This is a genomic window from Flavobacterium gawalongense, assembly GCF_007097265.1.
GTDB classification, from domain to species: domain Bacteria; phylum Bacteroidota; class Bacteroidia; order Flavobacteriales; family Flavobacteriaceae; genus Flavobacterium; species Flavobacterium gawalongense.
In genome coordinates this window covers 1-57,671 of record NZ_VJZP01000019.1, presented here as the reverse complement: position 1 = coordinate 57,671, position 57,671 = coordinate 1, and the positions used below count along the sequence as shown (strand labels likewise).

Below are 57,671 nucleotides of genomic sequence, written 5' to 3'. Positions count from 1 at the left end.
GAGCACTTAAACTTTGTAGCAACAAAGCCATAATATTACTCATCAATAAAACCCAAATCAAGGCATAGCCAAACTGGCTCCCACCTGCAATATCAGTCGCCCAATTCCCCGGATCCATATAACCTACACTAATCAAGTAAGCAGGCCCTGAAAAGGCTAATATTTTTCTAAATACTGATGTTTTATTATGAGCATGTACCGACTCGTGAACTTCTTCTAAAGATTTTCCCATGGTTGAAATTAAATTACTGATACAAATGTAATTAAAAAATTTGTTTTGCGAAATATAATTTTTAGCTTTGCCTAAATTTTAATTTATACAAATGAAAACTATTCGTGTCCTCTTTGGAGTTATACCAATACTCTTAATCCTGTTATTTATATCATGCGATGAAAACTATACCGAAATTCCTGCTGATGATGAAGTTTTAGATGGAACTGTAGAAGGGCTTTCCCACGAAGAGCTAGCACGTTTCTTAAAAGGCGATGCGGCGTTCAATGAGGTTTTTACCCGAGAAACAGGACTTGGCCCTACATTTGTTTCAACAAGCTGTATCAGTTGTCATGCCGGTGATGGTAAAGGACATCCCTCCACTACACTTACCCGTTTTGGGCAAATTGATGAAACCGGAAATTTATTCTTAAACCAAGGAGGTCCACAATTACAAAACAGAGGATTACCGGGATTCTTACCGGAACAAATCGCTGCCGGGGCTACTTTTGCTAAGTTTACCCCACCCGCAAATACAGGTTTGGGGTTTTTACAATTTGTTACAGATGCTGATATTATGGCAATGACAGATCCTAATGATAGTGATGGTGATGGAATATCTGGTGTTCCAAACTGGATAGACATCCCTGATTTTGTAATGCCATCATCAAATGCTATTTCTCAAAACGGAAAATACATTGGTCGTTATGGCAAAAAAGCAGCAGCTCATAGTTTATTACATCAAACGGCAAACGCATACAATCAAGATATGGGAATAACATCCATATTCAGACCTATTGATGCTTATACCAATTTGGAAATTGACCCCGAAATTACAACTAGCACCGTAAACGACGTTGTTTTTTACCTACAAACATTAAAGGCTCCTATACAACGCAATCAAAGTGACGCAGTGGTTAATAAAGGAGCAGCTGTTTTTAACCAAATCAATTGTACAGGATGTCACAAATCTGAATTAAAAACAGGCTACTCACCTATTAAAGCCCTTTCAAATAAAACATTTGCTCCTTATACCGATTTGTTATTACACGATATGGGAAGCGGTTTAGACGATGGCTATACCGAAGGAAATGCGAAAACCCATGAATGGAAAACGCCACCATTGTGGGGAATAGGACTTTCTCAAGACGCACAAGGAGGAAGCTATTTTCTAATGCATGATGGCAGAGCAAGAAGTATTGAAGAGGCTATTTTAATGCATGGCGGTGAAGCAAGCAAAAGCAAATCTAACTTTCAAAATCTTTCCCAACCAGACAAAGAAGCATTGCTGAAATTTATAAAATCATTGTAATTATGGATAGAAAAAAATTTCTAAAAACGTGTGGTTTTGGTTGTTTGGCAGGACTCTCAACCCTTACCTTTTTACAAAGCTGCAGTTCCTCTCAGATTTTGGCAAAAGAGATAATCGGTTCTGATATTTTAGTCCCATTAACTGATTTTGAAATCAAAAACAAGGAGACAATCGAATATAAAAAATACGTAATCATACAAAACGAAAAACTGAAATATCCTATTTGTGTCTATCGATTTGGCGCCAATAATTATAGCGCCTTATTAATGCAATGTACACATCAAGGAACCGAATTACAGGTTTTTGGAGACAAATTACAATGCGCAGCACATGGAAGTGAATTTAGCAACAAAGGAAATGTAGAAAACGGCCCAGCTGACAGAAATTTACGAAATTTTCCAATTAAAATAGATAACAATACCCTTAAAATATCATTAAAATGAGATTAAAATTCCTCTATATAACATTTTTGTTTCCCTTAAATTTCTATGCACAAATAGACTCCAGTTTACTAAAAAGAACCCAAAAAGACAGTACAAAACAAGCATTAAACATGGATGCGGTTTACAATCGTCCTTTTTTAAATATTGGAAAAACACCCATAGCCGTTGGAGGTTATCTGGAAGCCAATTGGCAACGCCTTTCCACCGATGGCGTTTCCGAAGGACATCAACTTCAGGCCAGACGATTAACCATATTTATGTCATCGGCAATCAGCAAACGTGTGAAATTTTTAAGCGAAATCGAATTTGAAGATGGCGGAAAAGAAATCGCCATAGAGTTCGCCTCTGTCGATGTGGAATTTCATCCCTTGGTTAATTTTAGAGGAGGAATAATCATGAACCCTATTGGGGCTTTCAATCAGAATCACGATGGTCCAAAATGGGAATTTACGGATAGACCTATTTCGTCCACACAGATGCTGCCGAGTACTTTTAGTAATGCTGGAGTTGGGCTTTTTGGAAAAAAATACTCGAACAATTGGATGATTGGTTACGAAGCCTATTTTTCAGGAAGCTTCGATAATTCGATAATTGAAAATGAGGAGAACAAAACCTTTCTGCCAGCCGCCAAAGATAACCCTGAACGTTTTGAAGAAATAAATAGCGGATTACCTTTATTTACAGGTAAAATTGCTATTCGAAATAGTAAAATTGGAGAATTAGGACTATCCTATATGGGAGGTGTTTACAATAAATTCCAAGATGATGGGGTAATAGTAGACGAAAAAAGACGTGTTGATGTTTTCGCATTAGATTTTAACACCACGCTTCCTAAAATCAAAACTTTTATAACCTCTGAATTGGCATGGATTAAAATAGATGTTCCGAGCACCTATGGTCAACAATTTGGCAACAAACAATTCGGTGGGTTTATAGATATTGTTCAACCGTTATTGACAAAAAATATTTTTGGTTGGAAAAACGCTGTATTAAACATTGCTTGTCGATTGGAATATGTTGATTGGAACGTTGGAACTTTTAATGAAACTGGTGGAAATATCGGAGAAGATATTTGGAGTGTAATGCCTGCGATAAGTTTTCGCCCAACATCACAAACTGTTTTCAGATTAAATTACCGCTTTCAAAAACAACGTGATATTTTAGGAAATCCGCCAGCAAATACTGCTGGATTTAACATTGGGGTTTCTACTTATTTTTAATGTTTTGTTTTGCGTAGCAACCGATTGGTTTACTTCTTCAAGTGATTTGTCCATGATTGAATTAAATTATTGATGCTAAAGTAATTAAAAAATTTGTTTTCTGAAATATAATTTTTAGCTTTGTCTAAATATTAAATTTAAGTTTGTCTAAAATTATAATCGTGAAAAATATAATTCTCTTTTTTTGTATTCTAATCAATACTATTTCATTTGCACAATCCACCATAAAAGGGAAAATTACCTCCCAGGACATGCCTTTGCAACAAGCTAACATTGTGTTGAAAAACACTAAAAATGCAACTATAAGTAATGAGGACGGCTCTTATAGCATTAAAAATATCATCTCCGGAAATTATGAAATGGTGGTTTCTTATACTGGTTTTAAATCCCAAAGAAAAACCATTACAGTTATTGACTCTATTGATATCATTTTAGATTTTGATTTAAAAGAAAACAATACGCTGGATGAAGTGGTTGTAACTGGAACATTAAAACCCGTAAGTCGTCTGGAAAGTCCCGTTCCTGTGGAGGTTTACAAACCCACATTTTTCAAAAAAAATCCAACAGCAAATATTTTCGAAGCCTTACAAAACGTAAATGGCGTTCGACCGCAATTGAATTGTAATGTTTGCAACACGGGCGACATTCACATTAACGGACTGGAAGGTCCTTATACCTTGGTTTTAATTGACGGAATGCCCATTGTTAGCGGGCTTTCGACAGTTTATGGATTATCGGGAATCCCCAATTCATTATTGGAGCGAATAGAGATTGTGAAAGGTCCTGCATCCTCTTTATACGGAAGTGAAGCCGTGGGCGGGTTAATCAATATTATCACTAAAGACCCTAAAAACGCCCCTGTTTTTTCAGCCGATGCATTTTCAACTAGTTGGGGCGAAGCCAATATTGATTTAGGCTTTAAAGCCAATGTAGGAAAAAGCGCTTCGGTATTAACTGGTATCAATTATTTCAATTACAGCAACCCGATTGATAACAACCATGATAATTTTACCGATGTGACTTTACAAGACCGAATTTCCGTTTTCCAAAAGTGGAATTTCAACAGAAAAAGCAACAAACTATTTTCAATGGCAGGACGTTTTTTCTATGAAGACCGATGGGGTGGTGAAATGCAATGGGAGAAAAAATACCGTGGTGGAGATGAAGTCTATGGAGAAAGCATTTATACCAAACGCTGGGAATTATTAGGTGCTTATGAACTTCCGGTTTCTGAAAAAATGTTGTTTTCCTTTTCTTATACGGATCATGACCAAAATTCAGTTTATGGGAACATTCCTTATTTAGCGAAACAACGCATTGGTTTTGGACAACTGACTTGGGATAAAAAATTAAACAATCACGATTTGCTTTTTGGAACTGCCATTCGCTATCAATATTATGATGACAATACTACAGCTACAACCAAGGCAGACGTTAATTGGATTCCTAGTGTTTTTGTTCAGGACGAAATCAATTTGGCTGAAAAGCACAAACTTTTATTAGGCGCGCGTTACGATTACAACAACAATCACGGATCTATTTTCACGCCGCGTTTGGCTTACAAATGGAAAGTGAACGACAACAACATATTGCGATTTAACACGGGAACTGGGTTTAGAATTGTCAATCTTTTTACCGAAGAGCATGCCGCTTTAACAGGTTCGCGTGATGTAATTGTTCTTGAAGAATTGAAACCGGAACGTTCGTATAATGCCAATCTAAATTATTTAAAGAAAATCTACACTAAAAACGGAAACTTCATCGGCTGGGAAACTACAGCTTGGTACACGTATTTCACGAATTCTATTATTCCTGATTATGATAGCAATCCGAACCAGATTATTTATAAAAACTTAAACGGACACGCTGTTACCAAAGGAATAAGCACCAACATTGACATGGTTTTCAATAATGGACTAAAAATGATTCTTGGCGCAACCTTTATGGATGTATCCAAAACAGAAAATAACATTAGAACACGTCAAATGCTTACCGAGAAATTCACGGGAACTTGGGCTATTTCTTATAGATTACCTAAATTATTTTTGGATATTGATTATACCGGAAATGTATATGGACCTATGCGTTTACCCCTTTTGGGCGCGTTAGATCCAAGAAAGGAATATTCTCCCACATGGAGTATACAAAACATTCAGTTTACTTATAATAAACTCAAAAATTTCGAAATCTATCTTGGAATAAAAAATTTACTGAATTGGACGCCAAATAAAGGCAATCCGTTTATCATTGCCAGAGCAGATGATCCTTTCGATAAAAATGTACAATTTGACACCAATGGGAATGTTCAGGCAACACCTGATAATCCGTATGCTTTAACCTTTGATCCAGGCTATGTTTATGGACCAAATCAAGGAATTCGCAGCTTTTTTGGATTGCGTTATACTTTAAAATAATGAAGAAACGCTTTTTTATACTATTGATTTTCTTTTGGGCAATTCCATCCGGTTTTGCCCAATTGAAAACCTATTCCTTTGAAGAAGTGGAAAAATTATCTAAAGAAAATCCAAAACCTATTGTAGTTCTTATTCATACTTCGTGGTGCAAATACTGCAAGATGATGGAGAATTCCACTTTTAGAAATCCAGAAATAATTACGCTTTTAAATAATAATTTTTACTTCATTTCATTAGATGCCGAAAGCAAAAAAGAGATTACTTTCAATAATCATACTTTCAAATTCAAACCAAAAGGACAAAACACCGGAATCCATGAATTGGCTACAGCATTAGCAACAATTGACCGCGAAGTAGTTTATCCAACAATTACCATTCTTGCCTCTGATTTTTCGATATTGTTTCAAAAACATTCTTTTCTAAATGCAAAAGCTCTTGTTTCTATCCTTGAGAAAATGGAATAATTGGTTACTTTTGAGAAGAATTTCCTGAAATTAACATGAAACACTTCGATTACATTTTTACCGGCTCAGGTTTATCGGCTTTGATGATCGTCTATAAAATGGTACAATCTGGCAAATTCAATGATAAAAGTATGCTGTTATTGGATGAAAATCCAAAAAAAACAAACGACAGGACTTGGTGTTTTTGGGAAGAATCAAACGGAACTTGGGAAACGATCATCCACAAAAAATGGAATTCAGCTCTTTTTGCTGATGAAAATTTTCGTCGGGGCTTGGATTTAAAACCGTATCGATACAATATGGTGAAAGGGTTGGATTTTTACAACCTAGTATTTGATTTGATTTCGAAACAAAAAAACATCACTTTCTTCAGTCAGAAAGTAATCGAAATCGAAGAATCGGAAAATCTGATTCTGATACAAACCGATACTGAAAGCTTTTCCTGCTCCAAACTTCTCAATAGTATTTACAATAAACAAAAAGCGGAAAGTCAAACGGAATATCCGGTTTTACAACAACATTTTATTGGTTGGTTTATCAAAAGTGAACAGCCTGTTTTTAATCCCGGACAAGCAACGTTCATGGATTTTTCGGTGGAGCAAAGAGGCAATACCCGTTTTATGTATGTTTTACCTACTTCCAAAACAGAGGCTTTAATTGAATACACCTTGTTTTCTAAAAATCTACTTCAGAGACAGGAATACGAAACCGAAATCCAAAAATACATTCAAAATCTAGGTATTACCAATTACGAAATTATCGAAAAAGAACAGGGAAGTATTCCAATGACCTGTTATCCTTTTTGGGAAGCGAACACTAAAAACGTAATAAATATTGGTACTTCAGGTGGTTGGACTAAAGCAAGTACAGGTTATACTTTCAAATATTCCGATAAAAAATCAACTGAATTAGTTTTATTTCTTCAAACCGAAACTGACTTCAAAAAATTCCATAAAACAACCAAATTCTGGTTTTACGATTTGTTACTTTTAGATATTTTGGACCGAAAAAACGAAATCGGCTCCACTATTTTTTCTTCATTATTCAAAAAAGGAAGTCCAAAACTAATTTTCAAATTCTTGGACGAAGAAACTTCTCTTTTAGAAGACATTCAAGTCATTCTAAAATGCCCAAAAACACCTTTTATTCAAGCGTTACTGCATGTGGCTTTCAGAAAAATAAAATAACAATCAAACTATAACAAAACTTTATAGTTCAGATAAACATGTTGGTTTTAAACTTTGTAACTTTGCAACTTGAGATTATAAATTTTAAAATAAAAAACATGTATCCAGAAGAAATGGTAAAACCAATGCGTGCTGAGTTATCTGACGCAGGTTTTCAAGAATTACATACAACTGAAGCAGTTGAAAACGCAATAAAAGCTGAAGGAACAACACTTGTGGTTGTAAATTCTGTCTGTGGTTGTGCTGCAAGAAACGCACGTCCGGGAGCAAAAATGAGTTTGGATAATGCTAAAAAACCAGACTATTTAGTAACCGTTTTTGCAGGTGTAGATAAAGAAGCTGTTGATGCAGCAAGAGGATTTATGTTTCCTTTTCCTCCATCATCGCCAAGCATAGCTTTGTTTAAAGATGGTGAATTGGTTCACATGTTAGAGCGTCACCACATTGAGGGCCGCCCAGCAGAATTGATTGCTGAAAACCTGAAAGATGCTTTCAACGAATATTGTTAATTCAATAAAAAAGAAAAACCACGTCCATTGCTTCGTCAGTTCGCTGTCGCTTGGGTCGTGGTTTTTCTATTTAAAGCCATTTAGCTTTCATCATCTAAAGCCATTTAGCTTTCATCATCTAAAGCCATTTAGCTTCGCTGAATCTTTGATTTCCTGCTTTATATTTCAAATGAAATCCACTGAATTTCCATTAGAATAAAAGTATAGTGACCCTAATCTTTATTGTTTCTAAAGAAAAAACAAAGGATTTCCATTGTATCATTACGTAAACATATCCGAGCGATGTGGATTATGTATCCACGCAATCGGGCTTCTTAAAGAAAGAATCAAACTTCTTTATCGTCAGCCTTTTTAAAACCTATTAATTGTCTGTACTTTGATTCCGTTTCTTTTAATTCTGCCTCTAATTGTTTGTATTTGCTGATGTCTTTTATAGTAAGAACAAATGCAATTACATTATTATTTTGATCAGCCAATGGTCTCCCGCTAATAAGAATCCGCTTCTTTTCCTTTGTAGCCGGATCCAAAAGCACCACATCAATGTCATCTGTTGACTCTCCTTTCAACGCGCGATCCATAGGTAAGTTTTGGGAGGGAAAAATAGTTTTTTCATCTGGGTAATATATTTCAAAATGGTCTATTATATTAGGTGATATTTTATCATCCTCTCTAATTCCAAAAAATTCATTGGCCATATCATTAACCAATACTATTTTTTTATCTGCATTGGCAACAATAACCCCTTCACTTAAATTCTCTAAAATCAATCGTAATTTTTCCTCATTTTCATACAGTTCCTTTGTTACCGTTTGCTGTTCTTCTTCTAATTTAATCTGTTCCGAAATATCTCGCGCAACGGAATACAATACGCCATGCTGTAAATCGAAATTACTATGCCAATCCAACCATTTGTATGTTCCATCTTTACAAAGTACACGGTCTCTGAAATTCACAACCGGTTCTCCCTCTAAAAGTTTTGCAAACATCTCATTGGCAACACCCTTATCATCAGGATGTGTTAAGTCGGTAAATTTTATTTTATCCAAATCTTTTTCATCATAACCCAGTGTTTTGGTAAAAGCCGGATTGATTTTAATGAAATGCTCCTCTTTTGCAACCGTAAGGATGTCAAATGCCAAGTTAAAAAACTTGTCTGCCATTTTTAAGGATCCTTCATTTTCAACTATTTCAGTAACATCACGAGCCACAGCATACATTATTCCGGTTTTAATATCAACAGTACTGGACCAATCCAACCATTTATAGGATCCATCTTTGCAACGTGCGCGAGCCCTGTGATTGACCATGGACTCTCCTTTTTTCAATTTATTAATCGCATCAATATAAGCATTAGCGTCATCAGGATGGGCAATAGATAAAAATGGTTTGCCGTCCATGTCCTTTTGATCGTAACCAAGATTTCTTGTGAAAGCTGGATTTACTTTTTCAAAATACTCGCCTTTTGCAACGACAAGCATGTCATAGGACATATTAAAAAACTTGTCTGCCATTTTTAAGGATCCTTCATTTTCAACTATTTCAGTAACATCACGAGCCACCGCATACATTATTCCCGTTTTAATATCAACAGTACTGGACCAATCCAACCATTTATAGGATTCATCTTTGCAACGTGCGCGAGCCCTGTGATTGACCATGGACTCTCCTTTTTTCAATTTATTAATCGCATCAATATAAGCATTAGCGTCATCAGGATGGGCAATAGATAAAAATGGTTTGCCGTCCATGTCCTTTTGATCGTAGCCAAGATTTCTTGTGAAGGCTGGATTTACTTTTTCAAAATACTCGCCTTTTGCAACGACAAGCATGTCATAGGACATATTAAAAAATTTCTCTGACATTTTTAAGGATCCTTCATTTTCAACTATTTCAGTAACATCACGAGCCACCGCATACATTATTCCCGTTTTAATATCAACAGTACTGGACCAATCCAACCATTTATAGGATTCGTCTTTGCAACGTGCGCGGGCTCTGTGATTGACCATGGATTCGCCTTTTTTCAATTTATTAATCGCATCAATATAAGCATTAGCGTCATCAGGATGGGCAATAGATAAAAATGGTTTGCCGTCCATATCCTTTTGATCGTAGCCAAGATTTCTTGTGAAGGCTGGATTTACTTTTTCAAAATACTCCCCTTTTGCAACAACAAGGATGTCATAGGACATATTGAAAAATTTCTCTGACATTTTTAAGGATCCTTCATTTTCAACTATTTCAGTAACATCACGAGCCACCGCATACATTATTCCCGTTTGAATATCAATAGTACTGGACCAATCCAACCATTTATATGATCCGTCTTTACAACGTGCGCGAGCCCTGTGATTGACCATGGACTCTCCTTTTTTCAACTTATTAATGGCATCAATATAAGCATTGGCGTCATCAGGATGGGCAATAGATAAAAATGGTTTGCCGTCCATATCCTTTTGATCGTAGCCAAGATTTCTTGTGAAGGCTGGATTTACTTTTTCAAAATACTCCCCTTTTGAAACGACAAGCATGTCATAGGACATATTAAAAAATTTCTGTGCAACAACTAAAGAGCTTTCAATTTCTTTTTGCAACGTAACATCATGTGCAACAGCATATATCAGTCCGGTTGAAAGATCAGGGGAGGCTGACCAGACAAGGGATTTAATTGATCCATCTTTACAAATCCATCTGTTTTCAAATTTTATTGTTAAAATACCCATTTGAAGTTTAACAATTTCTTTTTGTGTGATTATATGATCCTTCGGGTGTACATAAGTGAGAAATGGTTGACTTAATAATTCCTCCTCGGAATAACCCAATAAATTACTCAATGCCGGATTAATTTTTACAAATTTATCCTCCGACATAATAACCATGATATCTAAGGACATATAAAATAATTTGTCGGCTGCTTTGAATGTTTCCTCCAATTTTTTCCTTTCGGTGATATCTGTAGAAATCCCTCCAATGGCATAAATTCTTCCTGCTAAATCATACAACGGGAATTTAATTGCAATATAGGTATGTGAACCATCCGGCAGATGAATGGTTTCTTCTGTCTTTAATTCTCTTAGTGCTTTTACGACTTCAAGATCTGAATTCCGGTAAGCATCCGCTAGTTTTTTAGGTAAAAAATCATGATCTGTTTTGCCTTTTATTTCTTCACTCGAGATTTGAAATAAAGACTCGCACTGTTTATTAATCAATAAATATTCTCCATTTATTTTTTTAATAAAGATGGGATTAGAAGTGTTATCAAAAACAGAATCAAGCAGTTGCTTATCTTCAAAAAGGAGGTTTTGGGATGCATTTTTAACATGAAGTTGGGTGCGAATAATATAATAAACGAAAGAGAATAAAATAATGGAAAGAACAAACAATGACAGTGCTATCCAATTCAATTTTTTATCTAAAGTTAGTTCTCTTTGTCTATCAAATAGTAAAACAAAAACCCATGACAAAGCAATTACAGCAAATAAATTGATAATAAACCCTAGGAATATTTTTTTTTCAAAAGAAATTTTCATGATTTTATGGTATTAAATTCAACATCTATTAATGTACGATTGTTGCTTTTTTCAGCAGTTGCTAAAGGCACCTGACCGAATGTTATTAATTCAACAGGAATTAACTGAACTCCCATTATAATAAAAGTATAGCGGCCTAATCTTTATTGATTCTAAAGAAAAAAATAAAGGATTTCTATTTCTATCATTACTTGAACACATCCAAGCAATCAGATTCCTTTATAAAAAAATCAAATGACTGTATCGCCCCCTTTTCTAAAACCTATTAACTGTCTGTACTTCAATTCTGTTTCTTTTAATTCTTCTTCCATTTTTTTGTATTTGCTGATGTCCTTTATAGTCACCACAGCAGCTATTACTTTATCATTTTGATCAATTAATGGCCTTCCGCTAATAAGAACACGTTTCTTTTCCTGTGCAACTGGATTCCAAAGTACAATATCAACATCATTTGTTTCTTCGCCACCCAGCGCACGTTCCATCGGTAAGTTTTGGGAGGGGAAAACAGTTTTTTCATCCGGAAAATACAACTCAAAATGATCCGATAAATTAAGTGATATTTTACTATCCTCTTCAATCCCAAAAATTTCATTGGCCATATAGTTGGCCATTACTATTTCTTTATCTGCATTTGCAACGACAACACCCTCACCTATATTCTCTATAATCAACCGTAACGTTTCTTCATTTTCATACAATTCGTTAATGGCTTGTTTACTTTCAGTAATATCCCTTACAAAACCAATAAAGAAATATTTTTCTCCCATTTTGACAGGTGAAACACTGAGAGATACTGGAAATTCCGTTCCCTCTTTATTGACCGCTTCTATTTCATACGGTTTATTTAAGATAGGCCCGATTCCAGATATTAAAAAATGCTCCATACCTGTCTTATGTAATTCCCGGTATCGTGTAGGAACAATGAATTCAAAAAGGGGTTTCCCAATAATTTCGGCAATTTTCCATCCAAAAACAGATTCTGCCTTTGGATTCCATCTTAAAACATTGCTTTCACTATCAATTACGATAACCGGATCAGGAGCACCATCAAAAATGGTTTGTATTTGCTGTTCGTTATCTTTTAATTTCTGAGTATAATTATTTAACAATTCTTCATCAAGCCTTTTTTGGGTGATGTCACGTAAAACGGCATATATCATTCCTTCTTTAACATCCGTTGACACCACTGATTCAGTCCATTTGTAGGAACCATCTTTGCATAATATTGGAAACATAACATCTGCCTCTACCTCCTCTCCTTTCAACCGTTTTGCTCTCCTTTCACTAACAATTTTTATATAATCTGGATGCATCAGGTCTAAAAGTGACATTTTCTCTAAGTCATTTTGATTATAACCCAAAATTTTAGTGAAAGCAGGGTTAATTTTTATGATTTTCTTTTCTTTTTCAACAAAAAAAGCATCAAATGACATCTCAAAAAAATTGTTGACTATTTTTAAGGATTGTTCATTTTTAACTTTTTCGGTAATATCACGTGCAACAGAATACAATACGCCTTGTTGTACATCAATAGTGCTATGCCAGTCCAGCCATTTGTAAGTGCCATCTTTACAACGAACACGATCTTCAAAATTTACAATTGCATCCCCCCTTAGAAGTTTAGCCAACACTTCGTCAGCTATGTTTTTGTCATCGGGATGCGTTAATTCCATAAATTTTATAGTATTCATATCCTCTTGAGTGTAGCCAAGTGTTTTGGTAAAAGCCGGATTTATTTTTATAAAATACTCCCCTTTTGCAACAACAAGCAAGTTATTGGACATATTGAAAAATTTATCGGCAATGACCAAAGAGTCTTCCGTTTCTTTTTGCGCTGTAACATCCCGTGCAACAGCATATAATAATCCCGTTGAAAGTTCAGGGGAAATGGACCATACAAGCCATTTTATTGATCCGTCTTTACAAACAAATCTATTTTTAAACTGAATCATTAAAGCACCCTTTTGAAGTTTACCAACTTCTCTTTTTGTGATTTCTAAGTCTTCAGGATGTACAAAAAAAGTATAGGGCTTACTCAACAACTCCGCCTCAGAATACCCCAAAATTCTAATAACAGCAGGGTTAACTTTACCAAATTTTTCTTTCGTTCCAATAATCATCATGTCCGAAGACATATTAAAAAATTTATCTGTTACTTTGAAAGACTCTTCTAATTTTTTCCTTTCTGAGATATCTGTGGAAATTCCTCCAATAGCATAAATTCTCCCTGTTGAATCATATAGTGGAAATTTAACTGCAATATAGGTATGGGGACCATCCGGCTGTTGAATAGTTTCTTCCATTTTTAATTCCTTTAATGCTTTTGCCACTTCAAGATCAGAATTTCGATAACCATCAGCCACTTCTTTTGGTAAAAAATCATGATCAGTTTTCCCTATTATTTCTTCATTCGAGATTTGAAATAAAGATTCAAATTGTTTATTAATCAATACATATTCCCCGTTTATTTTTTTAATGAATATAGGATTGGAAGTGTTATCAATGATAGATTGAAGCAATTGTTTGTTTTCCAAAAGTAAGTTTTGGGAAATGTTTTTAGCTCGCAATTGCGCTTTAATAATAAAATAGACAATGGTCAGTAAAACAATAGAAAGAACAAACAATGAAAGTTCTATCCAATTTAGCAATGAATCCATTGCCTCATCTCTTTGCTTATTAAATCTGGAAATGAAAACCCACCCTGAAGCAATGACAACTAGTAAATTGATAATAAATCCCAGTAATATTTTTTTTTCAAAAGAAATTTTCATAATAAAAATGGCATTAAATTTAACAATCATTAACCTCAACAAACCGAAAAATAATCTACTTATACACATGAAAGTTAGTGAATTATATTCAATTGTCGCAATCGATTTTAACATATTATCTCGAAACTACCCGCTTAACCAGAAAAAAAAGAAATACATCCACAGTCAAACAAATATGCTAAAAACATTAGAGCACTTTATAAGATAAAAAATACTGTCTTTAAGCTTATCCAAATTTTTGTTTGGAGCAATTTCCCGCTATCCGTTTCAATCCATCTCGTTAAAAAAACGAGATGGGATTTCCACTTTTATCGGGGCTAGGCATTTGGGATTAGGAAATTATTTCATTTCCAAATTAATCCTTACTTTTGCACCGTTCAAGAAAATTGACTTGAATATTTTATCGAAAATAAATTTCTCAACTTAAAACTGTTTATAGCATGCAACTGTATAACACATTAAGCGCAGAAGAAAGAGCCATCATGATTGATGATGCCGGAAAACAACGTCTTACGTTGTCTTTCTATGCTTATGCGCAAATTTCAGATCCAACACAATTTCGTAACGAATTATTCCTGGCTTGGAACTCCCTTGAAGTTCTTGGCCGAATCTACGTTGCCCACGAAGGAATCAACGCCCAATTGTCACTTCCAGCCGATAATTTCTACGCCTTCAAAGATTCAATTGAAGTCTATGATTTCATGAAAGGCATTCGCTTGAATATTGCTGTAGAACATAACGATCATTCGTTTTTAAAACTCACCGTAAAAGTTCGTGATAAGATTGTGGCCGATGGTTTAGTTGACGAAACTTTTGATGTAACCAATATAGGAATTCATCTAAAAGCGAAGGAATTCAATGAACTTTTAGAAGACCCAAACACGATTGTGGTCGATATGCGAAATCATTACGAAAGTGAAATTGGTCATTTTACCAAAGCTATAAAACCAGATGTTGATACTTTTCGAGAATCATTACCGATTATTGAAGAGCAATTAGCCGAACATAAACAGGACAAAAAACTCTTGATGTATTGCACCGGAGGAATTCGTTGCGAAAAAGCCAGCGCTTACTTCAAACACAAAGGTTTTGAAAATGTATACCAACTCGAAGGCGGAATTATAGAATACACGCGCCAGATAAAAGCCGAAGGATTGGAAAGTAAATTCATCGGTAAAAACTTTGTATTTGATCATCGTCTAGGCGAAAGAATTACAGACGATATCGTTTCCCAATGCCATCAATGCGGAAAACCTTGTGACATACATACGAATTGTGTGAACGAAGGCTGTCATTTGCTTTTTATCCAATGTGAAGAATGTGCAACGGCTATGGAAGGGTGTTGTTCTCAAGAATGTGTGCGTGTAATTCATTTGCCGGAAGAAGAGCAAAAAGCCATTCGCAGAGGGATTAAAAACGGAAATAAGATTTTCAAAAAAGGAAAATCAGACGTTTTGACTTTCAAGAACAATGAAGAAACCCATAGTGTTTTTGTTGCGGACCCGAGCGTTAGCGAACTGGCGAAGCAAAAACCAAAAACTGCAATTAAAAAAGAACCAAAAGTTAAGAAAGTCTATATTGGGAAAGGAACGCATTTCTTTCCAAAACCAAGTATTGGACAGTTTTTAATTGAAGACAACGAAATCAAAATTGGCGATACCATTCTAATTAAAGGTGCTACAACTGGAGAACAAAAATTAGTAATCGAAGAAATGCTTGTTAACGATCTAACTTCCGAAAAAGCAGTTTTTGGAGATACTTGCACTTTTAAACTGCCATTCAGAATTAGATTATCAGATAAATTGTATAAGATTTTAGACTAATTTCAATACCTTTAACTCCCTATTCTACAATCACATCAAATAACTCAAAATTAAAAAAATGAATAACTTATTTTCAAAATCAGCGGTATTAATTTTACTTTTATCAATGTCGATTGGAATAAATGCCCAATCAAAAAGAAATATAAAACAAGAAGAAACCAATAAAAAAATTGTAACTGTTTTTTATCAAGCTTTGTTTGGCGACAAAGATCCGTCAGCAATTGACAAATATATTGTAGAAGATTACATTCAGCATAATCCTGGAGTAGCAGATGGTAGAAAAGCACTAAAAGACGGAGTTGAACAATGGTTTGTGGGTGCGCCAAAGGAAAAAATAGACATTCAACATATAGCTGCTGATGGTGATTTGGTTTTTATTCACTTAAAATCTAAAGGTGCCGATGGGAAACTTACTTCAGTTATTGATATTTTTAAACTTAAAAACAACAAAATTGTGGAACATTGGGATGTTATCCAGGCTGTTCCGGAAAAATCAGCAAATAATCATCCAATGTTTTAATTTGTTAAAAACAATAGTTTTAATTCCTATTTATTATCAAAACTCCTTGAAATCAAAGTAATTTCAAGGAGTTTTTTTGTTAAAAACTCCTTTTTTTGGTGTCTAAAAATTTATGATTTTAGTAGTATTTTGACTTTGAAACATTCAATCAAAAAATACTATCTTTACACATTAAACGTTTTAAGAACTTAAGTTGTGCCAGTCACAACACTACATATAAAATTATGGCATGTACAAGTTGTTCAACTTCTGATGGTGGCGCACCTAAGGGTTGTAAAAATAATGGGACTTGCGGCACCGATAGCTGCAATAAATTAACGGTTTTCGATTGGCTTTCCAACATGAGTTTGCCTAATGGCGAAGCTCCTTTTGACTGTGTTGAAGTACGTTTCAAAAACGGAAGAAAAGAATTTTATCGCAATACTGAAAAATTAACGTTAAGCATGGGTGACATTGTTGCCACCGTTGCTTCACCAGGACACGACATAGGAATTGTTACTTTGACAGGCGAATTGGTAAAAATTCAAATGAAGAAAAAAGGAGTAAATCATTTAAGCAATGATGTTCCTAAAATCTATAGAAAAGCATCCCAAAAAGATATCGATATTTGGTCCGCAGCTAGAGACAAAGAAGAACCTATGAAGGTACGGGCACGTGAATTAGCAATTGCTCAAAAACTGGAAATGAAGATTTCCGATATCGAATTTCAAGGTGACGGATCAAAAGCTACGTTCTATTACACGGCAAATGACCGTATTGACTTTCGTGCTTTAATTAAAGATTTTGCTAAAGAATTCAGTACCAGAATCGAAATGAAGCAAGTTGGTTTCCGTCAGGAAGCTGCTCGTTTAGGCGGTATTGGCTCTTGCGGAAGAGAATTATGCTGTTCAACCTGGTTAACGGATTTCAGAAGTGTAAACACCTCAGCGGCACGTTACCAACAATTATCTTTAAATCCACAAAAACTAGCGGGACAATGCGGAAAATTAAAATGCTGCTTGAACTATGAGTTGGATACTTACATGGATGCCTTGAAAGATTTTCCAGATTTCGAAACAAAATTGGTGACTGAAAAAGGAGATGCCATTTGCCAAAAACAAGATATTTTCAAAGGGCTAATGTGGTTTGCTTATACCAATAATTTTGCTAATTGGCATGTTTTAAAAATTGAACAGGTCAAAGAAATTGTTGCTGAGAACAAATTAAAAAACAAAGTCTCTTCACTGGAAGATTTTGCCATAGAAATTGTTGTAGAACCGGAGAAAAACTTCAATAATGCAATGGGTCAGGAAAGTTTGACTCGTTTTGACCAGCCAAAACCAAAGAAAAAACAGAATAAAAAACGCAAACCTGCCGGTGAAAATGCAATTGTAGCAAACAACAACAAACCTGCAAATAACAATAACCGTCAGACTCCAAATGACAAAAAGCCAGCGGAGCCAAGAAAACCTATAATTATTACTAAAAATGTGGATAAAAAATAGCGCTTTACTTCTTTTGGTTGTAATCCTCTTTTCTTCATGTGATAAAAAAAGAGTCTTTGATGAATATAAATCTGTCGGAAGCGCTTGGCATAAAGACAGCATTGTAACTTTCAATTTACCGGAATTAGACTCCACAAAACGATACAATCTATTTGTTAATTTGAGAGCTAATAACAATTATCAGTACAACAATCTATTTCTGATTGTGGCCTTGGAATTACCAAATGGTTTTACAAAAGTGGACACTCTCGAATACCAAATGGCAGATCCGGACGGAACGCTATTAGGTGATGGATTTTCGGATATAAAAGAAAGCAAACTGTATTACAAAGAAAATGTAAAGTTCAGAGGAAAATACAAAGTCCATATAAAACAAGCCGTTAGAGAAACTGGAAAAGTTCCTGGTGTAACGGTTTTAGATGGAATTACAGAAGTAGGTTTTAGAATAGAAAAAAAAGAATAAAATAGTATTATGGCTATCAAAAAAAATAACAATCAGACAAAAAATATTGATAAGGACATCACTTACTACAAAAAGAAATTTTGGAAAATCTTCTTTTTAGGCTTAGGAAGCGTCGGTTTGTTTTTCTTATTTGCTTCATGGGGAATCTTCGGTTCGATGCCTTCTTTTGAAGATTTAGAAAATCCAGATTCTAATTTAGCTACAGAAATCATATCGGCTGACGGAGTGGTTCTGGGTAAATATTTTGAAAAAAACAGATCCCAATTAAAGTATTCTGACTTACCAAAAAACCTGGTACAAGCATTAATAGCTACTGAAGATGCTCGTTTTTACGAACACTCCGGTATCGACGGAAGAGGAACGTTAAGAGCCATTTCAAGTTTAGGGACAAGCGGTGGAGCCAGTACATTAACACAGCAATTAGCCAAACAATTATTTCATGGAGAGGGTTCAAAATTTTTACCCTTTAGAATTGTACAAAAAATAAAAGAATGGATTATTGCTATTCGATTAGAAAGACAATACACTAAAAACGAAATCATTGCCATGTATTGCAACGTGTATGATTTTGGTAATAATTCTGTTGGAGTAAGTTCAGCGGCAAAAACCTATTTTTCCAAAGAACCGAAAGATTTAACCATCAGTGAATCGGCAATATTAGTTGGAATGTTTAAAAACTCCGGTTTATACAATCCAGTAAGAAACCCACAAGGTGTGAAAAATCGTAGAAACGTGGTGCTTTCGCAAATGGAAAAAGGAAAAATCATCACTGCAGAAGAAAAAGAAAAATTACAAAGTTTACCGATCAAATTAAACTTCAAATTAGAAACACATAAAGAAGGAACGGCAACTTATTTCAGAGAATATTTACGCGATTACATGAAAAAATGGGTCGAAGACAACAAAAAATCGGATGGTTCTGATTATGACATCTACAAAGACGGTCTAAAAATCTACACGACCATTGATTCCAGAATGCAGTTGCATGCTGAAGAAGCGGTTACAGCCCACATGGCAAACCTTCAAGAAGAGTTTTTTAATCAATCTAAGGGTAATAAAAACGCTCCTTTTGTTAATATTTCTTCTGTAGAAACACAACGGATTCTGAATCAGGCAATGAAATCCTCCAACCGATGGGCTGTGATGAAATCATTGGATAAAAGTGATGAAGAAATTATAAAATCGTTTAGCGAAAAAACAAAAATGACTGTATTTTCTTGGAAAGGAGAAAAAGATACCATTATGACACCATTGGATTCTATCCGTTATTACAAACACTTTCTACAATCCGGATTGATGGCAATGGAACCGCAAACGGGCAATGTAAAAGCTTGGGTTGGCGGAATCAACTACAAATATTTTCAATACGATCACGTAGGACAAGGAGCAAGACAAGTAGGTTCAACTTTTAAACCCTTTGTTTACGCAACAGCCATAGAACAATTAAATATGTCTCCGTGTGACTCGATTATTGATGGACCCTTTGTGATTAGAAAAGGACGCCATCATGTTACCGAAGATTGGGAGCCTAGAAACTCTGACAACAGATACCGCGGAATGGTTACCTTAAAACGAGGTTTGGCTAATTCCATAAATACTATATCGGCAAAATTAATTGATAAAGTTGGCCCGGAAGCAGTAATAGATTTAACACATAAATTAGGGGTAAAATCTGAAATTGTAAACCAACCTTCCATTGCTTTAGGTGCGGTTGAAATAACGGTAGAAGACATGGTTGCCGCTTACAGCACCTTTGCCAATCAAGGGGTTTATATGAAACCACAATTTATATCTCGAATTGAAGACAAAAGTGGCGTTGTAATCTACGAACCAATACCAGAATCTCATGATGTCTTAAACAAAGACATTGCTTATGCGGTTATAAAATTACTGGAAGGTGTAACCGAAGGCGGTTCAGGAGACCGTTTGCGCACCACTGGCGGCGGTAATGGGGACAACCGCTGGACTGGTTATCCGTATTCTTTCAAAAACCCAATTGCAGGAAAAACAGGCACCACACAAAACCAGTCTGATGGGTGGTTTATGGGAATGGTTCCTAATTTGGTAACTGGAATCTGGGTAGGTTGCGAGGATCGTTCGGCCCGTTTCAAAAGCATCACATATGGTCAAGGAGCTACTGCAGCACTCCCGGTTTGGGGTTATTTTATGAAACTTTGCTACGCTGACCCAGCGCTTAAAGTCTCCAAAGCACAATTTGACAGACCCGCTAATCTTTCGATAAAAGTAGACTGTTATTCCGCTCCAAAAGTAAAAGACACTACGGCCGTAGAACAAGATACCGAAGAATTTGAATTATAATTTAATCATCTATTCCCCCGAAGTTAGGAATTAGGAGCTATTTCCAGCTGTACACTATATCTTTCTAGTCCTGAACTTGTTTCAGGATCCTGAAACAAGTTCAGGACTAGAAAGGATGCCGTTCCCTCCCGAAGTTTCGGGATGGGCTAAAAAACACAATATGATCAACAAAAAGGTAAACAACGTTCAAGACGCACTTCAAGGAATTGAAAACGGAATGACCATCATGCTTGGCGGTTTTGGATTATGCGGTATTCCGGAAAATTCCATCGCCGAATTAGTAAAAAAAGAAAATACCGATTTAACGTGTATTTCCAACAACGCAGGTGTAGATGATTTTGGTCTTGGATTGCTTTTACAAAAACGTCAAATCAAGAAAATGATTTCTTCTTATGTAGGAGAAAATGTTGAATTTGAACGCCAAATGCTTTCCGGTGAACTCGAAGTAGACCTTATTCCTCAAGGAACATTAGCCGAACGTTGTCGTGCTGCACAAGCAGGAATTCCGGCTTTTTTCACACCGGCAGGTTATGGAACCGAAGTGGCAACAGGTAAAGAAGCACGCGAATTCAATGGAAAAATGCATGTAATGGAACTCGCTTTCAAAGCTGATTTTGCAATCGTAAAAGCATGGAAAGGCGATACTGCAGGAAACTTAATTTTCAAAGGAACTGCAAGAAACTTCAATCCGTGTATGGCTGGAGCAGCAAAAATCACCGTTGCCGAAGTAGAAGAATTAGTGGAAGCCGGAACTTTAGACCCAAACCAAATTCATATTCCCGGAATATTTGTGCAACGCATTTTTCAAGGCGAGCAATACGAAAAGAGAATTGAGCAGAGAACGGTTCGTGCAAAAAATTAAACAATTTAGCAATTTTTTAATATAACAATTAATAAAAAATGGACAAAGAGAATATTGTTGTTACTAAATCCATTGATTTTGCATTAGGCATTATAGCTTTTTGTGAAATATTAGAAAATAAACGCAAATTTATTGTTGCCAATCAACTATTAAAGTCAGGAACAAGTATAGGCGCTAATATTCATGAAGCACAGAATGCAGAAAGTAGAGCAGATTTTATTCACAAAATTAAAATTGCTGCCAAAGAACTAGAGGAAACAAAATACTGGCTTTTGCTTTGTGAAAAAGCATCCTCGTATCCTTTTGATGAAAGCCTAAAAATTCAAATTAATGAATTAGGATTAATAGTTTACAAAATCCTAAGCACTAGTAAAAATAATAAGTAACAGTTGTCAAAATTGATATATTGTTATATTTATAAATTGATACATTAAGATATGGCATTAGACAAAATAGGAATTGCAAAACGAATCGCTCAAGAATTGAAGGACCGTTATTTCGTGAATCTCGGAATCGGAATTCCAACATTAGTAGCAAATTATATCCCACAAGGAATTGACGTTGAATTTCAAAGTGAAAATGGCGTTCTGGGCATGGGACCATTCCCTTTTGAAGGAGAAGAAGATGCAGATATTATTAATGCCGGAAAACAAACCATTACTACCTTACCGGGCGCATCTTTTTTCGATTCGGCTTTGAGTTTCGGGATGATTCGCGGACAGCATGTTGATTTGACAATTCTTGGCGCTATGGAAGTCGCCGAAAACGGCGATATAGCCAACTGGAAGATTCCTGGAAAAATGGTTAAAGGAATGGGTGGGGCAATGGATTTAGTCGCTTCTGCCGAAAATATTATCGTGGCCATGATGCACGTCAACAAAGCTGGCGAATCTAAAATCCTAAAAAAATGCACTTTACCATTAACAGGCGTGGGTTGTGTAAAAAAAATAGTTACAGAATTGGCCGTTCTTGAAATAACCCCAAAAGGTTTCAAACTATTGGAACGCGCACCAGGTGTAACCGTAGAACATATTATTGCTTCCACTGAAGCGGATTTAATTATTGAAGGAGAAATTCCTGAAATGGTGATTGAGTAAACTAAAATTATTTAAATACATAAAAACCACAAAATTCAGAAATTTACTTCGTGAACTTTGTGGTTTTTTTTCGCCCTTTGCGGTTAAATATTTAGAAAAACCAACTTGCTACAAAAATAGCTGTAATCACACATATCAGATCTACTAAAAGCATCGTGCCAAGGGTATAACGTGTGTGTTTAACATTGATAGAACCGAAGTAAACGGCAATTACATAAAAAGTGGTCTCGGCACTGCATTGGAAAATACAACTCAACCTTCCGGTAAAAGAATCCGGCCCAAAAGTACGCATAGAATCTATCATAAACCCTCGCGATCCGCCGGAACTAAAAGGCCTTAGCATAGCAACCGGCAAAGAATCGGTAATCTGTTTGCTCACTCCAATATTCGAGAAAACAAAAGAGATTCCGTTGCTTATAATTTCAAATAAACCGCTATTTCTAAAAAACGAAATAGCTACCAGCATCCCCAAAACATAAGGGAAAATTGTAACTCCAGTTTTTAAACCATTGTTAGCACCAGTGACAAATGCATCGAAAATGGTGGTATTTAAAGCAATGAATTTTTTCTCATGTATAAAGGAAAAAACCAACGTAAATGCAATGATTGTTACTAACATTAAACCCGAAAGATTGGCCGTAAAAAAGTTTTTACCAATTAAATCTAAACCGTTTATGTACAGTAATAAACCAACAATGGCTGCAATTATGGTCATTAATGCAACGATTAATGAAGCACTTTTGAAATTGACTTTTTGTCTAATTCCAACGATCAAAAAGGCAGCAATCGTTCCTATAAACGAAGTGATAATACAAGGTAACATGACATCGGCAGGATTTGCAGCATTTTCGGCAGCGCGATAGCCAATGATAGATGTTGGTATCAAAGTAAGTCCCGCTGCATGCAAACACATAAACATAATTTGCGCATCGCTTGCTTTGTCTTTATCGGGATTAATCTCCTGCAAACTCTGCATAGCCTTTAGTCCAAAAGGTGTGGCGGCAGAATCCAGCCCTAGAAAATTTGCTGCAAAATTCAGGGTCATATAGGATATCGATTCGTGATTTTTGGGAATAGTTGGAAACACTTTCACAAAAACGGGACTCAGTTTTTTGGCTAATTTTTCGGCAGCACCAGAATCAATCAGTAATTGCATCAGTCCGCAGAAAAAAGCTAAATAGGCAATTAAAGGAATGATTAAATCGAGTAAAGTATTCTTGCAAGTAGGTAATAAACCATCTGATTTTTGAACGCCGCTGTATATTTTTACCGTTTGGCTTTTGAAAACATACGTCGTATCGGCATTTATGGTATCTCTGTTGACAATCATAGTTTGATCTGGCGCTTTTTTGATGCTGTCTCTGATAAAAGCAGGTACTTGTTCGATGTATTTTTCGGACAGTAAAATTGGGTCGTCTTTTTTACCATTTAAAATATAATCAATAGTGTAACTATTCCCCGAAAACAAACTAATGACTACAAATACAATTGAAGAAATAAAAATAGCCAGCCAAAATCTACTCAATACCATAATTTATAATTTTTGTAAATGTAATTATTTATTAACAAACCCAATCAGGGTTTTGAACCCTCATTGGGTTACGACAATTTAAACATGAATAATCTCCTCCTCAATCAATAAATCTTCTCGACGTAATCGAAGGAAAATTTGTGCTACGGCAATCGTATCTTTTTCACAATAAGTTACAATTCTATCAATGTCTTTTTCAACATAAAAAACATGTCCCACCTGACTGCCATCGATATCGCCTTTTGGAGAAGGGATTCCGAGAACTTTACACATCAATTTTAAAGAAGTATAATGTTTATAGTCCCCAAATTTCCATAGTTCCAACGTATCCAAATGTGGAATTTCCCATGGTTTTTTTCCAAATAAATTCAGTTTGTTAGGAATGGCGATTTGATTGATAATCATGCGTCGTGCAATGAATGGAATGTCGAATTCCTTGGCATTATGGCCACATAAAACGTGTTGCGGTTGATTGAAATGATTGTTTAACAGATTAATAAAATCGTGTAGAATTTTCTTTTCTTCACCAAAAAAAGAAGTCACCCTAAAATTCCGAATATCGCCTTTGATCGTAAAATAGCCTACCGAAATACAAACGATCTTCCCAAACTCGGCCCAAATTCCGGCACGGTCATAAAAATCCTCCGGAGTGTATTCGTCTTTGCGCTGGTATTGGGTCTTGTGTTCCCAAAGGTCTTTCATTTCGGAATCCAGAGAGTTGAAATCAGCTGCTTCCGGAACGGTTTCTATATCGAGGAATAAGATGTTATTGAGGTGAATTTTATCAATCATAATTCAGATTTTGTTAGACTTCTTAGATTTTCAGACATTTTAGATTATTACCTTATTAGACTTCCTTGATCTTTTAAAATCTAACTTGTCTACCCGTCTGAAAATCTAAGAGGTCTATTTTAAAACAAACTTTGTTGCGTTGTTGGATTTTCATGTTCCAATAACCATTTTTTGCGCCATAATCCGCCTGCATAACCGGTTAATGAACCATCTGTTCCAATGACTCTGTGACACGGGACAACAATCCATAGCGGGTTTTTCCCATTGGCGGAAGCCACAGCTCTAATGGCTTTGACATCGCCTAATTTTTTGGACAAATCCATATAAGACATGGTTTTCCCGAAAGGGATTTCCAATAATCCTTTCCATACTTTTTGCTGAAAATCGGTTCCTTTTGGATTGAGTACAAAATCAAAATCGGTTCTTTTTCCTTCGAAATAATCGTTGAGTTGCGAAACTGCTTCCTGCAAAACAGCAGGAATTACACTTGAAAGGACTCCTTCATCAGCAACTGAAATTACTGAAATCCCATTTTCGTCTCCAATAATAGTTGCGATTCCTAAAGGGGTTTTGATATAAGCTGTTTCCATATTTTAAAGATAAAAAAATTAACCACAATGTTCACGAAGAAGACACAAACTTCACAAAGAAATGAAAACTTGAATAGTATTAGAAATAAAAAAACCATTCGCCTAGACGAATGGTTCTTGTTTTACAGCCCCGATAGAAGGGAAAATCCTTTTCTTTTTTTCTTTAAAAAAGAAAAGATTGGAATGATAGCGGGATTAGCTTCTTCCTTCGACCACGCTCAGGATGATAAAATTATTTCAAAGTTGAATAAACATATGCTTCTAATGCATTTAATTCTTCGTCAGTCATCGTTTTTGTAAGGACAATATTTGGTTTCATTAATGCATATTGAGAAGGATCAACAATAGGATCACTCTTCTCTTTTAGGAAACTGACAATGCTACCGTTTTTCTCTTTGTAGATTTTGGCAATATCTTGTAAACTTGGCCCTATTAGTTTCGTATCTACTTTATGACAAGAAGCACAGGTTCCTTTTCCTTTAAAAAGGGTCTCTCCTAATTGTTCCGGTGTTTGAACTTCTTCTTGCATTCCTTCAGAAACTGCAGTTTCAGGTTCAGCTTGTTTTTCAGCTGGTTCAGCTTCTTGCTTTTTACAAGAAAAAGCTAAAAATGCGATTGCAATTATTAATACTTTTTTCATTTTAGTTTTTTTAGTTTTTTAGTTTTCTCAAAAATAATTTATTTTTTGAAATTAGAATCAAAAAAAAGAATTAAAATTATTAGAATCAAAAAAATCTAAATTTTACTTGTTTAAAAGTATCGCAGCTTCTTTAGCAAAATAAGTCGAAATCAAACTTGCTCCTGCTCTTTTGATACACATTAATTGCTCCATCATAATTTTATCATGATCTAGCCAACCTCTTTCGGCAGCGGCTTTAATCATAGCATATTCTCCCGAAACATGGTATACCGTTACAGGAACATTTACCGCATTTTTAACCTCTCGAACGATATCTAAATAGGCAATTCCTGGTTTTACCATGACCATATCAGCGCCTTCTTCCACATCCCATAAAGCTTCTTTGATGGCTTCAATGCGATTAGCATAATCCATTTGGTAGGTTTTTTTGTCTTTTGGGATTTCAGTTGCATCAACAGGAGCACTGTCTAAGGCATCACGGAACGGTCCGTAAAATGCGGAAGCGTATTTTGCAGAATAACTCATGATGCCCACATTATGAAAACCGGCAGCGTCTAAACCTTCACGCAAACGCAGCACGCGTCCGTCCATCATATCAGATGGCGCAACAAAATCAGCACCCGCTTCAGCATGAGAAACGGCCATTTTTACCAATGCATCATTGGTTGAATCGTTTTCTACATCGCCATTTGCAATAATTCCGTCATGACCATAAATAGAATAGGGATCCAAAGCCACATCTGGCATTACAATCATTTCCGGACAAGCAGCTTTAATAGCACGAATTGCATTTTGCATTAATCCGTTTGGATTCCAAGCTTCTAATCCCGTATTGTCTTTTAAATTTTCACTGACTTTTACATAAATATTTACCGCACGGATGCCTAAATTGAATAATTCTTGAATTTCTTTTACGGTTAAATCGATGGAACGACGAAATATTCCAGGCATGGAAGGAATTTCCACTTGTACATTTTCGCCTTCTGCTACAAACATGGGAAACATAAAATCCGCTGGACTTAAACTGGTTTCACGAACTAAACTTCTAATGGATTCATTAGTTCTTAATCTTCTGCCTCTGTGTAATGGGAACATAATGATTTATGATTTTAGATTGCTTCGCCAATTCGAGCAAAGCTCTCGGGTTACGATTGCCGATTTATGATTTAAAACAAATTAGTGATGACAGAAAATCTGAAATCAAAAATCGTTAATCATCAATCTGCAATCCAATTTTTTGGGTTTTCTAATACGTTTACTAACTTCTCTTCTTCGCTTCCTGCTTCCGGATGATGATCGTACACCCATTGTACATGTGGCGGCAGACTCATCAGGATACTTTCTATTCTTCCGTTGGTTTTTAAACCAAATAAAGTGCCTTTATCGTGAACCAAATTGAACTCTACATAGCGACCCCGACGGATTTCCTGCCACGTTCTTTGTTCTGGAGTATACGGTAAATCTTTTCTTTTTTCTACAATTGGGACATACGCTTCGAGGAAACTATTACCAACTTCTGAAACAAAATTAAACCAATTATCCATAGACATGGTCTCCGTTGCTTTGCAATAATCGAAAAACAATCCTCCAATTCCACGGGCTTCATTACGATGTGCATTCCAAAAATAGGCATCGCATTGTTTCTTGTATTTCGGATAAAAATCTGTCCCGACGCTTCGGGAGTGTTTGTCACAAGCAGTTTTACAAGTTTGATGAAAATGGATTGCATCTTCTTCAAACAAATAATATGGTGTTAAATCCTGTCCGCCGCCAAACCATTGCTGGATTACATTTCCGTTGTCATCGTACATTTCGAAATAACGCCAATTGGCATGAACCGTAGGCACCATTGGGCTTTTTGGATGCAAAACCAAACTCAGTCCGCAGGCAAAAAAATCAGCTTCGCCTACGTTGAACAGTTTTTGCATGGCTTCCGGTAATTTCCCGTGTACCGCCGAAATATTGACACCGCCTTTTTCGAAAACTGATCCGTTCTCTATCACGCGGGTTCTTCCGCCGCCACCTTCCGGACGTTGCCAAAGATCTTCACGAAATTTGGCTTGACCTTCAACCGCTTCTAATCCTTTACAGATTTGGTCTTGAAGGTTTTGTATGTATTGGTAAAATTGTTGTTTCATTATAATTATGATGATTTTAAACAAATTATAAAAGTGTCTAAAAGTGTCTAAAAGTGTCTAAAAGTGTCTAAAAGTGTCTAAAAAGTATTTAAATTAATTCCCAATAATATCCGGGGGTACACTTTATCTTTCCCTCTTTCCCTAAGGCAGAAAGAAAATTAGTTACTTTCTTTTTCTTTTTCTCTTCTGAAAGTGCGGCTGAAAGTTTTGGAATAATTAAATTATCAATAGACTGCCGTTTTGATTTACCAAATTTTTTAAGATATCCAACAATCATATCTTTAAAATGAGAATCATCAAAACTGCGATTAGCAATATATTCTGCTTTTAATTCTTCATTATTTGTTAATTCAACAACATTAAAAGAAAGGAATATATTAGACTTTCTTCCTTCGACAAACTTCAACTTTTTAAGATATTTGAACTCACCATCTGTTATTGGTTTTTGCTTTTGTACCTTATCTAACAAGATAATATCTTCTAAAGACAGATTTGGATTTTTTATAAGGATTCGAGCAAAATCTTCATTTAAAATTTTTCCAGTTATCGTGACTTTTACTTTATTATCTGAAAAATTATAATCTGGTAAAGGAAAAAAACGTTGTCTTTGAAAATTAAAAATTTTCCGAATACCCCCGCCCTGTGTTTCTATCATATCTAAATTTTTCATCGCTTCCACTAGAAAAGGATTTCTATACACTTCTTCAGGCGTATCATTTAGCACCACATCTTCAATTGATTTTGGAAGGAAGGAGCCATAATTTGAAAACACTAAATGATCATCTTCAAATTCGACAACATTAATTCGTGCCCCTTTGCTATAATCCTGATGTGCAATTGCATTGTTTAATGATTCTCTTATAATAAATGGATCATAACGCAATACTTCGTCCGGAAACAATGTCCCATCACGCAAATAGCGATATTTAAGATTTCTTATTTTTAAATAAACCGTATCTACAGCGAGTAATAAAGGAATAGAAAAAATATCAAAATCCTTATCTTGATTATCTACTGTTTTAAGATTCCATCTGATTTTCACAAATGAACCAAGAAAATGTTCTGCCTCTTCCTTTCCTAAAAGAATGAGTGCTGTTCTTGTAATTTTTCCTTTGATAGTGATTTTAGACTTATTTAAAAAATCATAATCATTCCAGTTATCTAGATCTTTACTGTATTTAGGATTCCGTTTTTTGAATTCAAAACGGGCTTTTTCAATTGCATTCTTATCTAAATCCTCTAAAGTTGCGTCAGGGACAATAACCGCTGACCAATCTTCATTAACCTGAACCTGTGTGAGTATTGCATCTAATCTTGCTTTGGTCATTTCAACCAAATTATCATCAATACGCTGCCATGTTTTTTTATGAGCGTAAACAGGTAATCTAAATTGATGTTTCGGTATATGAAATACCCAAACTGTTTTATTTGTGTCTGAAGAAATGAATTGTTCAACCTGAAAAAGATCTGCATTTAGATTAGGACAGTTCCCAATAACTCTATATTTGATGTTTTCAATGGTATATTCTGCAAATTCTTTAATTCCTACTATAGCATGTGTTTGATCTTGAATCCCAATTACTAAATTGCCTCCTTGCATATTTGCAATCGCAGAAACGTAAGAGATGACATCATCACCCGCTCTTCCTGAAACAGCACTTTTTAAGGACTTAAATTCTTTCCACTCACATTTTTCGTTTTCTCGTGGGTAGTTAGTTTTTAAATAATTCTGTAATTCGTTTTCTGTCATTTCAAATAATTTATCATTACATTTCTAAGATGGGAATTAGACATTAACAAATCTATGCTATTTAAGAAGGTAAAGCAATTATGGAAGTGTTCTTTCATCTTGTTAACTCATATAATTCCATATCTAACGGAAGTTCATTTGTTGGCGTAAACTCATTTGACAATGTTCTTTTCCAGATGAATCCACAATTTTCAGCGACTTTAATACTCCCAAAATTCGTTTTATGGGAAATAATTTGAAGGGTTTTTAATTTCAAATTATTAAAAGCATAATTTGAAATTTCTTTCACGGCAAATGTCGTTAAACCTTTGCCTTCATATTTTGAACCAATACAATATGCAAATTCACCTTGTTTAGTTTCCCAATTTAATTTTTTGATAATGATAAGCCCTGCAATATTTTGAGTTTCATTGTCTTTAATTGCAAAAGTAAATTCTGAATTGGATTGAATTTCTTTGCTTTTATTTGAAATATAGCTTTCAGACGCTTCAATAGTCAAATTATTCGAAAGGGTTTTAGGGAAAAACCTCTTGAATCTTTCGGTATTAGAAACCATTAATTCATTAAGACTTACTGCATCTTCTGGTTTTAATGGAACTATTTGAAAAGCTTCTGTTTTCATTATAATTTTGCTTTTGCAGCAGCTATTTTACTATTGATTCCAAACGAAAACATTTTACTTTCCTGCTGAATATAATTGTAAAAGGCAATCGCTTTTTCTGTAAAATCGAACTGCTCATCTTTTGAAAAAGCAACCAAAAAATCTGCAAATTGCTCCAATTGATTCCAATCTAAATGACATCGTTGTAAATGTGTAATTAGATCTTTTTCGCCAAAATCACGAAGACTTTGGATATTCATGCCCAAGTCTTTCAATTCGTTTTCAATAAGAGCAATGTCTTCTAGATTCCAAAATTTAGGCACAAAAACCAAGGAAAGCAACGTTTTAAGAACATTGTCTATTCGTATGTTTTCCTCGTCTCGTATACTTTTGTTTAGCATTTTTAATTGTTTTGTGATTCTTCCATTTCCACGGATTAAAATCCGTGGCTACAAAATGAACCGTTCCTATGGAACTTCACAATAATATTACAGTAAATATATAAATCAATGATACTCTTGAATAGCATCATTGATTTTTGTTTCAATGCTCAAAAACTGAATACTAATTCCTGAACACTCAATACTACTGATTATATTCCTTCACAGCATCAATAAATGCTTTTGCGTGATCTACAGGAATGTTTGGTAAAATTCCGTGACCTAAATTCACGATGTATTTGTCTTTTCCGAATTCGTCAATCATTTCATGAACCATTTTTTTGATGGTTGGAATTGGCGACAACAATCTTGACGGATCAAAATTTCCTTGCAACGTGATGTTTCCACCTGACAAGTATCTCGCATTCCTTGGAGAACAAGTCCAGTCAACACCAAGTGCCGATGCTCTACTTTTACCCATTTCACCCAACGCAAACCAACATCCTTTTCCAAAAACAATTACATGAGTTTCATCGGCTAAAGCTTCAACGATTTGGTTGATGTATTTCCAAGAGAATTCCTGATAATCAACCGGAGAAAGCATTCCGCCCCAGGAGTCAAAAATCTGAACGGCATCAACCCCCGCTTTTATTTTTTCTTTTAAATATAAAATAGTGGTGTCGGTGATTTTTTGCAATAAAACATGCGCTGCTTCTGGGTGTGTGAAACAAAATCCTTTGGCCATATCAAAGCTTTTAGAACCTTTTCCTTCCACAGCATAACAGAAAATAGTCCAAGGAGAACCTGCGAAACCGATTAACGGCACCTCATCATTCAACATTTCTTTGGTCAATTTGATGGCGTCCATCACATAACCTAGAGTTTCCTGAATATCCGGAACAATCACTTTCTCAACATCCTGAATCGTTCGAATAGGATTTGGCAAAAATGGACCAAAATTTTCTTTCATCAAGACTTCAATTCCCATTGCCTGTGGAATTACTAATATATCCGAAAACAAAATCGCAACATCCGGAGCTATTCTTCGTATCGGTTGCACAGTGATTTCAGCAGCTAATTCTGGGGTTTGGCAACGGGTGAAGAAATCATATTTGTCGCGCAAAGCGATGAATTCAGGCAAATACCTTCCCGCCTGACGCATCATCCAAACTGGTGGACGTTCTACGGTTTCTCCTCTTAATGCTTTTAAAAATAGGTCGTTCTTTATCATAATTTCTTATTTAATGCCACAAAGGCACAAAGGCTCAAAGTTTTTATTTTATGTTTGTTCCCAGAAGTTGCAACGTTCTTAGGTTTCTTTTCTAATTCCCCTTCGGGGGTTATTTATATTCTTCAATTACATCTTCAATCACATCTTCAATAGACGGTTGATCTGCGATAATAATGTTTTTAGTAGTTTTGTTCAATGTTTCTGCAGTGGTAGTACCGATACAAAAGCAAAGTTCCCCTTTAATTTTATTTTCTTTCAAATAACTTTCCACGCCTGATGGGCTAAAAAACAAAATGGCATCAACAGGAGTTTTTATTTTGTGTGGTGTTAAAGAAGTCTCATACACTTGGATTTCGTTGAACTTTACTTTGGCTTCTTTCAACGCTTTTGGTAACGTTTCTTTTCTCAAATTGCCACTAAAAAAAGTGTAGCTTTCATTGGAGTAAATCAACGTTATTATTTCTGTCAAGTCTGATGCGTAACCCGTATAAGCAATGACGTTAAAACCACTTTCCGACAATAGAATTTTGGTTTTCAACCCAACACAAAAAACGTTTTTTGTTTTTAATTCTTCGCATTTAGGGTGAAGCAACAAACTTTGAGCTGCATTTTGACTGGTAAAAATCAAGTTGTCATTGATTTCGTTTAGTTCGAAAGGTTGATTTTTGGTGTCGATAAAATCCGCTTCGATGACATTGAAATTAGCTTTTACTAATTCTTGTTTTTGAACGCTAGAAAGTACTTTTGTTGAAAATATTTGAATTTGTCTGCTCATGTTTTTGTTAATGAATTGCGATAAATCAGAAATATGATAAATCTTAAATGCGATATGTGAGAGACGCTATTTATCGCGTCTCTACTTATTATTTTTTTAATGTTTCTTTAATGGATCGCATTAATTTTGTTCCGCCGTTCTCTAAAATTTCCTGAGCAGATGTAAATCCTAATTTTTTCCAATCTTCTAATGGAACAGTTTTATTTACCTCGATTCTTTCTTTTCCATCAATAGAAAACAAAACGCCTTTGAATAAAATAGTATCTTCTTCAAACGTTGCCAAAGCTCCAATTGGCGCTGTACAACCGCCTTCAAGCGTTTTTAGAAATTGTCTTTCAATATGGGTACACACTTCGGTTTCGATATCGTTGAGTTGGGCAACGGCTTCTTTAGAAAATTCATCATTTCCCATAGCAACAATAACCATTGCACCTTGTGCAGGTGCCGGAACCATCCAATCTAAATTAATATGATTTTCAGGTTTCAGGTTAATTCTTTCCAATCCTGCTGCCGCAAAGACAGCTCCATTCCAATCACTTTCCTGAAACTTTTGCATTCTGGTATTTACGTTTCCACGCAAATCGACAGTCTTGTGATTTGGGTATTTATGCAACCATTGTGCCTGACGACGTAAACTTCCTGTGGCAATAGTTCCTTCTCCATTAAGAAAATCAAGATTTCCTTTGTGTACCAAAATATCCAAAAAATTCGCTCTTTCCAGAACCGCGGCTTGAACAATTCCTATTGGCAAAGCCGTAGGAACATCTTTCATGGAATGCACAGCAATGTCGACTTGACCATTGATCATAGCGATATCCAGCGTTTTGGTAAAAATTCCTGTGATTCCTAATTCGTAAAGTGGTTTATCAAGGATGATATCCCCTTGTGATTTTACAGCTATAATTTCGGTTTTATACCCTAAATCGTTTAGTTTTCTTTCGACTGTATGGGCTTGCCAAAGTGCTAGTTCGCTATCGCGGGTTCCTATGCGTATAATTTTATTCATTATTTTGTGGTCGTTCCAATTTTGAAAACCTTTTCAATCCATTCAATACTTTCATCTACCATAGTATCATCATCTTTCAAATGGTTGGCAAAGTGTGTTGTTATTTTTTGGATAATTCTTGCACTGATAATCTCGGCTTGTTCTTCATTGAAATTTAAAATTTTCTTGCTTTGGAAATCCAATTCTGAATTTTTTATCGCATTCAATTTTGCTTTCAAAGCATTGATTGTTGGAGCAAATTTTCTGCCCTTGGTCCAAGTAATAAATTCTTCCTTTATTTCTTCAATGATTGCTTCAGCAGCAGGAATATGTTTTTTTCTATTTTCTAAAGTTTCGTCTGTTATTTGAGACAAATAATCCATGTGAATTAGCGTAACACCTTCTATTTCTTCCACATCTTTATTCACATTTTTTGGGATGGATAAATCCAGAATCAATAACGGTTTCTTCAAATTCAGAATCGCTTTATCGACCGTAGGATTTTGAGCTCCTGTAGCCACAACAACAACATCTGCTTTTTGCAATTCAAGATGCAATTCTGAATAATCTTTTACAACTAAATTCAATTTTCCGGCTAGCTTCTCTGCTTTGGCTTTCGTTCTGTTGATTAAAGTAATATGTTCGTTTTTAGTGTGTTTTACTAAATTCTCACAGGTGTTTCTACCAATTTTTCCAGTACCAAACAATAGAATATTTTTATTTCCAATGTCTTCTACATTCTTGAAAATATATTGAACAGCAGCAAAAGAAACCGAAGTAGCTCCAGAGCTGATCTCTGTATCGGTTTTGATCTTTTTACTGGCTTGTATAACGGCATTAACCAATCTTTCCATGAAAGCATTAGCCAAACCTAAAGATTTTGATTGTGAAAAACTGGATTTTATTTGAGCAATAATTTCGAAATCCCCAAGAATTTGGCTGTCCAAACCGGTTCCTACACGAAACATATGACTGATGGCTTCTTGATTTTTATAAACAAAACCAACTTTTTGAAATGCTTCAACAGAACCTTGACTGTTTTCGCAAATTAATTTGATTAATTGAAATGGGTGTTCTGCAAAACCGTAAATTTCAGTTCGGTTGCAGGTAGAAGTAACTATTAAACTCTCTATTCCTTCAGTCTTAGCTTGTTCCAGTAAACGCGTTTTTGCAGCAGCATCTAAACTAAATTTTCCTCTAATCTCAGCATCTGCTTTTTTATAACTCAATCCAACGGAGTAAAAATAATGATGCTTTGATGTGTTATTGTTTTCCATATTTTGCACTTTACCAGAAAGTGACACAAAATTATCACTATAGTTTTTATAAAAGTAACGCTAGAAGTTCTTTTTGTATCGCTGAGTGATTTTTTAATTCTAATTGCTTATTTTATTATAAAAAATTCTATTTTTGTAGTGAAATCAAGTTGTTGGAATCAAATTATTTAGAGTTGTTCTAAATAAAAATGTCTGATAATTATCATATTTGTAATAAAAAAATATCGCTATGGGTTCTCAGGAAATTATAAAAATTGAAGATGATTTTACCCTGATTCGTTTTCAAAATGATAGTGTTGATACTTTCAATGCACAACGCGAAGTGGGTAGCGGTTTGATTCAGTTCCATTTTGGATTAAAAGGAAGTGCCAAATTCATCTTCAATCAGGGAAATTATGCTTTGGAATTAAAAGAAGAAAAATCATTGCTTTTATACAATCCGCAGAAAGAATTGCCTTTAAATCTGGAGTTAGCGCCAAATTCCTGGGTGATTTCTGTAATTATTTCGATCAAAAAGTTTCACGCTTTGTTTTCGACAGAAGCAGACTACATCACCTTTTTAAGTGCCGACAATAAGGACAAAAAATATTATAACGAAGGAAATATCAGTCCATCGATGGCAATCGTTTTATCACAATTGTTTCATTACAGTTTGCATCCGTCCATAAAAAATCTCTATTATAAAGGAAAAGGATATGAATTATTGAGTTTGTATTTCAACCGAACTGAAGATCCAAACGCAGAACAATGTCCATTTTTAATCGACGAGGATAATGTAATGAAAATTAAAAAAGCCAAAGAAATCATCATTGCAAACATGGCCGAACCGCCAGGATTACAGGAATTAGCCGATGAAATTGGTTTGAATCTAAAGAAACTAAAAATGGGTTTCAAACAAATTTATGGTGATACGGTTTACGGGTTTCTATTTGACTATAAAATGGATTTTGCCCGAAAATTATTAGACAGTGGTTCCTATAATGTAAACGAAGTGGGATTAAAAATTGGTTATAGCACAGGAAGTCATTTTATAGCGGCGTTCAAGAAAAAATTTGCAACAACGCCAAAGAAATATTTGATGTCGATCAACCCAAATATGCAGTAAACAATTGATTTATCATATTAAACAATAAATAAAAAATAGTTAATCGCAATTTATAAAAAAGTAAGTTTATTTACTTTTGTACCAACAAAAAAAGATAACATGAAAGGTGTATTATTAGTTAATTTAGGTTCTCCAGAAAGTCCAACTCCAAAAGATGTTAAACCCTATTTAGACGAATTTTTAATGGACAAATACGTAATTGACGTTCCGTTTTTGTTAAGAGCATTATTAGTTCGCGGGATTATTTTAAGAAAAAGACCTGAAAAATCAGCTACTGCTTACGCAAAAATATGGTGGGATGAAGGCTCTCCGCTTGTGGTTATTTCCAAAAGAATGCACGAAAAGGTAAAAAAACTAGTTGATATTCCAGTTTCCTTGGCGATGCGTTATGGCAATCCTTCTCTTTTGTCAGGATTACAAGAATTGCACGATAAAGGGGTAAATGAAGTGATGCTTCTTCCATTGTATCCACAACATGCTATGGCTTCTACCACTACCATTCTGGAATTGGCCGAAGATTTGCGTAAAAAGCACTTCCCGGAAATGAAATTTACTATCGTTCCCGCATTTTATAACAAACCCGATTATATAAAAAACCTTGCTGATTCTATCAAAGGACATCTAGAAGGTTTTGATTACGATCATTTATTATTTTCGTATCACGGAATTCCGGAGCGTCACATTCGCAAGACGGATATCACCAAATCACATTGTAAAATTGACGGTTCTTGTTGCAACACGCCTTCACCGGCACATGAATTTTGTTACCGTCATCAATGTTACGAAACCACAAAACAAGTCGTGAAATTATTGGGAATTCCAGAAGGAAAATACAGTCAGACTTTTCAATCCCGTTTGGCTGGAGACAAATGGCTAACACCTTACACGGATGTGGAAGTAAATAAAATGCCGGAAAAAGGAATTAAAAACCTGGCCGTTGTTACGCCTGCTTTCGTATCGGATTGTTTGGAGACTTTGGAAGAAATTGCCATGGAAGCCAATCATCAATTTAAAGAACACGGCGGTGAAAACTTCAAAGCGATTCCCTGTTTAAATGACAGTGACGATTGGTGTAAAACCGTGAGTAACTGGATTACGAATTGGTCCAATACATCGTCTTCAATGAAAAAAGAGGTTGATTCTGAAAAAGCAAACGCTTAAAATGGCCGTTACCGCCGATGAATTAGGAACACAGGATATCAAAAAACTCTTGATAAAACAAGCAGTTCCTTCTTCTATTGGGATTTTATTCATGTCGGTCAATATTGTGATCGACACTATATTTGTAGGACAATGGATTGGTTCCTTAGCCATTGCAGCAGTAACTGTAGTTTTGCCCATCACCTTCTTGATTTCTTCTTTAGGAATGGCGATTGGCGTGGGCGGAGGCTCTATACTTTCAAGAGCTTTGGGTGCCAATCACAAAGAAAAAGCATTGCACACTTTTGGGAACCAAATCATGATGACTTTTCTATTGGCATCTGTTTTTGTGCTATTAGGTATTTTTTTTAGCGATGAAATGCTGTTGCTTTTTGGCGCCAAAGGTGAAATAATGAAACCCGCAAAGGAATTTTTCTATCCCATTATCACTTCGGTGCCTTTTTTAGCGCTTTGCATGATGGGTAATAATATTATCCGCGCAGAAAGCAAAGCTAAATTTGCTATGATTGCCATGATTATTCCTGCTCTTGTAAATATTATATTAGATATTATTTTTATAAAATACATGAATATGGGGATGTTTGGAGCTGCATTGGCTTCAGCAATATCCTATTTCATGTGTTTTGTATTTGTGCTATGGTTTTTTGTTTTTAAAAGTGAATTAAAGCTAAAAGCGAGACATTTTAAATTCAAAATTCCCATCGTAAAAGAAATCACGGAACTGAGTTTTGTGACTTTTTCTAGACAAGGTGTGGTAAGTATTTTAGCCATAATCCTGAATCATACTTTATATACGTATGGTGGTGAACATTCTGTAGCCATTTATGGAATTATTAGCCGAATGTTGATGTTTGCTTTGTTTCCAATTCTGGGAATTACACAAGGTTTTCTGCCTATTGCAGGCTTTAACTACGGTGCTCAGAATTATGAAAGAGTTAAAGAAAGTGTTCTGCTTTCGATAAAATATGCTGCTTTTTTAGCTACCCTGATTTTTGTAGTTATTTTAATTTTTGCCAAATCAATCGTAGCCATCTTTACCACAGATCCAATAGTAATTGCACAAACTCCCGAAGCTTTGCGCTGGGTTTTTGCAGCTTCGCCAATTATAGCTATTCAATTAATTGGCGCTGCCTATTTTCAAGCGGCGGGAAAGGCAAAAAAAGCATTGCTTTTAACGTTAAGTAAGCAAGGATTTTTCCTAATTCCGTTAGTACTGATTCTACCAAATTTTTTAGGTATTTTTGGAGTATGGATTGCATTCCCAATCGCCGATATTTTATCAACGATACTTACTGGCTATTTTCTAAAAAAAGAAATGAATACAAAATTGATTCAAACTAATGACGGACTATTATAATTACCTTAAATCTTTACACCTCATCTTTGTAATCACGTGGTTTGCAGGATTATTTTATATTGTACGCTTATTTGTTTACCAAATTGAAGCCGCGCAAAAACCATCTCCTGAGAAAGAAATTCTGCAAAAACAATACAAAATAATGACCTATCGCCTGTGGTATATTATCACTTGGCCTTCGGCAGTATTAGCGAGTATATTTGCTTTTTGGATGCTGTTGTTTACGGATTTAGGACAAGCTTGGTTAAAAATGCCTTGGATGCATGTAAAACTTGGCTTTGTATTTGTGTTGTATTTATATCATGGTAAATGCCATCAAATATTCAAGCAATTGCAAAATGACGAAGTAAAATACACGACAAACTACATGCGTTTATGGAATGAGGGCGCCACAATTATTCTTTTTTCGGTGGTTTTTTTAGTGATACTGAAAAATGCCGTAAACTGGATTTATGGTGTAATCGGGATTATTTTATTCTCCGTTTTGATTATGCTCGGGTTTAAATTTTATAAAAAAATTAGAGAAAGAAATCAATCTTAATTATGTTCAACAGCCTCAAAACAACAATGCTTTCATTACGGATTAGGATTTTCCTTTCCATGATTGTATTGATTATTATGGCTTCGATATTATTGGCGTCCATTTCCATTATTCAATTTAAAAATGAAGCCAAAGAATACCACCAAGAACGTCTGGAACGAAACGAGAATGCCGTAAAACAGCACATAAATTATGTGCTCTCTACTACAACTTATCCGTTGACATCCGGAAATTTAGATTTAATTTTTAAGGATAAAATTCACGAACTGGCGCAAATCCACAATATTGAGATTAACATTTACAGCTTAGATGGACAACTTCTAAAATCGTCTAAAGAATCGTTTTCAGTTGATAAAGTATCCCCTTCAATCCCAAAATACATTCTGAAACTAGTTCGCTCTTCAATTGAAAAAAAATACGTCGATATCAAAACCATTAACGGTGTTAAAAATCGTTCTTTGTACAGCCAGATAAAAGACGACAAATTTAAACCTTTGGGTATTTTGAATTTGCCTTATGTTGAAAATGACGGGTTTTATGAAAATGAATTAAATAGTTTCCTCATCCGATTAGGACAAGTGTATTCCTTTATGCTAATTGTCGCTTTTGCAGTTGCTTATTTTCTTTCCTCCTACATCACAAAATCTTTAAAAACGATTTCCGATAAGTTAAGTGAAACCAGCTTGTATCAAAAAAACGAGAAAATTGTATTAGAAGCCAATAGCAAAGAAATTAATTTATTGATAAAGGCATACAACGGAATGGTTGATGAATTGGAAAAAAGTGCCATAAAACTAGCACAGAGTGAGCGAGAAGAAGCCTGGCGCGAAATGGCGAAACAGGTGGCTCATGAAATCAAGAATCCGCTTACGCCAATGCGACTGACGGTACAGAGTTTTCAAAGAAAATTTGATCCAAATGATGCTGATATAAAGCAAAAGATGAAGGATTACTCCGAAACTTTGATACAACAAATTGACACGATGAATGCGGTTGCATCAGCTTTTTCCAATTTTGCTTCAATGCCAGCACAACAAAACGAGACCTTGAATGTGGTTGAAGTGGTAGAATTGGCAATGGATATTTTCAATGAAGAGTATATCACCTTTCAAAGTGATTCACCCGAAATTATTTCAAAAGTAGACCGAACCCAACTCATCCGTATTATTACAAATTTGGTTAAAAATGCGATTCAATCCATTCCCGAAAACCAAGAAGAAAAATCAATAGTAGTAACCGTAAGAAAAGAATTAAACAACGTTCTGATTACTGTTGCGGACAATGGAATTGGAATTCAACCTAAAGACATTAGCCGCATATTCGAACCAAAATTTACTACCAAAAGTAGTGGAATGGGTCTTGGCCTTGGTATAATAAAAAACATTATCGAAAATTATAAAGGAACGATTACCTTTGAAACTGAATTTGGAAAAGGAACTACTTTCACGGTTTCACTTCCAATAATTAACTCCTAAAATCACAATCATGAATTACTCAACTATTTTAATTACAACAGAAAATAATATTGCAACGATTACCGTTAATCGCCCTACAAAACTAAACGCTTTGAATAAAGCTACCATTACTGATTTGTATAAAGCATTCAAAACATTGGGGAAAAACAATGAAATTCGTGCTATTGTTCTAACTGGAAGTGGCGAAAAAGCTTTTGTAGCCGGAGCTGATATTGCTGAATTTGCTAATTTTTCTATTGAAGAAGGAATGCAGTTAGCTGCTGAAGGACAAGAAAAATTATTTGATTATATAGAAAATCTAAAAACTCCCGTTATCGCAGCTATTAATGGTTTTGCGTTGGGCGGCGGATTAGAATTAGCGATGGCATGTCATTTCAGAGTTGCTTCCGAAAATGCAAAAATGGGTTTGCCTGAAGTTTCACTTGGGCTTATTCCTGGTTATGGAGGAACGCAACGTTTACCTCAACTTATAGGAAAAGGAAGAGCTATGGAAATGATCATGACTGCAGGAATGGTAACCGCACAAGATGCCTATAGAACCGGACTGGTAAATCACGTGGTACCTGAAGCGGAACTTTTAGATTACTGTACTAGTGTTGCACAAAGAATAATAAAAAATTCTCCATACGCAATCAGCAAAGCTATAAAAGCAATCAATGCCAATTTCAAAGAAGGCAAAAATGGATATGAAACTGAAATAAAAGCGTTTGGAAAATGTTTTGGGACTAACGATTTTAAAGAGGGAACAACGGCATTTCTAGAGAAAAGAAAAGCGGTGTTTACAGGAAAATAATAACAAAAGAGAGCCACATCGGTTCTCTTCTGTATTTAACTCCAATGTGAGATCATTTGTAATAATCTTTCTTCAAAAGACGGAATGTTTGGTTTACAAAACTTAATTTTGCAAACCCGTCTCGGAATATAATTCAACATTTAAAATTTTACTTTATGTCTTACCAACCTGTATTTGCACTTTTCTGGGAAAAGGTAAAAGAAAGCATCCAAAATGGTACTTATGCTAAATTAACGTTAGCCAAAACCATTGGTGACACGGAATTGAAAAATATTTACGTTCGTCCAGTGTTGAACGATGACGTATTCAGTCTTTCCGTTACGGCGCGTTATAAAACGGAAGAAGTAGAAAGCTTCCACACACTTGACGAAGCTTTTATTGTATTGGCACCTTATATGAATAATCCGTTTTTAACCGCATTGTTGTTTACAACAGAAAACGACATTACCTTTAAACTCAACAAAAAAAGAGTAGGAAGCATTATTGAACAGGCGCCAACTTTTAAAAACGCTTCGGATGTAATTATAGAAATGAAAGCGAAAGGACTTTAGTGTTCAGTGTTCAGAATTTAGTGATCAGTCATCGTTTGTCTGTAAAACAAGACTGAAATCAATATTTTTTTTGAGTAGAGCAGTTCTATTTAGACGTCGAAAAACTGATCACTGATCACTGAACACTGCCAACTACTTCTCCCCTTCCCATTCCGCATAAAACTGCGAAATAAAACCTTCCATATAACGGTGTCTTTCCTTTGCAATTTGTTTTCCGGTTTCAGTATTCATTTTATCTTTTAAGAGCAATAACTTTTCATAAAAATGATTGATGGTTGGAGAATCGCTGTTCTTGTATTCTTCCTTTGTCATTCTTGTATTTGGCGCTATTTTAGGATCATAGAGCGTTCTGCTTTTAAATCCTCCATAATTGAACGTTCTTGCAATTCCAATGGCTCCTATGGCGTCTAATCGATCCGCATCCTGAACAACATCCAGTTCTATTGAAGAGAATTTCTTTTCGAAATTACCACCTTTATAAGAAATGTTATCAATGATATTGACAACATGAACGATGATTTCTTCGGAAACATTTTCTGACTCTAAGAATTCTCGAGCTATTTTAGGCCCAATAGATTCATCGCCATTATGAAACTTACTATCGGCAATATCATGAAGCAAAGCCCCAAGTTGAACAACAGTGGTATTACAAGCTTCGTTTTTAGAAATCAAAATAGCATTTCTATACACTCTTTCGATATGAAACCAGTCATGCCCACCTTCGGCATTTTCAAGTTTTGCTTTTACAAAAAGAATTGTTTTGCTTATTAAATCCGTCTTTATCATTGTTATATTTGGTAAAAAAAATGTTGATTTTCAAAGACTAACTTCAAAAATCAACATTCATTATTCTTAAATCAAAAATTTAAATTCTAGCTGGCTCTACCCATTTGAAAATATGTGACTCTTGTGGAATGACCAATCTTTCAGATATTTTCGCCATTCTTCCTGGTAATTTCATCAAATAATCACGTGCTTTCTCTGCTTCATCCGTCAAACCGGTAATTTTATCAACTTCCCATTTGTCAATTAACTTTTGCATAATATCTACATAATCCGCAGCGGTATAAACGCCAATTCTTTGCGCCGAATCAGAAAACTGTTCGAAAGCAGTGCTTATTTTTTCACCGGATTCTCTTAAGAAATGTGCTGGCATAACGATTTTTGCTTTCATCATATATTGAAAAGCAAGCATCATTTCGCTAGGATCTACCTGAAAAATACGGTTTACAAATTCGCTATACGCATGATGATGACGCATCTCGTCACCAGCAATCATTTTGCACATTTTAGACAATTTGTTATCACCATATTTCTTAGCCATTTGCGCTACTCTGTTGTGTGAAATATAAGTTGCTAACTCTTGAAAACTAGTATACACAAAGTTTTTGTATGGATCTCTTCCGGTTCCAATATCAAAACCATCGTTGATAAGGTGTTGCGTTGTCATTTCTATTTCACGCATGTTTACGCGACCTGACAAATACAAATACTTGTTCAGTAAGTCACCGTGGCGATTTTCCTCTCCAGTCCATTGTCTGATCCATTTAGACCAACCATTTCTCTCTACGTTATCAATTCCTTCTACGTCCATTAACCAGGATTCGTATGTTGGCAAAGCTTCCTCAGTAATGGTATCCCCTACTAAAGTTACCCAGAAATCATATGGTAAATCTTTTGCAATTTCACGCAGTTCTTTGACCTCATCAAAAAAAGTATCGCTTTGAGAATTAGGCAAAAAATCTGTTGGTTGCCATATTTTTTCTACTGGAATTAGATACTGATCGACAAAGCTATCTACGTTTTTTTCTAAAAACTGCATTACTTCTAATCGAATGTTTTTTATTGACATTATATATAAATTAAATTTTTATTCCTTGAATAACTGCTGTTTCTGTTTTTTCCATTAGTTCCTTAAAATCATACTCTTTAACCGCTAACGGTTTATGTACCACAAAGGTAAGGTGATTTCCTAAACCTAGAGGAAAAAATCCATATTTAACTATTTTCCAAGAATTGTTTATACTTACAGGAATCACATATGCTGATGGCGCATATTTACATAAAATTTTTAACCCACTTTGAGCAAACTCTTTTGGTTTCCCTGTCTTACTTCGCGTTCCTTCCGGAAAAATAACTGCGGAACGATTGTATTTTTCAATATATTCCGACAATCCCTTAATAGCTGGAATAGCTTGCTTTGGATCTTTTCGATCAATAAGTACGGAACCGCCATGACGCAAATTAAACGAAACACTTGGGATTCCTTTTCCTAATTCTTTTTTACTGACAAATTTACAATGAAATCGGCGAAAAAACCAAATCATAGCAATAATATCGTACATACTTTGATGATTGGAGACAAAAATCAGAGGAACATTTTTAGGAATATTTTCTATATTTTCAAATTTATAGGTTGTCCCTAAAAGATTTGTGCATTTTAATAGGAAAAAATTCAGATAATCAACACTTTTTTTATGGGCCTGATAACCAAAAACATGGAAGCAAACCCATTGAATTGGGTGAAAAATAACCAAGGTAAGACCAAAACATAAATAATAAATTATGGATATGGGATACGAAATCAGTTTTTGCATGCTTTAAAAATTTGCGACAAAAGTAAGAAATATATTTTTAGCCCGATTTTAAATCCCAAACAATATACAGGCTCAACGTTTAATCGTAACTTTGCAAGTCAAAATCTATGTCTTTTTTCTATTAAAATGAACTTCACTTACCCAAAAAACGAAAAGCTAAAAAGTAAAATCACCATTGGATTATTGTTTTCTGAAGGGAAATCAGTATCCAAATATCCTTTGCGATTGGTTTATTATTCGGGTGCTTTGGGTAGTCCTGAAACATCGGAAGAAAAAATCAAAATGGGTGTTTCCGTTTCTAAAAAATACTTTAAGAAAGCCGTTGACCGCAATTATTTCAAACGTGTACTTCGTGAAACCTATCGTCTCAACAAACATTTATTGATTGATAATCTGGACCAACCATATGCTTTTATGTTTTTTTACCAAAGCAAGGACCGATTGAGTTATGAAGAGATCAATACCAAAACCATTCAATTGTTTGAGAAGTTTTTGGCTCAAAACAGCAAAAAACATTTGTCAGGAAACGACTCAAATTTAGAAAATAAATAATTTCAATTTTACTAAATAAAGCAAATCAGCGTTTCCATTTAGCCCGGTATTATTATTGGTGATTTATTCTTAATTTAGTAGTCTCAAATTTAGTCCAAAAAACCATGAAATTCTTTTTCAAAAAAAAATTCATAATCCCTATTGTCGCATCGGTATTTCTTTATGTTGGTGCCAGTTTCAAAGACGATTTTTTTGAAATAGCCAAGCAAATAGAGATTTTCACCACCCTTTTCAAGGAGTTGAATAAAAATTATGTCGATGAAACTAATCCTGGTGACTTAATGGATAAAGCCATTAAAGGCATGTTAGCCAGTTTAGATCCGTATACTGTTTATTTTAACGAACAGGATGTGGTGAGTTTTAAAATAAACAACACTGGAGAATATACCGGAATAGGTGCTTTACTAACCCGAAAAGACGGCAAATTAATCGTTAAAGAACAATATAAAAATTTCCCGGCAGATAAAGCGGGGCTAAAAGCGGGTGATGAAATCACTCAAGTTGGAGACATTCTTTTGTCTGATTTTAGAGAAGATGCTTCACCGTTGTTTAAAGGAGCAAAAAATACTAAAATTGACATCAAATACATCCGTCAGGGAAAAACTTATACCACCCAAATTGTTCGGGATGAAGTTGAAATAAAATCGGTTCCTTTTTTTGGTAAAATAGATGCCGAAACCGGTTATATTGTTTTATCGCATTTCAACAATAAAGCTGCTGTAGAAACTAAAATGGCATTGGAACAGTTAAAAAATGAAGGTGCAAAAAGAATTGTTTTAGATTTGAGAGGCAATCCCGGAGGACTTTTGAACGAAGCGGTAAATATTTGCAATCTCTTTGTTCCCAAAAATGAAATTATAGTAACCACAAAATCAAAGATAGAAAAATTTAACAATACTTATAAAACAACCAGAGAACCCATTGATACTGAAATTCCTTTGATCATAATTGTAAACGGAAAAAGTGCCTCGGCTTCAGAAATTGTTTCGGGTGCTTTACAGGATTTAGATCGTGCTGTGGTATTAGGAAGCCGAAGTTTTGGAAAAGGATTGGTACAAACTCCTGTTAATTTAACGTATGGAACGCAACTAAAAGTAACTATTTCTCGTTATTACACGCCTTCGGGCAGATGCATTCAAGCCTTGAATTATGCCCATAAAGACAAAAATGGGTTGGCCACAAAAACGGAAGAGAAAAACTATACTGCTTTCAAAACCCGCAAAGGAAGAACGGTTTATGATGGTGGAGGTATTCAACCCGACATTGAACTTGACGAAACAAAATTAAGCCCGATAACAAATGCGTTAGTAAAAAACGATGGAATCTTTAATTATGTGACGAGCTATTATTATAAGAATCCAAATTTAGGGAATAGCATCCCAACGATTTCTGATGCTGATTTTTTAGACTTTAAACAGTTTTTAAAAGCACAAAAATTCTCCTTTGACACCGAAACCGAGTTGGCATTGAAAAACACTTTGGCTGTAGCCAAAAAAGAAAAAATAGACGAATCCATCATCACAGAATACCAACAATTGCTTGCTACTCTTCAAAAAAGCGAAGAAACATTACTGGATAAGAATCAGAAAGAAATTAAGAATTTAATTTTAGAGGAAATTATTAAACGCTATCAATACCAAGAAGGTTTATATCAATATTACATAAAAAACAATTCTGAAATTAAGAAATCCGTTAGCATTTTGAATAATAATACAGAATACAAATCCATTTTAAAATTGTAATGAATAAATATTTTAAAATAACACTCTTATTGTTTTTTGGATATCTTTCAGCTCAAGAAAAATCCGTACAAACTGTCTATTTTGATTTTGATAAATACACCCTTTATGATCAACAAATTAAAACTATCACTGATTTTGTAAAAAGATCAGACACTACAAAGATTGAATCTATCCAAATTTATGGCTATTGTGACGACAGAGGTGACAATGATTATAATTATAGATTATCAACTAACCGTGTAAAAACAGTTCAAGACATACTCACTTCTAATAGTTTCAACAAAAATAAAATTGTCGTTATTGAAGGTAAGGGACGTGTAATTTTGAAAAAAGATATTGAGGAAAATTTAACTGAAACCCGGTCTAAAAACAGACGCGTCGATTTGTTTATTGTTAAAAAAAATAGTTTCGGAAAAGGTATTTACAATTCTTTTCAGGAAAAACATAAAGTTGGAGATCGTGTTTATTTAGAAAACATCTTATTTGTAATGGGTAGCAGTAAACTTACCGAACAATCCAAGCAAGAATTAGACAAAACGGTAATGGTATTGCAAAAAAATCAAACCCTACAATTTGAAATTAGAGGACACGTATGTTGTACGCCCAATTATTACCCTGATGCAATAGATGAATTTACTCGTGAGAGAAAACTTTCGTTGAATCGTGCCCGAAATGTCTACAGATATCTGATATCAAAAAAAATTAGTCCGCAACGAATGACTTACAAAGGTTGCGGAAATAAATTCCCTTTAGGAAAAGGAGATGCGCTTGACAGAAGAGTCGAATTTCTTATTTTAAAAATATAGCTATCTTCTAAAAATATCACGGAACTGATATAATAATCGCTCAATTAATCTCAAATCTTCCGTGACAATTTCAGCACTTCCAGACATTTCCTGCTGAAATGGAACTATTTTATGATAGGAAGTTTCTAGTTTTTTTGGCAGGGCTACATCGATCAATAAATTGTCTGATGCATCCGGTGTTAATGAAATATTTTTGATTTTACCATTCAACATTCCGTATTGACTATCTGGAAAATTTGTTAATCGAATATTTACATCCTGACCTACTAGTATTTTTCCAGAATTTAATGCCGAAGCTTTAAGTTTTCCAATGTATCCTTTTTCTAGAGTTGGAATTACAGAAAAAACGTTATCCCCTGCAACAATAGTTTGATTTTTAGTCCATATTTGCAAAAAAGATACTTTCCCTATAACTGATGATTGTAACACATAAGACAACTCCCAATCTTTTATTACTTTTTTCAATTGATAAAAAGCCTGATTTTTATTACTCTCCAAATTTACTTCTTCTTTGGTTGCGGTAATTTTAGTGCTTTTACTGTTTTTAGAATTATCAATTAAGTTCGATTTTAATTGAGAAATAGTACTCAACAAACTCCTGTAATTTTTCTCTGCTTGAAGATATCCCAGTTTTTTGTTCTCAAAATCTTGTGCTGAAATTACTCCTTTATCAAATAACATTTCATATCGATTTACCTCATTTTTTTGCAATTGCAATTCACTTTCATTCAGACTTTTTTGCTCTTGCAAAATAGTTAAACGCTCCGAAATTTGAATATTTTCTAAATTTTGTGCTTTTCCCTCTACTCGAAAAGGTTGTAAATTAGCGTTTAATTCATTGGCAATATAGGTAGAATGAAACAATGCATAAGTACTTTCTATATCCCCTAATTGTGCATTTTCTAATAGTTTAAAATCAAAATCTGCATCTTTTGAATATTCTGTTATTAGACCTTTTAATAAAAACACATCCTTATAATTGGCTGTGTTTTGAATGATTGCCAGAGGTGTATTTTCCTCAACAATCGATTTGTCTTGTACCAAAATTGCTTCAATTTTCCCTGAAACTTTCGCCACCACTTTTTCGGGTGGAATATTAGTGGTAATTACAATTTGAGTTAAAATAATATCGGGGTATTTAATAAACCACATGGAAAAGAACATCATTAAAATCACTCCAGAAACCACGATAGTACCCCAACGAATCATCCAATTGGGGACACGAGTAAGGATTTCTTGAACTTCTTCGCTTCTTAATTCTATATCTTTATCTTCAGGCATTGTTTCTTTTTTTACTTCTTAAATCTAAAGTTAATCTGTAATCTAAAATCTTAAGTTCCCAATTGTAACTGGTTTCGAACCAATTCATAATAACTTCCTTTTTGTTTTACCAATTCTTGATGATTGCCTATTTCTATAATTTTACCTTTTTCAAGAACTACAATTTGGTCTGCATTCATTACCGTACTTAAGCGATGCGCTATAACAACAACCGTTTTATTCTTGAAGAAAGCATCTAGTTTTTCCATAATAACTTTTTCATTATTGGCATCTAATGCCGATGTTGCTTCATCAAAAAACAACATTTCTGGATTTTTATAGACAGCTCTAGCAATGAGTAATCGTTGTTTTTGTCCAGTGCTCATTCCAACGCCTTCCATACCAATTTTAGTATTATATCCCAAAGGTAAACCCGAAATATATTCTTTAATATTTGCCACATCAGCGGCATAAATCAAACGTTTCTTATCAATACTATCTACACCAATAGCTATATTATTGGCTATTGTATCATTAAAAATAAACCCCTCTTGCATTACAGCACCTATGTTAGATCGCCAAGTACGCTGTGCTATATTTTTCAAGTCAGTTCTCAATTTTTTTTTATTATTAAGGGTTGGAACGAGATTTATTTCTCCAATATTGGGTTCATAAAACTTCAATAACAATTTCATTAAAGTGGTTTTTCCGCTGCCGCTTGTGCCTACAATAGCGGTTACTTTATGGGCTGGGATGGTAAGGTTTAAGTTTTCAAGAACAGAAACGTCAGAACCGATGTAACGAAAAGACAATTCATTAATTACGATATCACAATTCATTGGAAAATCATGGCTTTGATGTATATCTTGCTGTGTCTCGTCCTCTTTTTCGTGTATTTCAGATAATCTAGCAAGTGATATTTTAGCATCTTGCAATTCGTGAGCAAAACCGATTAATTGTCCAATAGGGCCATTTAAACTTCCCACAATCGAACCTATAGCCATCATCATTCCTAATGTAATCTCGCCATCGATAACCAATTTAGCAGAAAGAAAAACAATAAAAATATTTTTTAATTGATTAATAATCGATGACCCAGTTCCTTGGGTTTGTTCCAAGACCAATCCTTTCATAGACACTTTAAATAATCGTGCCTGAATGTATTCCCACCCCCAACGCATTTGCTTCTCAGCATTATGCAGTTTTATTTCTTGCATACCGTTTATGAGTTCAATCACCTTACTTTGTTCTTGGCTTACTTCCGAAAATCGTTTATAATCAAGGGCTTCTCTTCGTTTTAAAAAGAGTACTATCCAAAGAAAATAAAGAAAACTTCCAATAAAGAAAACCACAAATATCTGCAAATTATAATATGCCAAAACGCTACCCATTATAACCATATTAATCAAAGAGAATAAAACATTCAATGACGAGGTTGTAAGGATCCTTTCGATTCGATGATGGTCATTGATACGTTGCATAATATCGCCTGTCATCCTAACATCAAAAAAAGAAATAGGCAAATTCATTAGCTTTATAAAAAAATCAGATATCAACGAGATACTTATGCGAGTAGAAAGATGTAATAGTATCCAACTTCTAATGAGTTCTAAAAATGTACTCCCTACAAAAATGGACAGCTGGGCAAACAAAATTAGATAAACAAAATGAAGATTATGATTCTGAATTCCAACATCTACAATGCTCTGCATAAGGAAAGGAGTGATAAATTGTAACAAGCTACCAATTGTCAAACCAATACTTAGCTGAATTAAAAATGATTTATATCGTAAAACATATTGAAATAATAAACCAAAGCCCAATCGTTTTTTGTCTTCCTTATCAAATTCAGATTGAAAAAATTTTGGAGTAGGCTCCAGCAACATAGCAATCCCTTCTTCAATAGTTTCACTTGCATTATTTCCTATCCAGAATTTCAGAAATTCCTCTTTGTTATAATCGATTAAGCCCAGAGCAGGATCAGAAATATAATGTTTACCTTTTTTTATTTCATAAAGTACTACATAATGAATTTTATTCCAATGTAAAATACATGGCAATGGTACTTCTTCTAATTTTTCAAGATTTAGTTTTACTCCAAGTGTTCTAAAACCTATCCTCTCTGCCGCATCGCTAAGAAACATCAGATTACTGCCAGCTCTCGTTGTTTCGCTATAATCACGTAATTCTTGCGTGTTTATTATTTTTCCATAATATTTTGCTATTATCTTTAGGCAAGTGGGGCCACAATCTTTCGCTTCGGTTTGTTTGTAGTGTGGGAATTTTTTCAATTATAATTATTTACTTTTAAAATTTCATAATAAAACACGAATGGATTTATTGTGAATTGCTTTTTTTAATTTTCGGAATAGTAACATTTCAAATTCAGTTTTAGATTCATTTAAATCATCTTCATCAAAGTATACCTTTAATTCGTCTAATAATTCTTGTACTGTTTTTTCTTTTTCTAAAATTCCCAATAATATCAAATCTAAATTATCAATTATTGAAATTGAAAAACCTTCAATATCACATTCTGGAATTATAATTGAATGAATTACTGAGACATCTTTATTTGGCAATGAATTAACATTTAGTCTATTGTGGTAGTTTTTTTCAAAATAGTAGCTCCAGTCATAGCTACTTTCTATTATTTCAAAAATATCTTCTGCAATAATTTTTTTCTGATAAATAGTTGCAATATCCTCAAATAGAAATTGAAAATATTGATGTATATTGACATCTCTACCATATAAATGGTTATGTGAAATCAAAGAAAATTTATTTTTAACTATCGAATTTATTTTTTTACAAAAAAGAGAAGCATCCTTTATTTGTGTTTTATCAAGTGCTTTTCTTGCACTTTCTTCAATTAAAAAATCTATTGTAAGGTTTTCATTTATTTGCAATTTAGGGGTAGAATTAAATTTCTTTATTTTATCTTCTAAATAATTATTTTTTATGGAAGCATAATTTAAAACTAAATCTTTTTGTGAAAAATCATCAAAATAATAATTCTTGAATAAAGGGATTTCATTTTTTCTGAACAATTCAATAATTCGATAGTAATAGATAGGATAATCTTGTCTTAATCGATTAGCCAGTTGTTTACACATCAATTCACTTTTTTTATAATCGCTGAATAAGTGAAGGTATTTTTTCTCGAAAGGCACTTTATCAAAATCCCCAAATCCTTTGTATTGATTGTCTCTAAAAAGTTGTGAAAAAAGCACATTAACCGGTTGTCCTTTATCTTTTGCTAAACAATAAAAAAGGTACTGTTCAAAAATAACATTAAATTCTGCAATGTTAGTTTTAGAAAAATTATGAGTGTTTTTATCGACAAACTCAAACGCTTTACGAGAGTATTCTTGAAAAAAAGAAATATCGGACCCGCCATATATGCCTGCATTATATGTACGAATTGGATTTTTAGCTTTCCGTTCCTTAATAATTTCTTTAGGAAAATAGGTAAATGCAGTTTCTAAAGACCGCATCGTTATCTCAAAATCGGATATTTGATCCTCGTTTTGTGCAATTAAACTACTTTGTAATAAATTATCATCAAATTTTTCCCAAACAAAGACATCTCCATCCACATGCAAGAAAGGTTTTTCTTGTTGTGAATAAGAATGTATTTTAGGCAAAGCCCATAACTGGGGATTATATGAATTTAAGACATCAAGATTACAAACAACATCACTGTAAGGCAATTGCAGTGCATCAATTAAAATTTTTGCAGAAACACTATCGCAATATAACACCACTTCAGGATAAAATTGTTTTAGTTGTAAGCAACTTAAAGCCCAACTCATTAGGTTGTATTCTGGGGACAACCAACCAAAATTAGTATGCAACATGTCCGGCTCATTACCAGTCCACATGCTTTGAATAATACGCATTTTTAAAAACTATTTATTAATTTATTTCTATTATTTGACAGTCATATAGTAAAGGATTAATAAAAAGTGTTAGTTATGGTTTTAAATTTACAGCCACAACTAACACTAATTTTAATAATCAACCCACTTCATTTAGGGTTTGGCGTATGGTGTTGCAGTGGCAGTTCCGCCTCCTGTCCCTCCACTTCCTGTAGTTGACATATTGTTATAGGTATTAGCGCCAGTACCGGATGTAGATGCAGAACCATTAGCGCCTGCGCCATAATTGAAAGTATTAGCATCAGCACTATTATTATACCCAGTACCTAAAACCGTTCCGCCACTATAAGGTGTTCCGGAGGTAGTAGTATAAGCAGCACCCCCAATAATTTCTTTCATTTCTTCACGACGTAACATTCCTTTAATGTCGTCGAATTTAATTTGTGTTTTCATAAATGTAAAATTTTAAAGATTATTATTTTCAACAATCAAATACTACCACTATTATTCGTTCTGTACACAAACTAAAAAATAAATATATAAGAGACTGTTTTTTTGATATTTTAAAATTCGTACAAATAATCTTATCTTTTTTTGTTTTTTTAGGAAATTTTTAGGATTTATTTTACTGCTCATTAGTGCATAAAATAAGAAACCTATATATTTATACGAAAATACTTATTTTATGAAACAGGAAAAATTAATAAATATGAGAAAAACAAGAGGCTATTCTCAGGTCTACATGGCGCAACAGGCAGCTATGGAACAAACTACTTATTCTAAGAAAGAGATAGGAAAATCTAATATAACTGATGCGGAATGGAATAAATTTGCTAAAGTGCTTAATGTTCCCTTGGAAGAAATAAAGGATTTAGATAGATCTTTAGCAATGAAAAATAAAAATTGGGATTTTAATAATAATGAGGCAGGTATTCAATACATAAATATGCCTGAAAATGTTTTTGATATTATCATGAAATACAATGGCAGGCTTGAGGAAGAGAATGAGCATTTGAGACAAGAAATCCTATCTTTAAAACAAGGCACTAATACCATTTTCGTGTCAAATTTAGTGGAATAAAAGAGGTGCTTGTTTGTTTGTTTCTTGTTGTGCCTTTAAGGTTAAAAACGATACAGTAAATTCAAAAGTAAAATGGTATAATGCATAAAATTGTCCTACACATTTTTTTATTTAATGGCATTATTCTTGATTTTTTAAAATTTAATCCGTTAAAAAAATGAATTCGACCCAATTAACTAAAAAATCAATTATGAAAAAACTACACTTATCACTAATCCTTATTTTTTGTTTTCAAATAAATTATAGTCAAGATACTATTAACAATTTAAAGGAAGTTGTCGTTGTTCGCAAAGAATCTAACAGGAAGGAAATGATAGCGATACTAAAAAAAATAAAATATAATTTAAGAGAAAATTATGAACAAGGAAATGTCAATTATTTGACAAATCATTTTACTATAAAAGACAATAAAGACACATTAGTAAATAGAAAAATGTTAAATAGTTTAAATATTAAAGTTTTAAGTAAAGATAATATTCGTTGGATGTTAAATGATGATTCTCGCAATTCTTTTTATAAAGACACTTCCCCTTACGCTAGATTTGAACCACAAGTAAATGATGACTATCATCGATTTGCATTATCAATGTTCTATTATAGTTTAAATGTAATTGATTTCGATTTTTTTAACATGAGTAACAATTACAAATATGAAATTTTGAAAAATGATGATATAACAACGGTAAAATTTACTGCCTCGAAATATCATACTGGTTATTTTACTTTTAATACTAAAAATTGCAATTTGATCCGAATTCTGTTTATGAATACTAAACCGTATGAATATTATCATTGGGGGCGTTATGGAAATGAACAATCCCCTTTAGAATTTTATTCAAAATGGACTTATAATAAAGTAACTATTAAATTAGATTTTACAGAAACGAATAAAGGTAAACTTTTATTAGCAAGCCTTGACGCCATGGAAGATATAACGAATTTTGAATTTACTAGATATAATGAATCAAAAAGAATAATTGATAAAGATATTAACTTGAAATTTTATACCACCTTGCAAATGAAAATTATTCAGTAGTTTTCTTAAATCGATTATTTATGAAAAAACTACACTTCTCATTAATCCTTATTTTTTGTTTTCAAATTAACTATAGTCAAGATACTATTAACAATTTAAAGGAAGTTGTTGTCGTTCGCAAAGAATCTAACCGGAAGGAAATGATAGCGATACTAAAAAAAATAAAATATAATTTAAGAGAAAATTATGAACAAGGAAATATCAATTATTTGACAAATCATTTTGCCTTAAAAGACAATAAAGACACATTAGTAAATAGAAAAATGTTAAATAGTTTGAATATTAAAGTTTTAAGTAAAGATAATATTCGTTGGATGCTGAATGACGACCCTAACAATTCTTTTCACATAGACATATCTCCTTATACCAGGTTTGAACCACAAGTTAACGATGATTATCATACTTTTGCTCTTTTGATTTATCATGACAGTATGCAAGTAATTGATTTCGATTTTTTTAATATAAATAATAATTATAATTATGAAATTTCTAAAGTTGATGATATTACAACTGTTAAATTTACTGCTCATAAATATTATACTGGTTATTTTACTTTTAATAATAAAAGTTACAATTTGATTCGAATTGTCTTTATGAATACTAAGCCGTATAATTATTATCGTTGGAGTCATATCGGAAATGAGCAATCCCCCTTAGAATTTAACTCAAAATGGACTTATAATAAAGTAACCATTAAATTAGATTTTACACAAACAGATAGAGGTAAATTATTATTAGCAAACTTAGATGCTATGCAAGAATTAATAAATTTTGAATTTACTAGGTATAATGAATCAAAAAGAATAATTGATAAAGATATTAACTTGAAATTTTATACCACCTTACAAATGAAAATTATTCAGTAGTTTTCTTAAATAGATTATTTATGAAAAAACTATACTTGTCACTAACCCTTATTTTTTGTTTGCAAATAACCTATAGTCAAGATACTATTAACAATTTAAAGGAAGTTATTGTACCAACATCCAAAAAAATCTTAAAAAAGCAAAAAATAGGAAGTTTTAATAGAACAACAATTGAATATTACTTCGGAGCTGGAACAAGTCCTTGGATTGTTGCAAGATATTATCCGTTTGAAAAAGAATATCAAAAAACTCCATTTATAAAAATATTAACATTGTTAACAGAAAGTAATTTAAAAAATGCACTGTTTAATATCCGTTTATATTCTGTTGGAGAAGATGGAGAACCAAAAAATTATATTTATAATGAAAATATATTTGATAGAGCAAAAAAAGGAAATAATCTGACTAAAGTTGATATCAGTAAATTAAAAATTCGTTTTCCAGAAGAAGGCATTTTTGTTGCTATTGAATGGTTAATAATTGACGAAAACAAATATGAATTTATATCTAATGATTTAGGGCAGAATAAAGAATCAAAAAGAATTAGTTACGAACCAAATATTGGAACGATACCGGTTGACGAAGACAAATTCAGTTGGATATATAGAAATGGGAAATGGAAAAAAGCTTTAATAGATACTATTACTAAAAAATATAATTTAATGGCAATAGAATTAACATTGACCAACTAGGTCCTATCCGATAAACCTTGTAATTGAAAAAAATAATGGGATTTTAAAACCCATTATTTTTTTGTTTAAATATCATATCTTATTTATAAAAAAAGAAAAATTATTCTGTAGGTTTTAGTAGTAAAAAGGGTTTAAGGATTACTCTCTTTTCATCTCAATATGCGGAATATCATCTTCTAAATACATTTCGCTGGTTTGAACAAAACCATGACTCTCGTAGAATTTTTTCAGATACAATTGGGCGCCAATAGTAATTTGGCTTTCGCCAAAATAAAGCTGAATTCCCGCAATAGCTTCTCTCATTAAATCATGCCCCCATTTTTTATCTCGGTAATTTGAATCGACAACAACACGACCAATAGACGCATTATCAAAACTGATTCCCGCCTTAAAAAGCCGAGCGTGAGCCACTATTTTTCCCTCAAACTCGCCAAAGAGATGCAACGCCACTTTATCCTTGCCGTCAAGATCCAGATAAACACAGTTTTGCTCCACTACAAAGATCTCGCTTCTTAGTTTGAGCAAATCATATAGTTCATGAACTGAAAGCGCATCAAAGGGCTTTATTTTCCATTGTATTGCCATGCATTATTTCTTTTTAATGATAATTATATTTTTCGTCCGTCAGTTCGAATGATTTTTAAAGCTATTCAAATATTTTTTTTATTAAACTAAATATTCCGCTTTAAAAATTGTATCGAGAACCGTTGAGCAACCAAAACTTCTCGATACATTTTTGGCTTATTAATATCTATTTCCAAAACCTATTTCTTCAAGCCAAAAACACTACCATTGACGTTTTTTCAAAACTAATATAAAACCTATCGTATGGACACAAATAGTAAAGGTTAAATTT

General features: G+C 34.0%; 53 protein-coding genes (1 of these 53 running past the window's edge). 29 read left to right on the top strand and 24 right to left on the bottom strand.

Going from position 1 to position 57,671, the window contains the following annotated elements; translation table 11 throughout:
* Positions 1-232: the start of an Nramp family divalent metal transporter gene (locus FNW38_RS11085; RefSeq protein WP_143387991.1), read on the bottom strand. It extends 1,640 nt beyond the left edge of the window; the window shows 232 of its 1,872 coding nt (coding positions 1-232); it begins with the start codon at positions 230-232; the stop codon falls past the left edge of the window.
* Positions 233-323: 91 nt separating this feature from the next.
* Here FNW38_RS11085 and FNW38_RS11080 point away from each other — a divergent pair, with 91 nt between their 5' ends.
* The 7 genes from FNW38_RS11080 (at position 324) to FNW38_RS11050 (ending at position 7,760) form a co-directional block, all read left to right on the top strand.
* On the top strand, positions 324-1,523 hold the full coding sequence (locus FNW38_RS11080; RefSeq protein ID WP_143387992.1) for a di-heme oxidoredictase family protein: 1,200 nt from the start codon (positions 324-326) through the stop codon (positions 1,521-1,523).
* A gap of 2 nt (positions 1,524-1,525) precedes the next feature.
* Positions 1,526-1,966, top strand: coding sequence for a QcrA and Rieske domain-containing protein (locus tag FNW38_RS11075; protein WP_143387993.1), 441 nt, complete (start codon positions 1,526-1,528; stop codon positions 1,964-1,966).
* Positions 1,963-3,186, top strand: a complete 1,224-nt coding sequence (locus FNW38_RS11070; protein WP_143387994.1) for a hypothetical protein — start codon at positions 1,963-1,965, stop codon at positions 3,184-3,186. Before FNW38_RS11075 ends, FNW38_RS11070 begins: the two co-directional genes overlap by 4 nt.
* A 161-nt stretch (positions 3,187-3,347) precedes the next feature.
* Complete coding sequence (locus FNW38_RS11065) at positions 3,348-5,600, top strand: TonB-dependent receptor (protein WP_143387995.1); 2,253 nt, start codon at positions 3,348-3,350, stop codon at positions 5,598-5,600.
* Positions 5,600-6,064, top strand: coding sequence for a thioredoxin family protein (locus FNW38_RS11060; RefSeq protein ID WP_143387996.1), 465 nt, complete (start codon positions 5,600-5,602; stop codon positions 6,062-6,064). Before FNW38_RS11065 ends, FNW38_RS11060 begins: the two co-directional genes overlap by 1 nt.
* Before the next feature lie 35 nt (positions 6,065-6,099).
* Complete coding sequence (locus tag FNW38_RS11055; RefSeq protein WP_143387997.1) at positions 6,100-7,251, top strand: lycopene cyclase family protein; 1,152 nt, start codon at positions 6,100-6,102, stop codon at positions 7,249-7,251.
* A gap of 98 nt (positions 7,252-7,349) precedes the next feature.
* Positions 7,350-7,760, top strand: a complete 411-nt coding sequence (locus tag FNW38_RS11050; protein WP_143387998.1) for a BrxA/BrxB family bacilliredoxin — start codon at positions 7,350-7,352, stop codon at positions 7,758-7,760.
* A 326-nt stretch (positions 7,761-8,086) separates the two neighbouring features.
* On the opposite strand, the gene FNW38_RS11045 is transcribed toward FNW38_RS11050, so the two are convergent.
* Both FNW38_RS11045 and FNW38_RS11040 read right to left on the bottom strand, forming a co-directional pair.
* A complete protein-coding gene (locus tag FNW38_RS11045) occupies positions 8,087-11,290 on the bottom strand; it encodes a PAS domain-containing protein (protein WP_143387999.1) in 3,204 nt (1,067 codons plus the stop codon).
* Positions 11,291-11,520: 230 nt separating this feature from the next.
* On the bottom strand, positions 11,521-14,061 hold the full coding sequence (locus FNW38_RS11040; protein ID WP_185963128.1) for a PAS domain-containing protein: 2,541 nt from the start codon (positions 14,059-14,061) through the stop codon (positions 11,521-11,523).
* 440 nt (positions 14,062-14,501) lie between these two features.
* On the opposite strand from FNW38_RS11040, the gene trhO reads away from it, so the two are divergent.
* The 8 genes from trhO (at position 14,502) to FNW38_RS11000 (ending at position 22,629) form a co-directional block, all read left to right on the top strand.
* A complete protein-coding gene (gene trhO, locus FNW38_RS11035; RefSeq protein ID WP_143388001.1) occupies positions 14,502-15,884 on the top strand; it encodes an oxygen-dependent tRNA uridine(34) hydroxylase TrhO in 1,383 nt (460 codons plus the stop codon).
* A gap of 58 nt (positions 15,885-15,942) precedes the next feature.
* Positions 15,943-16,404 carry a nuclear transport factor 2 family protein gene (locus FNW38_RS11030; RefSeq protein ID WP_143388002.1) on the top strand — a complete coding sequence of 154 codons (462 nt, stop codon included), beginning with the start codon at positions 15,943-15,945 and terminating at the stop codon, positions 16,402-16,404.
* Positions 16,405-16,628: 224 nt separating this feature from the next.
* Positions 16,629-17,888: a PSP1 domain-containing protein gene (locus FNW38_RS11025; RefSeq protein WP_143388003.1), complete on the top strand. Its 1,260-nt coding sequence runs from the start codon at positions 16,629-16,631 to the stop codon at positions 17,886-17,888.
* The gene (locus FNW38_RS11020) at positions 17,872-18,351 is read left to right on the top strand and encodes a gliding motility lipoprotein GldH (RefSeq protein ID WP_143388004.1); all 480 of its coding nucleotides are present in this window, start codon (positions 17,872-17,874) and stop codon (positions 18,349-18,351) included. The genes FNW38_RS11025 and FNW38_RS11020 overlap by 17 nt, the downstream gene beginning before the upstream one ends.
* 9 nt (positions 18,352-18,360) lie before the next feature.
* Complete coding sequence (locus FNW38_RS11015; protein ID WP_143388005.1) at positions 18,361-20,670, top strand: penicillin-binding protein 1A; 2,310 nt, start codon at positions 18,361-18,363, stop codon at positions 20,668-20,670.
* A 160-nt stretch (positions 20,671-20,830) separates the two neighbouring features.
* Entirely contained in the window at positions 20,831-21,532 is a 702-nt protein-coding gene (locus FNW38_RS11010) for a CoA transferase subunit A (protein WP_143388006.1), read from the top strand.
* A gap of 38 nt (positions 21,533-21,570) precedes the next feature.
* Entirely contained in the window at positions 21,571-21,918 is a 348-nt protein-coding gene (locus tag FNW38_RS11005) for a four helix bundle protein (protein ID WP_143388007.1), read from the top strand.
* A 51-nt stretch (positions 21,919-21,969) separates the two neighbouring features.
* Positions 21,970-22,629, top strand: a complete 660-nt coding sequence (locus FNW38_RS11000; RefSeq protein WP_143388008.1) for a CoA transferase subunit B — start codon at positions 21,970-21,972, stop codon at positions 22,627-22,629.
* A 91-nt stretch (positions 22,630-22,720) separates the two neighbouring features.
* On the opposite strand, the gene FNW38_RS10995 is transcribed toward FNW38_RS11000, so the two are convergent.
* From FNW38_RS10995 to hemA, 13 genes are all read right to left on the bottom strand, one after another.
* Entirely contained in the window at positions 22,721-24,160 is a 1,440-nt protein-coding gene (locus FNW38_RS10995; protein WP_143388009.1) for a nucleoside recognition domain-containing protein, read from the bottom strand.
* Positions 24,161-24,238: 78 nt separating this feature from the next.
* A complete protein-coding gene (locus FNW38_RS10990; RefSeq protein WP_143388010.1) occupies positions 24,239-24,952 on the bottom strand; it encodes a 3'-5' exonuclease in 714 nt (237 codons plus the stop codon).
* A gap of 119 nt (positions 24,953-25,071) precedes the next feature.
* Positions 25,072-25,542 carry a methylated-DNA--[protein]-cysteine S-methyltransferase gene (locus tag FNW38_RS10985; RefSeq protein ID WP_143388011.1) on the bottom strand — a complete coding sequence of 157 codons (471 nt, stop codon included), beginning with the start codon at positions 25,540-25,542 and terminating at the stop codon, positions 25,072-25,074.
* 232 nt (positions 25,543-25,774) lie between these two features.
* On the bottom strand, positions 25,775-26,182 hold the full coding sequence (locus FNW38_RS10980) for a c-type cytochrome (RefSeq protein WP_143388012.1): 408 nt from the start codon (positions 26,180-26,182) through the stop codon (positions 25,775-25,777).
* Between the two features lie 102 nt (positions 26,183-26,284).
* Complete coding sequence (hemB, locus tag FNW38_RS10975) at positions 26,285-27,277, bottom strand: porphobilinogen synthase (protein ID WP_143388013.1); 993 nt, start codon at positions 27,275-27,277, stop codon at positions 26,285-26,287.
* Positions 27,278-27,399: 122 nt separating this feature from the next.
* Positions 27,400-28,320 (bottom strand): oxygen-dependent coproporphyrinogen oxidase, encoded by a 921-nt coding sequence (gene hemF, locus FNW38_RS10970; protein WP_143388014.1) that lies wholly within the window; start codon positions 28,318-28,320, stop codon positions 27,400-27,402.
* 88 nt (positions 28,321-28,408) lie between these two features.
* A complete protein-coding gene (locus tag FNW38_RS10965) occupies positions 28,409-30,070 on the bottom strand; it encodes an ATP-binding protein (protein ID WP_143388015.1) in 1,662 nt (553 codons plus the stop codon).
* Positions 30,071-30,164: 94 nt separating this feature from the next.
* Entirely contained in the window at positions 30,165-30,692 is a 528-nt protein-coding gene (locus FNW38_RS10960) for a GNAT family N-acetyltransferase (protein ID WP_143388016.1), read from the bottom strand.
* Complete coding sequence (locus FNW38_RS10955; RefSeq protein WP_143388017.1) at positions 30,692-31,072, bottom strand: hypothetical protein; 381 nt, start codon at positions 31,070-31,072, stop codon at positions 30,692-30,694. The genes FNW38_RS10960 and FNW38_RS10955 overlap by 1 nt, the downstream gene beginning before the upstream one ends.
* A gap of 184 nt (positions 31,073-31,256) precedes the next feature.
* Positions 31,257-32,282, bottom strand: a complete 1,026-nt coding sequence (gene hemE / locus FNW38_RS10950; RefSeq protein WP_143388018.1) for a uroporphyrinogen decarboxylase — start codon at positions 32,280-32,282, stop codon at positions 31,257-31,259.
* Between the two features lie 109 nt (positions 32,283-32,391).
* Positions 32,392-33,057 carry a uroporphyrinogen-III synthase gene (locus FNW38_RS10945; protein WP_143388019.1) on the bottom strand — a complete coding sequence of 222 codons (666 nt, stop codon included), beginning with the start codon at positions 33,055-33,057 and terminating at the stop codon, positions 32,392-32,394.
* 88 nt (positions 33,058-33,145) lie between these two features.
* On the bottom strand, positions 33,146-34,063 hold the full coding sequence (gene hemC / locus FNW38_RS10940) for a hydroxymethylbilane synthase (protein WP_185963127.1): 918 nt from the start codon (positions 34,061-34,063) through the stop codon (positions 33,146-33,148).
* On the bottom strand, positions 34,063-35,319 hold the full coding sequence (hemA, locus tag FNW38_RS10935) for a glutamyl-tRNA reductase (protein WP_143388021.1): 1,257 nt from the start codon (positions 35,317-35,319) through the stop codon (positions 34,063-34,065). Before hemA ends, hemC begins: the two co-directional genes overlap by 1 nt.
* Before the next feature lie 229 nt (positions 35,320-35,548).
* On the opposite strand from hemA, the gene FNW38_RS10930 reads away from it, so the two are divergent.
* The 7 genes from FNW38_RS10930 (at position 35,549) to FNW38_RS10900 (ending at position 42,302) form a co-directional block, all read left to right on the top strand.
* Positions 35,549-36,424, top strand: a complete 876-nt coding sequence (locus tag FNW38_RS10930; protein WP_143388022.1) for a helix-turn-helix domain-containing protein — start codon at positions 35,549-35,551, stop codon at positions 36,422-36,424.
* A 99-nt stretch (positions 36,425-36,523) separates the two neighbouring features.
* Positions 36,524-37,585: a ferrochelatase gene (gene hemH, locus FNW38_RS10925; RefSeq protein WP_143388023.1), complete on the top strand. Its 1,062-nt coding sequence runs from the start codon at positions 36,524-36,526 to the stop codon at positions 37,583-37,585.
* A 1-nt stretch (position 37,586) separates the two neighbouring features.
* Positions 37,587-38,942 (top strand): MATE family efflux transporter, encoded by a 1,356-nt coding sequence (locus FNW38_RS10920; RefSeq protein WP_143388024.1) that lies wholly within the window; start codon positions 37,587-37,589, stop codon positions 38,940-38,942.
* Complete coding sequence (locus tag FNW38_RS10915; RefSeq protein ID WP_143388025.1) at positions 38,926-39,483, top strand: CopD family protein; 558 nt, start codon at positions 38,926-38,928, stop codon at positions 39,481-39,483. Before FNW38_RS10920 ends, FNW38_RS10915 begins: the two co-directional genes overlap by 17 nt.
* Positions 39,484-39,542: 59 nt before the next feature.
* Positions 39,543-40,958, top strand: coding sequence for an ATP-binding protein (locus tag FNW38_RS10910; RefSeq protein WP_143388040.1), 1,416 nt, complete (start codon positions 39,543-39,545; stop codon positions 40,956-40,958).
* Between the two features lie 10 nt (positions 40,959-40,968).
* Positions 40,969-41,751 carry an enoyl-CoA hydratase/isomerase family protein gene (locus tag FNW38_RS10905; RefSeq protein WP_143388026.1) on the top strand — a complete coding sequence of 261 codons (783 nt, stop codon included), beginning with the start codon at positions 40,969-40,971 and terminating at the stop codon, positions 41,749-41,751.
* A gap of 155 nt (positions 41,752-41,906) precedes the next feature.
* Entirely contained in the window at positions 41,907-42,302 is a 396-nt protein-coding gene (locus FNW38_RS10900; protein WP_143388027.1) for a hypothetical protein, read from the top strand.
* Between the two features lie 132 nt (positions 42,303-42,434).
* Here the strand turns inward: FNW38_RS10900 and FNW38_RS10895 are convergent, their stop codons facing one another.
* The 3 genes from FNW38_RS10895 to FNW38_RS10885 all read right to left on the bottom strand — a co-directional run bounded on the left by FNW38_RS10895 (position 42,435) and on the right by FNW38_RS10885 (position 44,899).
* Positions 42,435-43,088 carry an HD domain-containing protein gene (locus FNW38_RS10895; protein ID WP_143388028.1) on the bottom strand — a complete coding sequence of 218 codons (654 nt, stop codon included), beginning with the start codon at positions 43,086-43,088 and terminating at the stop codon, positions 42,435-42,437.
* A 79-nt stretch (positions 43,089-43,167) separates the two neighbouring features.
* Positions 43,168-44,154, bottom strand: a complete 987-nt coding sequence (locus tag FNW38_RS10890) for an acyl-ACP desaturase (protein ID WP_143388029.1) — start codon at positions 44,152-44,154, stop codon at positions 43,168-43,170.
* A 10-nt stretch (positions 44,155-44,164) separates the two neighbouring features.
* On the bottom strand, positions 44,165-44,899 hold the full coding sequence (locus FNW38_RS10885; RefSeq protein WP_143388030.1) for a lysophospholipid acyltransferase family protein: 735 nt from the start codon (positions 44,897-44,899) through the stop codon (positions 44,165-44,167).
* Between the two features lie 126 nt (positions 44,900-45,025).
* On the opposite strand from FNW38_RS10885, the gene rnpA reads away from it, so the two are divergent.
* From rnpA to FNW38_RS10870, 3 genes are all read left to right on the top strand, one after another.
* Positions 45,026-45,451, top strand: a complete 426-nt coding sequence (gene rnpA, locus FNW38_RS10880) for a ribonuclease P protein component (protein ID WP_143388031.1) — start codon at positions 45,026-45,028, stop codon at positions 45,449-45,451.
* A 104-nt stretch (positions 45,452-45,555) separates the two neighbouring features.
* Positions 45,556-47,193 (top strand): S41 family peptidase, encoded by a 1,638-nt coding sequence (locus tag FNW38_RS10875; RefSeq protein WP_143388032.1) that lies wholly within the window; start codon positions 45,556-45,558, stop codon positions 47,191-47,193.
* The gene (locus FNW38_RS10870) at positions 47,193-47,999 is read left to right on the top strand and encodes an OmpA family protein (RefSeq protein WP_144064856.1); all 807 of its coding nucleotides are present in this window, start codon (positions 47,193-47,195) and stop codon (positions 47,997-47,999) included. The genes FNW38_RS10875 and FNW38_RS10870 overlap by 1 nt, the downstream gene beginning before the upstream one ends.
* Here FNW38_RS10870 and FNW38_RS10865 read toward each other — a convergent pair whose 3' ends face one another.
* The 4 genes from FNW38_RS10865 to FNW38_RS10850 all read right to left on the bottom strand — a co-directional run bounded on the left by FNW38_RS10865 (position 48,000) and on the right by FNW38_RS10850 (position 53,593).
* On the bottom strand, positions 48,000-49,280 hold the full coding sequence (locus tag FNW38_RS10865) for an HlyD family secretion protein (protein WP_144064855.1): 1,281 nt from the start codon (positions 49,278-49,280) through the stop codon (positions 48,000-48,002).
* 50 nt (positions 49,281-49,330) lie between these two features.
* Entirely contained in the window at positions 49,331-51,550 is a 2,220-nt protein-coding gene (locus FNW38_RS10860) for a peptidase domain-containing ABC transporter (RefSeq protein WP_143388035.1), read from the bottom strand.
* Between the two features lie 24 nt (positions 51,551-51,574).
* Positions 51,575-53,161, bottom strand: a complete 1,587-nt coding sequence (locus FNW38_RS10855; RefSeq protein ID WP_143388036.1) for a DUF6734 family protein — start codon at positions 53,159-53,161, stop codon at positions 51,575-51,577.
* A 132-nt stretch (positions 53,162-53,293) separates the two neighbouring features.
* A complete protein-coding gene (locus tag FNW38_RS10850; RefSeq protein WP_144064854.1) occupies positions 53,294-53,593 on the bottom strand; it encodes a hypothetical protein in 300 nt (99 codons plus the stop codon).
* A 232-nt stretch (positions 53,594-53,825) separates the two neighbouring features.
* Between FNW38_RS10850 and FNW38_RS10845 the strand changes: the two genes are divergently transcribed.
* The 4 genes from FNW38_RS10845 to FNW38_RS10830 all read left to right on the top strand — a co-directional run bounded on the left by FNW38_RS10845 (position 53,826) and on the right by FNW38_RS10830 (position 56,815).
* Positions 53,826-54,221, top strand: a complete 396-nt coding sequence (locus FNW38_RS10845) for a helix-turn-helix transcriptional regulator (protein ID WP_144064853.1) — start codon at positions 53,826-53,828, stop codon at positions 54,219-54,221.
* A 190-nt stretch (positions 54,222-54,411) separates the two neighbouring features.
* Positions 54,412-55,257 carry a hypothetical protein gene (locus FNW38_RS10840; protein ID WP_144064852.1) on the top strand — a complete coding sequence of 282 codons (846 nt, stop codon included), beginning with the start codon at positions 54,412-54,414 and terminating at the stop codon, positions 55,255-55,257.
* Between the two features lie 20 nt (positions 55,258-55,277).
* Positions 55,278-56,123, top strand: a complete 846-nt coding sequence (locus FNW38_RS10835) for a hypothetical protein (protein WP_144064851.1) — start codon at positions 55,278-55,280, stop codon at positions 56,121-56,123.
* Positions 56,124-56,143: 20 nt separating this feature from the next.
* The gene (locus FNW38_RS10830) at positions 56,144-56,815 is read left to right on the top strand and encodes a hypothetical protein (protein WP_144064850.1); all 672 of its coding nucleotides are present in this window, start codon (positions 56,144-56,146) and stop codon (positions 56,813-56,815) included.
* 138 nt (positions 56,816-56,953) lie between these two features.
* Here FNW38_RS10830 and FNW38_RS10825 read toward each other — a convergent pair whose 3' ends face one another.
* Positions 56,954-57,400: a GNAT family N-acetyltransferase gene (locus FNW38_RS10825; RefSeq protein ID WP_143387249.1), complete on the bottom strand. Its 447-nt coding sequence runs from the start codon at positions 57,398-57,400 to the stop codon at positions 56,954-56,956.
* Positions 57,401-57,671 lie beyond the last annotated feature (271 nt).

Excerpts from the sequence above, each read along its gene's own strand:
- FNW38_RS11080 (WP_143387992.1), top strand. The coding sequence starts at position 324 with ATGAAAACTATTCGTGTCCTCTTTGGAGTTATACCAATACTCTTAATC.
- FNW38_RS11075 (WP_143387993.1), top strand. The coding sequence starts at position 1,526 with ATGGATAGAAAAAAATTTCTAAAAACGTGTGGTTTTGGTTGTTTGGCA.
- FNW38_RS11070 (WP_143387994.1), top strand. The coding sequence starts at position 1,963 with ATGAGATTAAAATTCCTCTATATAACATTTTTGTTTCCCTTAAATTTC.
- FNW38_RS11060 (WP_143387996.1), top strand. The coding sequence starts at position 5,600 with ATGAAGAAACGCTTTTTTATACTATTGATTTTCTTTTGGGCAATTCCA.
- FNW38_RS11055 (WP_143387997.1), top strand. The coding sequence starts at position 6,100 with ATGAAACACTTCGATTACATTTTTACCGGCTCAGGTTTATCGGCTTTG.
- FNW38_RS11050 (WP_143387998.1), top strand. The coding sequence starts at position 7,350 with ATGTATCCAGAAGAAATGGTAAAACCAATGCGTGCTGAGTTATCTGAC.
- FNW38_RS11045 (WP_143387999.1), bottom strand. The coding sequence starts at position 11,290 with ATGAAAATTTCTTTTGAAAAAAAAATATTCCTAGGGTTTATTATCAAT.
- FNW38_RS11040 (WP_185963128.1), bottom strand. The coding sequence starts at position 14,061 with ATGAAAATTTCTTTTGAAAAAAAAATATTACTGGGATTTATTATCAAT.
- trhO (WP_143388001.1), top strand. The coding sequence starts at position 14,502 with ATGCAACTGTATAACACATTAAGCGCAGAAGAAAGAGCCATCATGATT.
- FNW38_RS11030 (WP_143388002.1), top strand. The coding sequence starts at position 15,943 with ATGAATAACTTATTTTCAAAATCAGCGGTATTAATTTTACTTTTATCA.
- FNW38_RS11025 (WP_143388003.1), top strand. The coding sequence starts at position 16,629 with ATGGCATGTACAAGTTGTTCAACTTCTGATGGTGGCGCACCTAAGGGT.
- FNW38_RS11020 (WP_143388004.1), top strand. The coding sequence starts at position 17,872 with ATGTGGATAAAAAATAGCGCTTTACTTCTTTTGGTTGTAATCCTCTTT.
- FNW38_RS11015 (WP_143388005.1), top strand. The coding sequence starts at position 18,361 with ATGGCTATCAAAAAAAATAACAATCAGACAAAAAATATTGATAAGGAC.
- FNW38_RS11010 (WP_143388006.1), top strand. The coding sequence starts at position 20,831 with ATGATCAACAAAAAGGTAAACAACGTTCAAGACGCACTTCAAGGAATT.
- FNW38_RS11005 (WP_143388007.1), top strand. The coding sequence starts at position 21,571 with ATGGACAAAGAGAATATTGTTGTTACTAAATCCATTGATTTTGCATTA.
- FNW38_RS11000 (WP_143388008.1), top strand. The coding sequence starts at position 21,970 with ATGGCATTAGACAAAATAGGAATTGCAAAACGAATCGCTCAAGAATTG.
- FNW38_RS10995 (WP_143388009.1), bottom strand. The coding sequence starts at position 24,160 with ATGGTATTGAGTAGATTTTGGCTGGCTATTTTTATTTCTTCAATTGTA.
- FNW38_RS10990 (WP_143388010.1), bottom strand. The coding sequence starts at position 24,952 with ATGATTGATAAAATTCACCTCAATAACATCTTATTCCTCGATATAGAA.
- FNW38_RS10985 (WP_143388011.1), bottom strand. The coding sequence starts at position 25,542 with ATGGAAACAGCTTATATCAAAACCCCTTTAGGAATCGCAACTATTATT.
- FNW38_RS10980 (WP_143388012.1), bottom strand. The coding sequence starts at position 26,182 with ATGAAAAAAGTATTAATAATTGCAATCGCATTTTTAGCTTTTTCTTGT.
- hemB (WP_143388013.1), bottom strand. The coding sequence starts at position 27,277 with ATGTTCCCATTACACAGAGGCAGAAGATTAAGAACTAATGAATCCATT.
- hemF (WP_143388014.1), bottom strand. The coding sequence starts at position 28,320 with ATGAAACAACAATTTTACCAATACATACAAAACCTTCAAGACCAAATC.
- FNW38_RS10965 (WP_143388015.1), bottom strand. The coding sequence starts at position 30,070 with ATGACAGAAAACGAATTACAGAATTATTTAAAAACTAACTACCCACGA.
- FNW38_RS10960 (WP_143388016.1), bottom strand. The coding sequence starts at position 30,692 with ATGAAAACAGAAGCTTTTCAAATAGTTCCATTAAAACCAGAAGATGCA.
- FNW38_RS10955 (WP_143388017.1), bottom strand. The coding sequence starts at position 31,072 with ATGCTAAACAAAAGTATACGAGACGAGGAAAACATACGAATAGACAAT.
- hemE (WP_143388018.1), bottom strand. The coding sequence starts at position 32,282 with ATGATAAAGAACGACCTATTTTTAAAAGCATTAAGAGGAGAAACCGTA.
- FNW38_RS10945 (WP_143388019.1), bottom strand. The coding sequence starts at position 33,057 with ATGAGCAGACAAATTCAAATATTTTCAACAAAAGTACTTTCTAGCGTT.
- hemC (WP_185963127.1), bottom strand. The coding sequence starts at position 34,063 with ATGAATAAAATTATACGCATAGGAACCCGCGATAGCGAACTAGCACTT.
- hemA (WP_143388021.1), bottom strand. The coding sequence starts at position 35,319 with ATGGAAAACAATAACACATCAAAGCATCATTATTTTTACTCCGTTGGA.
- FNW38_RS10930 (WP_143388022.1), top strand. The coding sequence starts at position 35,549 with ATGGGTTCTCAGGAAATTATAAAAATTGAAGATGATTTTACCCTGATT.
- hemH (WP_143388023.1), top strand. The coding sequence starts at position 36,524 with ATGAAAGGTGTATTATTAGTTAATTTAGGTTCTCCAGAAAGTCCAACT.
- FNW38_RS10920 (WP_143388024.1), top strand. The coding sequence starts at position 37,587 with ATGGCCGTTACCGCCGATGAATTAGGAACACAGGATATCAAAAAACTC.
- FNW38_RS10915 (WP_143388025.1), top strand. The coding sequence starts at position 38,926 with ATGACGGACTATTATAATTACCTTAAATCTTTACACCTCATCTTTGTA.
- FNW38_RS10910 (WP_143388040.1), top strand. The coding sequence starts at position 39,543 with ATGATTGTATTGATTATTATGGCTTCGATATTATTGGCGTCCATTTCC.
- FNW38_RS10905 (WP_143388026.1), top strand. The coding sequence starts at position 40,969 with ATGAATTACTCAACTATTTTAATTACAACAGAAAATAATATTGCAACG.
- FNW38_RS10900 (WP_143388027.1), top strand. The coding sequence starts at position 41,907 with ATGTCTTACCAACCTGTATTTGCACTTTTCTGGGAAAAGGTAAAAGAA.
- FNW38_RS10895 (WP_143388028.1), bottom strand. The coding sequence starts at position 43,088 with ATGATAAAGACGGATTTAATAAGCAAAACAATTCTTTTTGTAAAAGCA.
- FNW38_RS10890 (WP_143388029.1), bottom strand. The coding sequence starts at position 44,154 with ATGTCAATAAAAAACATTCGATTAGAAGTAATGCAGTTTTTAGAAAAA.
- FNW38_RS10885 (WP_143388030.1), bottom strand. The coding sequence starts at position 44,899 with ATGCAAAAACTGATTTCGTATCCCATATCCATAATTTATTATTTATGT.
- rnpA (WP_143388031.1), top strand. The coding sequence starts at position 45,026 with ATGAACTTCACTTACCCAAAAAACGAAAAGCTAAAAAGTAAAATCACC.
- FNW38_RS10875 (WP_143388032.1), top strand. The coding sequence starts at position 45,556 with ATGAAATTCTTTTTCAAAAAAAAATTCATAATCCCTATTGTCGCATCG.
- FNW38_RS10870 (WP_144064856.1), top strand. The coding sequence starts at position 47,193 with ATGAATAAATATTTTAAAATAACACTCTTATTGTTTTTTGGATATCTT.
- FNW38_RS10865 (WP_144064855.1), bottom strand. The coding sequence starts at position 49,280 with ATGCCTGAAGATAAAGATATAGAATTAAGAAGCGAAGAAGTTCAAGAA.
- FNW38_RS10855 (WP_143388036.1), bottom strand. The coding sequence starts at position 53,161 with ATGCGTATTATTCAAAGCATGTGGACTGGTAATGAGCCGGACATGTTG.
- FNW38_RS10850 (WP_144064854.1), bottom strand. The coding sequence starts at position 53,593 with ATGAAAACACAAATTAAATTCGACGACATTAAAGGAATGTTACGTCGT.
- FNW38_RS10845 (WP_144064853.1), top strand. The coding sequence starts at position 53,826 with ATGAAACAGGAAAAATTAATAAATATGAGAAAAACAAGAGGCTATTCT.
- FNW38_RS10840 (WP_144064852.1), top strand. The coding sequence starts at position 54,412 with ATGAAAAAACTACACTTATCACTAATCCTTATTTTTTGTTTTCAAATA.
- FNW38_RS10835 (WP_144064851.1), top strand. The coding sequence starts at position 55,278 with ATGAAAAAACTACACTTCTCATTAATCCTTATTTTTTGTTTTCAAATT.
- FNW38_RS10830 (WP_144064850.1), top strand. The coding sequence starts at position 56,144 with ATGAAAAAACTATACTTGTCACTAACCCTTATTTTTTGTTTGCAAATA.
- FNW38_RS10825 (WP_143387249.1), bottom strand. The coding sequence starts at position 57,400 with ATGGCAATACAATGGAAAATAAAGCCCTTTGATGCGCTTTCAGTTCAT.